This window comes from Palaeococcus pacificus DY20341, assembly GCF_000725425.1.
GTDB lineage: Archaea > Methanobacteriota_B > Thermococci > Thermococcales > Thermococcaceae > Palaeococcus > Palaeococcus pacificus.
This window is the reverse complement of the sequence record NZ_CP006019.1, coordinates 1,067,684-1,124,979: the sequence shown is the minus strand read 5'-3', so window position 1 is coordinate 1,124,979 and position 57,296 is coordinate 1,067,684. Positions and strand designations below refer to the sequence as shown.

The 57,296-nt window shown below is 41.7% G+C and carries 55 protein-coding genes, 1 tRNA gene and 1 pseudogene (2 of these 57 running past the window's edge); 32 read left to right on the top strand and 25 right to left on the bottom strand.

What is annotated here, in order from left to right; translation table 11 throughout:
* Window positions 1-785 carry the 3' portion of a TIM barrel protein gene (locus PAP_RS06165; protein WP_201769551.1) on the top strand. It extends 64 nt beyond the left edge of the window, so the window shows 785 of its 849 coding nt (coding positions 65-849); its start codon lies off the left edge, out of view; it ends in the stop codon at window positions 783-785.
* Between the two features lie 66 nt (window positions 786-851).
* Here PAP_RS06165 and PAP_RS06160 read toward each other — a convergent pair whose 3' ends face one another.
* Together PAP_RS06160 and PAP_RS06155 are read right to left on the bottom strand one after the other, a co-directional pair.
* The gene (locus PAP_RS06160; RefSeq protein ID WP_048165182.1) at window positions 852-1,556 is read right to left on the bottom strand and encodes a ThiF family adenylyltransferase; all 705 of its coding nucleotides are present in this window, start codon (window positions 1,554-1,556) and stop codon (window positions 852-854) included.
* Window positions 1,557-1,862: 306 nt separating this feature from the next.
* Window positions 1,863-2,888: an ABC transporter substrate-binding protein gene (locus PAP_RS06155; protein ID WP_048165181.1), complete on the bottom strand. Its 1,026-nt coding sequence runs from the start codon at window positions 2,886-2,888 to the stop codon at window positions 1,863-1,865.
* 205 nt (window positions 2,889-3,093) lie between these two features.
* Between PAP_RS06155 and cobO the strand changes: the two genes are divergently transcribed.
* From cobO to PAP_RS06130, 5 genes are all read left to right on the top strand, one after another.
* Window positions 3,094-3,648 (top strand): cob(I)yrinic acid a,c-diamide adenosyltransferase, encoded by a 555-nt coding sequence (cobO, locus tag PAP_RS06150; RefSeq protein WP_048165180.1) that lies wholly within the window; start codon window positions 3,094-3,096, stop codon window positions 3,646-3,648.
* Between the two features lie 106 nt (window positions 3,649-3,754).
* Window positions 3,755-4,393, top strand: coding sequence for an MBL fold metallo-hydrolase (locus tag PAP_RS06145; RefSeq protein ID WP_048165179.1), 639 nt, complete (start codon window positions 3,755-3,757; stop codon window positions 4,391-4,393).
* 2 nt (window positions 4,394-4,395) lie between these two features.
* The gene (radB, locus tag PAP_RS06140) at window positions 4,396-5,073 is read left to right on the top strand and encodes a DNA repair and recombination protein RadB (RefSeq protein ID WP_048165178.1); all 678 of its coding nucleotides are present in this window, start codon (window positions 4,396-4,398) and stop codon (window positions 5,071-5,073) included.
* An 87-nt stretch (window positions 5,074-5,160) separates the two neighbouring features.
* Window positions 5,161-6,330: a pyridoxal phosphate-dependent aminotransferase gene (locus tag PAP_RS06135; protein ID WP_048165177.1), complete on the top strand. Its 1,170-nt coding sequence runs from the start codon at window positions 5,161-5,163 to the stop codon at window positions 6,328-6,330.
* Window positions 6,331-6,402: 72 nt separating this feature from the next.
* Window positions 6,403-6,480 (top strand) — tRNA-Val (locus PAP_RS06130).
* Between the two features lie 311 nt (window positions 6,481-6,791).
* On the opposite strand, the gene PAP_RS06125 is transcribed toward PAP_RS06130, so the two are convergent.
* The 7 genes from PAP_RS06125 to PAP_RS06090 form a co-directional block, all read right to left on the bottom strand.
* The gene (locus PAP_RS06125; RefSeq protein ID WP_048165176.1) at window positions 6,792-7,526 is read right to left on the bottom strand and encodes a hypothetical protein; all 735 of its coding nucleotides are present in this window, start codon (window positions 7,524-7,526) and stop codon (window positions 6,792-6,794) included.
* A gap of 4 nt (window positions 7,527-7,530) precedes the next feature.
* On the bottom strand, window positions 7,531-8,055 hold the full coding sequence (locus PAP_RS06120) for a hypothetical protein (protein WP_048165175.1): 525 nt from the start codon (window positions 8,053-8,055) through the stop codon (window positions 7,531-7,533).
* Between the two features lie 30 nt (window positions 8,056-8,085).
* On the bottom strand, window positions 8,086-8,718 hold the full coding sequence (locus PAP_RS06115; RefSeq protein WP_144367998.1) for a hypothetical protein: 633 nt from the start codon (window positions 8,716-8,718) through the stop codon (window positions 8,086-8,088).
* 213 nt (window positions 8,719-8,931) lie between these two features.
* Window positions 8,932-9,342, bottom strand: a complete 411-nt coding sequence (locus PAP_RS06110; RefSeq protein ID WP_048165173.1) for a hypothetical protein — start codon at window positions 9,340-9,342, stop codon at window positions 8,932-8,934.
* Between the two features lie 85 nt (window positions 9,343-9,427).
* On the bottom strand, window positions 9,428-10,471 hold the full coding sequence (locus PAP_RS06105; RefSeq protein WP_048165172.1) for a hypothetical protein: 1,044 nt from the start codon (window positions 10,469-10,471) through the stop codon (window positions 9,428-9,430).
* Window positions 10,472-10,955: 484 nt separating this feature from the next.
* On the bottom strand, window positions 10,956-12,086 hold the full coding sequence (locus PAP_RS06100) for an integrase (protein WP_048165171.1): 1,131 nt from the start codon (window positions 12,084-12,086) through the stop codon (window positions 10,956-10,958).
* Between the two features lie 251 nt (window positions 12,087-12,337).
* Window positions 12,338-12,706: a hypothetical protein gene (locus tag PAP_RS06090; protein WP_048165169.1), complete on the bottom strand. Its 369-nt coding sequence runs from the start codon at window positions 12,704-12,706 to the stop codon at window positions 12,338-12,340.
* Between the two features lie 275 nt (window positions 12,707-12,981).
* On the opposite strand from PAP_RS06090, the gene PAP_RS06085 reads away from it, so the two are divergent.
* From PAP_RS06085 to PAP_RS10415, 3 genes and pseudogenes are all read left to right on the top strand, one after another.
* A complete protein-coding gene (locus PAP_RS06085; RefSeq protein WP_048165168.1) occupies window positions 12,982-14,454 on the top strand; it encodes a competence protein CoiA in 1,473 nt (490 codons plus the stop codon).
* A 67-nt stretch (window positions 14,455-14,521) separates the two neighbouring features.
* Entirely contained in the window at window positions 14,522-15,094 is a 573-nt protein-coding gene (locus tag PAP_RS06080; RefSeq protein ID WP_048165167.1) for a hypothetical protein, read from the top strand.
* Between the two features lie 207 nt (window positions 15,095-15,301).
* Window positions 15,302-15,486: pseudogene (locus PAP_RS10415) on the top strand (adenylosuccinate synthetase); the annotation flags it as partial.
* Between the two features lie 2 nt (window positions 15,487-15,488).
* Here the strand turns inward: PAP_RS10415 and PAP_RS06075 are convergent.
* The 4 genes from PAP_RS06075 to PAP_RS06060 all read right to left on the bottom strand — a co-directional run bounded on the left by PAP_RS06075 (window position 15,489) and on the right by PAP_RS06060 (window position 18,558).
* Entirely contained in the window at window positions 15,489-16,172 is a 684-nt protein-coding gene (locus tag PAP_RS06075; protein WP_048165166.1) for a hypothetical protein, read from the bottom strand.
* A complete protein-coding gene (locus PAP_RS06070; RefSeq protein WP_048165165.1) occupies window positions 16,169-17,374 on the bottom strand; it encodes an AAA family ATPase in 1,206 nt (401 codons plus the stop codon). Before PAP_RS06070 ends, PAP_RS06075 begins: the two co-directional genes overlap by 4 nt.
* 384 nt (window positions 17,375-17,758) lie before the next feature.
* Entirely contained in the window at window positions 17,759-17,977 is a 219-nt protein-coding gene (locus PAP_RS06065; protein WP_048165164.1) for a hypothetical protein, read from the bottom strand.
* A gap of 23 nt (window positions 17,978-18,000) precedes the next feature.
* Window positions 18,001-18,558, bottom strand: a complete 558-nt coding sequence (locus tag PAP_RS06060; protein ID WP_084177573.1) for a nuclease-related domain-containing protein — start codon at window positions 18,556-18,558, stop codon at window positions 18,001-18,003.
* A 411-nt stretch (window positions 18,559-18,969) separates the two neighbouring features.
* Between PAP_RS06060 and PAP_RS06055 the strand changes: the two genes are divergently transcribed.
* The 6 genes from PAP_RS06055 (at window position 18,970) to PAP_RS06030 (ending at window position 29,043) form a co-directional block, all read left to right on the top strand.
* Complete coding sequence (locus PAP_RS06055) at window positions 18,970-19,905, top strand: ABC transporter ATP-binding protein (protein ID WP_048165162.1); 936 nt, start codon at window positions 18,970-18,972, stop codon at window positions 19,903-19,905.
* Window positions 19,902-20,690, top strand: coding sequence for an ABC transporter permease (locus tag PAP_RS06050; protein WP_048165161.1), 789 nt, complete (start codon window positions 19,902-19,904; stop codon window positions 20,688-20,690). Before PAP_RS06055 ends, PAP_RS06050 begins: the two co-directional genes overlap by 4 nt.
* Before the next feature lie 3 nt (window positions 20,691-20,693).
* Entirely contained in the window at window positions 20,694-22,853 is a 2,160-nt protein-coding gene (locus tag PAP_RS06045; protein WP_048165160.1) for a hypothetical protein, read from the top strand.
* A 122-nt stretch (window positions 22,854-22,975) separates the two neighbouring features.
* Complete coding sequence (locus tag PAP_RS06040) at window positions 22,976-24,661, top strand: acyl-CoA mutase large subunit family protein (protein ID WP_048165159.1); 1,686 nt, start codon at window positions 22,976-22,978, stop codon at window positions 24,659-24,661.
* 136 nt (window positions 24,662-24,797) lie between these two features.
* A complete protein-coding gene (smc, locus tag PAP_RS06035; RefSeq protein WP_048165158.1) occupies window positions 24,798-28,334 on the top strand; it encodes a chromosome segregation protein SMC in 3,537 nt (1,178 codons plus the stop codon).
* A gap of 37 nt (window positions 28,335-28,371) precedes the next feature.
* A complete protein-coding gene (locus PAP_RS06030) occupies window positions 28,372-29,043 on the top strand; it encodes a segregation and condensation protein A (protein WP_048165157.1) in 672 nt (223 codons plus the stop codon).
* A 64-nt stretch (window positions 29,044-29,107) separates the two neighbouring features.
* Here the strand turns inward: PAP_RS06030 and PAP_RS06025 are convergent, their stop codons facing one another.
* Window positions 29,108-30,562, bottom strand: a complete 1,455-nt coding sequence (locus tag PAP_RS06025) for a DUF402 domain-containing protein (RefSeq protein WP_048165156.1) — start codon at window positions 30,560-30,562, stop codon at window positions 29,108-29,110.
* Window positions 30,516-31,286, bottom strand: coding sequence for a hypothetical protein (locus PAP_RS06020; protein ID WP_048165155.1), 771 nt, complete (start codon window positions 31,284-31,286; stop codon window positions 30,516-30,518). The genes PAP_RS06025 and PAP_RS06020 overlap by 47 nt, the downstream gene beginning before the upstream one ends.
* A 104-nt stretch (window positions 31,287-31,390) precedes the next feature.
* On the opposite strand from PAP_RS06020, the gene PAP_RS06015 reads away from it, so the two are divergent.
* Entirely contained in the window at window positions 31,391-32,206 is an 816-nt protein-coding gene (locus PAP_RS06015; RefSeq protein WP_048165154.1) for an MBL fold metallo-hydrolase, read from the top strand.
* Here the strand turns inward: PAP_RS06015 and PAP_RS06010 are convergent.
* Complete coding sequence (locus tag PAP_RS06010; RefSeq protein ID WP_052649092.1) at window positions 32,193-33,485, bottom strand: MFS transporter; 1,293 nt, start codon at window positions 33,483-33,485, stop codon at window positions 32,193-32,195. The two genes, PAP_RS06015 and PAP_RS06010, sit on opposite strands and share 14 nt — an antisense overlap.
* 157 nt (window positions 33,486-33,642) lie before the next feature.
* On the opposite strand from PAP_RS06010, the gene PAP_RS06005 reads away from it, so the two are divergent.
* From PAP_RS06005 to PAP_RS05985, 5 genes are all read left to right on the top strand, one after another.
* Complete coding sequence (locus PAP_RS06005) at window positions 33,643-34,593, top strand: radical SAM protein (protein WP_048165153.1); 951 nt, start codon at window positions 33,643-33,645, stop codon at window positions 34,591-34,593.
* 118 nt (window positions 34,594-34,711) lie between these two features.
* The gene (locus PAP_RS06000) at window positions 34,712-34,948 is read left to right on the top strand and encodes a FeoA family protein (protein ID WP_394296778.1); all 237 of its coding nucleotides are present in this window, start codon (window positions 34,712-34,714) and stop codon (window positions 34,946-34,948) included.
* Complete coding sequence (feoB, locus tag PAP_RS05995; RefSeq protein WP_084177539.1) at window positions 34,948-36,993, top strand: ferrous iron transport protein B; 2,046 nt, start codon at window positions 34,948-34,950, stop codon at window positions 36,991-36,993. Before PAP_RS06000 ends, feoB begins: the two co-directional genes overlap by 1 nt.
* 22 nt (window positions 36,994-37,015) lie before the next feature.
* A complete protein-coding gene (locus tag PAP_RS05990) occupies window positions 37,016-37,285 on the top strand; it encodes a helix-turn-helix domain-containing protein (protein ID WP_048165151.1) in 270 nt (89 codons plus the stop codon).
* Window positions 37,286-37,373: 88 nt separating this feature from the next.
* Entirely contained in the window at window positions 37,374-38,615 is a 1,242-nt protein-coding gene (locus PAP_RS05985) for a sugar phosphate nucleotidyltransferase (RefSeq protein ID WP_048165150.1), read from the top strand.
* 387 nt (window positions 38,616-39,002) lie between these two features.
* Here the strand turns inward: PAP_RS05985 and PAP_RS05980 are convergent, their stop codons facing one another.
* A complete protein-coding gene (locus PAP_RS05980; RefSeq protein ID WP_048165149.1) occupies window positions 39,003-39,731 on the bottom strand; it encodes an ABC transporter ATP-binding protein in 729 nt (242 codons plus the stop codon).
* The gene (locus PAP_RS05975) at window positions 39,724-40,722 is read right to left on the bottom strand and encodes a FecCD family ABC transporter permease (RefSeq protein WP_048165148.1); all 999 of its coding nucleotides are present in this window, start codon (window positions 40,720-40,722) and stop codon (window positions 39,724-39,726) included. Before PAP_RS05975 ends, PAP_RS05980 begins: the two co-directional genes overlap by 8 nt.
* 89 nt (window positions 40,723-40,811) lie before the next feature.
* Between PAP_RS05975 and PAP_RS05970 the strand changes: the two genes are divergently transcribed.
* A complete protein-coding gene (locus PAP_RS05970; protein WP_048165147.1) occupies window positions 40,812-42,092 on the top strand; it encodes a C69 family dipeptidase in 1,281 nt (426 codons plus the stop codon).
* A 64-nt stretch (window positions 42,093-42,156) separates the two neighbouring features.
* Window positions 42,157-42,885, top strand: a complete 729-nt coding sequence (locus tag PAP_RS05965) for a DUF4097 family beta strand repeat-containing protein (RefSeq protein ID WP_048165146.1) — start codon at window positions 42,157-42,159, stop codon at window positions 42,883-42,885.
* 68 nt (window positions 42,886-42,953) lie between these two features.
* Here PAP_RS05965 and PAP_RS05960 read toward each other — a convergent pair whose 3' ends face one another.
* Window positions 42,954-44,279 (bottom strand): TldD/PmbA family protein, encoded by a 1,326-nt coding sequence (locus PAP_RS05960; RefSeq protein WP_048165145.1) that lies wholly within the window; start codon window positions 44,277-44,279, stop codon window positions 42,954-42,956.
* A 5-nt stretch (window positions 44,280-44,284) separates the two neighbouring features.
* Window positions 44,285-45,703 (bottom strand): TldD/PmbA family protein, encoded by a 1,419-nt coding sequence (locus tag PAP_RS05955; protein WP_048165144.1) that lies wholly within the window; start codon window positions 45,701-45,703, stop codon window positions 44,285-44,287.
* Window positions 45,704-45,861: 158 nt separating this feature from the next.
* Here PAP_RS05955 and PAP_RS05950 point away from each other — a divergent pair, with 158 nt between their 5' ends.
* A complete protein-coding gene (locus PAP_RS05950; protein WP_048165143.1) occupies window positions 45,862-46,617 on the top strand; it encodes an RAD55 family ATPase in 756 nt (251 codons plus the stop codon).
* On the opposite strand, the gene PAP_RS05945 is transcribed toward PAP_RS05950, so the two are convergent.
* Both PAP_RS05945 and PAP_RS05940 read right to left on the bottom strand, forming a co-directional pair.
* Window positions 46,606-47,679 carry an HD domain-containing protein gene (locus PAP_RS05945; protein WP_048165142.1) on the bottom strand — a complete coding sequence of 358 codons (1,074 nt, stop codon included), beginning with the start codon at window positions 47,677-47,679 and terminating at the stop codon, window positions 46,606-46,608. The two genes, PAP_RS05950 and PAP_RS05945, sit on opposite strands and share 12 nt — an antisense overlap.
* A gap of 20 nt (window positions 47,680-47,699) precedes the next feature.
* Entirely contained in the window at window positions 47,700-48,506 is an 807-nt protein-coding gene (locus PAP_RS05940; RefSeq protein ID WP_048165141.1) for a GTP cyclohydrolase IV, read from the bottom strand.
* A 106-nt stretch (window positions 48,507-48,612) separates the two neighbouring features.
* Between PAP_RS05940 and PAP_RS05935 the strand changes: the two genes are divergently transcribed.
* Window positions 48,613-48,966: a hypothetical protein gene (locus tag PAP_RS05935; RefSeq protein WP_048165140.1), complete on the top strand. Its 354-nt coding sequence runs from the start codon at window positions 48,613-48,615 to the stop codon at window positions 48,964-48,966.
* A 3-nt stretch (window positions 48,967-48,969) separates the two neighbouring features.
* Window positions 48,970-49,725, top strand: a complete 756-nt coding sequence (locus PAP_RS05930) for a 7-carboxy-7-deazaguanine synthase QueE (protein WP_048165139.1) — start codon at window positions 48,970-48,972, stop codon at window positions 49,723-49,725.
* A gap of 149 nt (window positions 49,726-49,874) precedes the next feature.
* Here the strand turns inward: PAP_RS05930 and PAP_RS05925 are convergent, their stop codons facing one another.
* The gene (locus tag PAP_RS05925) at window positions 49,875-50,720 is read right to left on the bottom strand and encodes a PfkB family carbohydrate kinase (protein WP_048165138.1); all 846 of its coding nucleotides are present in this window, start codon (window positions 50,718-50,720) and stop codon (window positions 49,875-49,877) included.
* Between the two features lie 120 nt (window positions 50,721-50,840).
* Between PAP_RS05925 and PAP_RS05920 the strand changes: the two genes are divergently transcribed.
* The 6 genes from PAP_RS05920 to PAP_RS05895 all read left to right on the top strand — a co-directional run bounded on the left by PAP_RS05920 (window position 50,841) and on the right by PAP_RS05895 (window position 56,321).
* Entirely contained in the window at window positions 50,841-51,722 is an 882-nt protein-coding gene (locus PAP_RS05920; RefSeq protein WP_048165137.1) for an ADP-dependent ribose-1-phosphate kinase, read from the top strand.
* A 51-nt stretch (window positions 51,723-51,773) separates the two neighbouring features.
* Window positions 51,774-53,945 (top strand): DNA topoisomerase I, encoded by a 2,172-nt coding sequence (gene topA / locus PAP_RS05915; RefSeq protein WP_048165136.1) that lies wholly within the window; start codon window positions 51,774-51,776, stop codon window positions 53,943-53,945.
* A 171-nt stretch (window positions 53,946-54,116) separates the two neighbouring features.
* Window positions 54,117-54,716: a DUF4443 domain-containing protein gene (locus PAP_RS05910; protein ID WP_048165135.1), complete on the top strand. Its 600-nt coding sequence runs from the start codon at window positions 54,117-54,119 to the stop codon at window positions 54,714-54,716.
* Window positions 54,713-55,348, top strand: coding sequence for an orotidine-5'-phosphate decarboxylase (pyrF, locus tag PAP_RS05905; protein ID WP_048165134.1), 636 nt, complete (start codon window positions 54,713-54,715; stop codon window positions 55,346-55,348). Before PAP_RS05910 ends, pyrF begins: the two co-directional genes overlap by 4 nt.
* Window positions 55,338-55,853, top strand: a complete 516-nt coding sequence (locus tag PAP_RS05900; protein ID WP_048165133.1) for an RNA-binding protein — start codon at window positions 55,338-55,340, stop codon at window positions 55,851-55,853. Before pyrF ends, PAP_RS05900 begins: the two co-directional genes overlap by 11 nt.
* A 21-nt stretch (window positions 55,854-55,874) precedes the next feature.
* The gene (locus PAP_RS05895; protein ID WP_048165132.1) at window positions 55,875-56,321 is read left to right on the top strand and encodes an adenylyltransferase/cytidyltransferase family protein; all 447 of its coding nucleotides are present in this window, start codon (window positions 55,875-55,877) and stop codon (window positions 56,319-56,321) included.
* A 63-nt stretch (window positions 56,322-56,384) separates the two neighbouring features.
* Here the strand turns inward: PAP_RS05895 and PAP_RS05890 are convergent, their stop codons facing one another.
* Window positions 56,385-56,717, bottom strand: coding sequence for a hypothetical protein (locus PAP_RS05890; RefSeq protein ID WP_048165131.1), 333 nt, complete (start codon window positions 56,715-56,717; stop codon window positions 56,385-56,387).
* Window positions 56,701-57,296: the 3' portion of a ParA family protein gene (locus PAP_RS05885; protein ID WP_048165130.1), read on the bottom strand. It continues 178 nt past the right edge of the window; only the last 596 of its 774 coding nucleotides appear in the window; the start codon falls outside the window, past its right edge; the stop codon is at window positions 56,701-56,703. The genes PAP_RS05890 and PAP_RS05885 overlap by 17 nt, the downstream gene beginning before the upstream one ends.

Sequence of the window (57,296 nt, the reverse complement as noted above, 5' to 3'; positions counted from 1 at the left end):
GCTCTACTATTAATGGGATTCAAAAGGTTAGGGAGCTAGGGTTAGACGCTATGGAGCTTGAATTCGTTAGAGGAATTAATTTAAAGCCAGAACTTGCTAAAAAAGCCAAATACGTTGCTGAAAAGAACGATATTATTCTCACAGCTCACGCTCCATACTACATCAACTTAAACGCCAAAGAGAAGGAAAAGGTCGAGGCAAGCAAGCGCAGGATAATTCAGAGTGCGGAGCGCTTACATGAAGCGGGCGGCTACAGCGTTGTCTTCCACGCTGGTTATTACCTAAAGCAAGACCCTGTAAAAGTCTACGAGCGTATAAAGGGAGAACTCAAGGACGTTGTTAAGACCCTTCAAGATAAAGGAATAGAATTGTGGATCAGGCCAGAGCTAACGGGCAAGCCGACCCAATTTGGCAACTTAAAAGAGTTAATCAAGCTCAGCCAAGAGGTGGAAATGGTTCTTCCCGCAATAGACTTTGCCCATGCTCACGCGAGGAACAAAGGGGAGTACAATACAATAAAAGAGTGGCGTGAGATGCTCTCTCTTATGGAGCAGGAGCTTGGGAGGGAAGCACTGGACAACATGCATATTCACATAAGCGGAATAAACTACACTGAAAAGGGTGAAAAGAACCACCTCAACCTTCAGGATAGCGACATGAACTGGGAAGAGCTTTTAAAGGTGCTCAAAGAGTTCAAAGTTAAAGGTGTTGTGATAAGCGAAAGTCCAAACATTGAAGGAGACGCAGTTTTAATGAAGAGAAAGTACGAGGAGATAAAAGTTTAGCTTTTTTATTCTTTACTTCAAACTTGGATTATCCAGAGAAAATAAAGGAAAAACGTTCAAAAAATTTCAGTCCTTAAGATCAATAATCTCAAACGAATCACATGCTAAGTCCACAATCAAAAGTTTGTTGGTTAAGAGTTCTCCACACTTAGTTATGAGCTTAACAACTTCAGCCACTTCAATTGTCCCAATAATCCCTGCTATTGGCCCAAAAATAGGAGATTTTTCTTTTCTCCCCTGAGGAGGATCTGGAAACATATCTTTTAAACACTCGGTCTCTCCGGGGATTATTGTTGTAACTTGACCGTAGAAGCCGCTAATAGCCGCGTGGACTAAGGGAATATTTTTCTCCGTTGTGTATTCGTCCAGAATATAACGGGTCTCGAAATTGTCCACACAGTCAACCACAACATCTACCTCTCTCAAAACTTCATCAATATTCTTTCTCGTGAGCTTTCCGATGAAAGTCTCAATTTTTATATCAGAATTAAACCTCTCAAGCTTCCATTTGGCCGAAATTACCTTTGGGTTCTTGTTCAAGTCTTCTTCCCAATGGAGGATTTGCCTATCCAAATTATTTAGTTCTGGTTTCTGCGCATCTATTAGCAAAAGCTCTCCTATGCCCGCAGCAGCCAAATAATAAGCCACCGGCGAGCCCAAGCCTCCAATCCCTACTACCGCCACTTTGGAATTTTTAAGTTTTTCTTGCCCCTCAACACTTAGTATCTCAATCTCCCTACTATATCTCTCCAACTCTCTTTTACTCAACACTCCAACCACCTCAAGAGCAGAGACAGCACAACTACAACTGTTTGAGCATTCCTGTGTAGCAAAGACCTTAGAACTTCAAATGAAACAAACTCCCCATTAATGCTTCAATATTTGCTGTTAAACGTATAGAGCCCTAATAGCCGTCAAAACACTCATTGAATCTGTCTCTGCCAATGTCTAATTCTAAAAGAATAATTTAATTACTACACAAGTGTTGACCTCACTCCTATATAAGAGTATGGATGGGATCCTTAATTCAATAAAAACTCCGAGAGTTTGCCTTCAAAAAAAGGAAAAAGCGGAGAATCAGCCAGTAGCAGTAGCGTTGCACATTAGAGGTTGAGGATTGAGGTTAAACACCGCTGGGTGTATGTATTTGGCCAGTTCCTCCAAACCTAAAACTATCCTCGGCCCCGGTCTTGAGATTATGTTATCATCGCTCATCGTGTAAACATTTCCCTCTCTAAGAGCTTTAGTCTTAGCGAGCTCTGTATCACAGAGTTCCTCGGCTGTGGTTCCGCTGTAATGTGCGAGTATTATAACATCCGGATCTCTCGCGAGCACTTCTTCGAGGCTTACCTGAGCCCAGCCTTCCACGTCGTTGAATACGTTCTCTCCACTGGCAAGCTTGATTAAATCACCTATAAACGTGCCTTTTCCAGCGGTATAAATTGGATTCCACCATGCTATGTAGAAGACTTTTGGCTTAGGCTCTTTTCCAACTTTTGCTTTAATCTCTTCAACTTTAGTTTTCATCTCATTAACTACGCTCTTGGCATATCCTTCCCTATTTGTGACCTTCCCAAGGAGCTCTATTTGTTTGTAGATTTCATCTATGTTTTTAGGTTCCACGATTATGACAGGAGCTATTTTTTCGAGCTGATCGATATATTGCATGTGATATTCAATCCCTATTATTAAATCTGGTTCCAATAAAGCAATTTGTTCAATGTTCGGCTCCGTGGTTCCTATCTTTGTTATATTTGCAACTTGCGGAGGATAGTCATCAAACTCCGTAACGCCAACTACTTTATCGCCCGCCCCAATAGAGAAGAGTGTCTCTGTTATGCTTGGTGCTAATGAAATAACTCTCTGAGGCTCTTTTTCGATCGTAACGTTCCTCCCTGCAAAATCAACAATAGTTAGAGGGTACTTGGATTCTTCAATTTGAGCTGTCGTAGTCGGGTTTTCTCCAACGTTTTGAGCTTGAGATGTGCTAGTTTTGGGTGGTTCTTGCGTATTTGTAGGAGTTGTTTGGCTTTGATTTATGCACCCTGCAACAATAACCCCAAACATCAAAATGACCAGCAGTAAAGCCATCCCTCTCTTCATCTTCTCACCTTGGATTATTTGTCCAGCTAAAAATAACGCGAAGGATATATAAACTTTTGGAGGTTTTATCCAATAGATAACGTTGAATCTTTTCTATAAGAACCTAAAGCTACACTACTGCAGGAACCAGCATTGGAGGAGTTAAAGACTTACTCTAAAGAAATGGATAAATACTCCAAACCATAACCAAAATTGAGGGATTACAATGGGTGAAAGAGTTGAAGGAAAAGACAAAAAATGGAAGGAAAAGCTTGGGCTTGTGCACATTTACACTGGAAATGGCAAAGGAAAGACAACAGCAGCGTTAGGCTTAGCTTTAAGGATGCTGGGAAGTGGAGGAAAAGTTATGATCATCCAGTTTATGAAGGCGCCCAAGGTCTATGGAGAGTACTTTATGAGCGAAACGTGTGGCTACAGCCTTGAGGCTTATGGCCTGCCGAAGTTCGTCCATGGGGAGCCCGAAGAAGATGATATTGAGGCAGCCAGAAAAGCCTTGGAAAAAGCCAAAGAGGCAGCTTCAAGTGGAGAATGGGACTTAGTCGTTTTAGATGAGCTGTGTGTTGCTTTGGGATTTAAAATGTTAAGAGTTGAGGATGTCAAGGAACTCATAAAGAACAAAGCACCTCATACCGAGCTTGTTTTAACGGGCCGCTACTGTCCGGAAGAGCTCTTTGAATTAGCAGACTACGTTACAGAGATGAAAGAGATTAAGCATCCCTATCAAAAGGGGACAACTGCTAGACGTGGGATTGAGTATTAATTACATTTTGTACCGTATCTCCGGCGATTAATGTGGTATAGGGAAAGATTTAAGTTTAATGACGTAGACATTACTACATCACCAGCAATATTTTGGAGGTATTGCAATGAGAGTTACTTGGTACGGTCACGCGTGCTTTTACGTCGAGACACAGGGAATCAAAATTTTGTTCGACCCTTATCTTGATGTTGATGATGACCTCATCGGGGATGTGGACTACATTCTAGTAACGCATGAACACCATGACCACTATGGAAAAACCCCCCTCCTAGGAAGATTGAGAGATGCAACCGTTATTGGGCCAAGGACTGTCTATCTGATGGCCATAAGTGACGGTCTAACAAAGGTCAGAGAGATTAGTGTAGACGAAGAGATTGAGCTTGGAAACAACGTTAGGGTTAAAGCGGTTTATGCTGAGCATCCCTCAAGCCAGTATCCCGTTGGTTACATCGTTTTTGGAGATAAAATCCTTTATCACCCCGGGGACACTTATTATTCTCCCCGGATTAGAGAGCTCAAAGACTACAAAATAGATATTCTCCTCATTCCCATAAGCGGCAAATCTACAGCGAATGAAAGAGAAGCAGCGGACATAGTGGAAGCTATACGGCCTAAGAGAGTTATTCCAATGCACTACGGCATTTATGGCGATGCAAGTATTGAGATGCTAAAGCAGGAGCTTATGAAAAGACGAATTTGGGCGCTCGTTCAGGAGATGAAACCTGGTGAAACGATAGAGGTCTGAGTATGCTCACCACGGGGAGCAAAGGCCTCGATGAGCTTTTGGGTGGGGGCATAGAGAGGGGAGTTCTAACCCAGATTTACGGCATATTTGCTAGTGGAAAGACTACATTAGCGATGCAGGTTGGGCTTTTGAGTGGGGGAAAAGTTGCGTATATCGACACCGAAGGAGGGTTTTCTCCCGAAAGACTGGAGCAGATGGCTATAGCTAGAGGGATTTCAAGTGAAGAAGTTTTAAGCAGGTTTATACTCTTCGAACCTTCAGATTTCAGAGAACAAAGGCGGATGATAGCTGGACTTAAAAAGATTGTAAACGAAAAGTTCTCGCTTATTGTTGTCGATTCCATAACCGCTCACTATAGAGTTGAGGAAAAGAAGCATGAAATGCTAAGTGAGCTAAGCAAGCAGCTCCAAGTCCTCCTGTGGCTCGCTAGAAAATACAACTTGGGCATAATTGTGGTAAACCAAGTCTATTTTGACCCCACACACAATGCACTAAAGCCTATTGCAGAGCACACCTTAGGGTATAAATGTAAAGACATCCTGAGGCTTGAAAAACTTCCTAAGCCTTTCTACAGGATTGCGGTTTTGGAGAGGCACCGCTTTAAGCCTGAAGGTGGGATAGTCCACTTTAGAATAACGGATAGAGGGATAGAGGACGTGGGTGTAAACCATTCTGTTTAATACTGCCCAACATGTTTCATTAATGTACTATATTTTATAGCGGCAAAATTATAAACATTCAATCGTAGTGTTCTTTTGGTGGTTTTAATGGCACTGAGTGATATGCTTGAATTAGTGAACCCATCTGAGATTAGAAAGCTCTTTGATTTAGCTCAAGGCGTTGAAGGATTAATCTCATTGGGAATTGGAGAGCCGGACTTCGACACGCCAAAGCACATCAAAGAATATGCCAAAGAAGCTCTCGATAAAGGGCTGACGCATTATGGTCCAAACGCCGGAATATTGGAGCTGAGGGAGGCAATTGCGGAGAAGTTCAAAAGAGACAACGGAATTGATGTTGACCCAAAAACGCAGGTAATGGTCACCGTTGGGGCAAACCAAGCACTTCTTATGGGTTTTGCAACGTTTTTGAAGGATGGAGATGAAGTTTTAATCCCCTCACCTATGTTCGTCAGCTATGCACCCGCCGTCCTTTTAGCGGGAGGAAAGCCAATAGAAGTCCCCACATATGAGGAAAACGAATTTAGGCTTAGCATTGAAGACTTGAAGAAGTATGTAACCCCAAAAACAAAAGCACTGATAATAAACTCCCCAAACAACCCAACAGGAGCAGTTCTCACAAAGAAGGACGTTGAGGAAATAGCGGACTTTGCAGTGGAGCATGATTTAATGATTTTAAGCGATGAGGTTTATGAATACTTTGTTTATGATGGTGTTAAAAATTACAGCATTGCTTCCCTAAACGGCATGTTTGATAGGGTAATAACAATAAACGGATTCTCAAAGACGTTTGCAATGACCGGCTGGCGCTTGGGCTTTGTTGCAGCGAGAGAGGACATAATAGAAAAGATGGTGCGCTTCCAAATGTACAACTCTACGTGCGCAGTTACCTTTGCCCAAGTCGCTGCAGCTAAGGCCTTGAGAGACGAGAGGAGCTGGAAAGCATTGGAAGACATGAAGAACGAGTACGAAAGGAGGAGAAACCTCGTGTGGAAGCGCTTGAATGAAATGGGGCTTCACACAGTAAAACCAAAAGGCGCATTCTATATCTTCCCAAGAATTAGGGATACAGGGCTGAAGAGCAAGGAGTTCAGCGAGCTGATGATTAAGGAAGCTAGGGTTGCTTTGGTGCCGGGAAGCGCCTTTGGAAAAGCTGGTGAAGGATTCATAAGGATAAGCTACGCTACAGCCTACGAAAAGCTTGAAGAGGCTATGGATAGAATCGAGAAGGTGCTGAAAGAGAAGAGACTTGTTTGAGTCCCCTCCTTTCTTTTCTCCTTAACTCTATCGAAAAGGTTATAAACCTCCCAAAAGCTAAGAAGTTTGGGCGGGCCCGTGGTCTAGACTGGTTATGACGTCGCCCTCACACGGCGAAGGTCCGGGGTTCGAATCCCCGCGGGCCCACCATAAAGTTGAACCCCCTTCTAAAACAGCTTTTTTAAAACATAACCACTCTAAAAACTGCAATCTTTGCTCAAGCTCTCCTAAACGGGCCTCTACATTAAGTGAAGTATCATTAAGTTGTACAACATTTTGTACAACTTGCGCGTTCCCATTCCCATCAACATAAATTACAAGGGCCTTTCTACCATCAACAACTTTGAAATCAATTTCAACTTCTCTCCCAATCAGCCAGTCAAAATCTCTAGGCAATCTTAAAATCGGATATCTAAACCCATCTTTGCTTTTACTACTGCTAACTTTCCTTTTCATACAAATCACCTTCTATTTTGCTTTTCTACTTCTTCTCTTGTTTTTATATTCCCACTAATTTCACCTGTGAACTTTACATTGCTGATAAACCATTTATTGCCAGCATACCAAATGTAATTTCCTATATATCTGGGAGTATCTCCAGGAAATGCGATTAGCTTCCCTGTAGTGTTCCTATCAATCAGCACCTCAAATATAATAGCATCTTCTTTTGATAACTCATCCGAGAATATCTTTATTGATTGATAACAATTGGGAAAATACTCTGTTCCATTTATAATTACTTTGGCCCATCCGGGATAGATGATATCATAATCTGTTCCTTCAACGGGAAGTTTAACATAAGTTAAAACACATCCTGGGAAATATATATTCATTCTAAAATCCTCGATAAGTGTGTAGCCATTGTTCTCTATCATGACAGCATATATCTCATACGTATCTTTCCAGGTAATGTTTCCATAAGACTCTACGACTTTTCCTATCTTATATGATTCTGTTTCTGGTTGATTGTAAAATATTTCAACTCGTAAGTTTGGCTTTTCATATATTCCAATTTTTGTATACATCCATGATATCTCAGGTTCAAGTAGTGGGGATAACACTAAACCAAGTATAATTCCAACGATTATCCAAGTAAACTTTTTCAATCTATGTGGTCTTTTCTTAGAATCAACAGGATTTTCTGATGTAGTTTTAGGGGCTTTGTTGTGCTTAGATGATTTTTTTCTTTTACTCATGGCATCACCTTAAAACTATTTTTTTAATTACTTCCTCTAGCTCTTCAGGACTTATCACAAACACATTTGAGGCCCCATGCAATATACTAAATGCTCTCGATGCCTTAATGCTTCTTTTAACCAAATTCTCGACGTCTTTAATCACAATAAACCCATAATCGCACATTCTAGACAAGTTAGCAATATCCCCCAAAATATATTTAGTCGGCCTGTCGCTTAATTCTAGCTCAAATCCAATAACAACCTCCTTATCAACATCACGATATTTCGGTAAAATCCCAAGCCATTCCTCTCCATCATTAACGCTCATTCTCTCTTTCATCTTCCCATTAATGGCCTTTAAAAACTTAACAAACCTTGGATCGGCCCGTTTATACCAAACAACATCAATTCTTGGGATATAAACCTCTCTCCTATCTTCTTTTCTTAACGGTTCCGGCGTCCATTCCTCGGCCACTTCAAAACCTAACTTACGGCCCAAATCCTTTATTTTCTCCCTAAGCTCCCTCTCATAATCCTTGTTTAGCATAGGTTATCACACTAGTGCCATTTTTAGCTGTTACCAACTTTTGTGGACGTATCCCACTTTCAAACTGTTTCCGTAGACTATCAACGAAATCGATGAAATCAAAGCTAAAAACCACCCATAGGTCATTTTCAAAGTAGAACCTCCAAGAACTCCTGATAACGGTGCTCCTGTAATCACTGCAACTAGTGGATAATCATATCCTATCATACTTAACACACTTTTGAATACATAGAGATAGTACAAACTCACAAAAAGCCCTAAGAACCCCGTTCCGATTAATATCCACCTCGTCTTCCTTTTTTCATATGGTCGAATGAATCCCATTATTACTCCAATTATTGCCAATATAGATGTGACACCAGCTAAATAGAACATCTTTTCACCATAATTAACTACAAAACCCCTTATCAAAAGTTCTTCTGGATCTCTCATTGAAGTTTTTGTACTTGAAAGCCTTATCAGCAATTCTGTAAAAGAATACGATTCTCCCCAGCTTCCATCTATGGTATTCATCTTATAAACGACTTTATGGGTGTATATGTCTGTTGAAAGTAGCCCCATTGTTGCTCTAGAAGTGATTGTGGCCCATGGTAGCATAATCACAGAAAGTAATAACAAGCCACATAATACAACCTGTCCAGTTCTATATGTCATTACTTTCACCAATATAAGTTCGAGATTCAAATATTTAATGTTTGTGGACTTTATAACCCGTTTAATTAGGATACTAGCCAATTAACCACTTCAATGACATTCCTTGTCAATCTTATGAAACGTAAATCACTTAAAAAATTAAATTCAGCTTCTAAAAGCCCCAATCATGTTTTAAGCCCATAACGACCCTTAGCAACTTAAACAAAGGAAAAACAACAAAAATCACTTAAAAAACACTATTAACATATCTTTATTCAACTGCACATTCGCAAGTCTAGATCCAACCTTGTCCATCCCATTAAGATTTTGCAAAAGGTACTCATTCACAACAACATACCAACCTGCTTTTTCGCGCTTGGAAATCTTGACCGCATGGGGTATTTTCTCTTTTAAGAACTTAAATGCAAACCCGAGACACTCCTCCCCATCATTGTCATTCACCGTATAAAACTCTACATACTGAGGTTCAAATCCTAGTTCCTTAGCAATACGTCTACTTAACTTAGCTGAAATACGAATACCATATCTATTACGACTCGAATGTTTGGTTATGGAAACAAATTCACTAGAACTTTTGTCCGCAGTCACTAGCTTTAGTGTTAAATTAATCTTTTTACCCCCTCTTTCCTCCATATTTGTCACCAATTCATTTTTTGAGGATTTAATTAAATCTTTAATGTACACTAGAGATCAGTACACATGGAAATAAAAAATAAAGTTAGGGAGTGGTCTTAGCAGGTTCAGGAATTATCGCATAATATTTATCCTCTTCATCATAAAGTCCCTTTACAAACAGCTCAAGCATTATTAATGTGGCACTATAAAACCCTTCAATAGTATATTCCAACGGATGCTGGTACCAATACACCCTGACATCACTTTCCTCAAGCTTTTCCTGAGTGCTATTTTCCAGTAATCCATTTCCAATAATCAGCAACGCTTTTACAAAAGTAAAGTTCCTCAAATCGAAACTATTAATCCCCTGCTCTTTTAAATAGCGTATCTGATCCTCTTCAAGTTGTTTCGCATCCAATTCTCCCTTAGTGATCAACGCGCTCTTAATTTCTCCGGGTTTATAAGCAGCAATATAATATCTAAGCAATTTTAGAAGACCTCTCTCAGTGTTTTTGAATTTCTTTATTACATTGTCCTCCTTTTTGCTATTTGAAATAAGATTCTTTTCGTCAAGGATTGTGTGAACAATCCTATGTTTTATCTCAATCAAAAACACTGTTCCGAAGTCTTTTAAAATTACAATTAAGTCCACATAGTGCCTCCTATCCTTCCTTCTGCGAAGCTTAAAAAGGGGAATCACTATAGCTCTCCCTCTCTCAATAGATGGCTCTAACGTATACAAAGTTCCAAAATAAACAAGTCTCTCTGCAATTTCTCCTTTTTCTGTAGCACTTAACTCGTTAGGATTATTAAGGCGATAATACTCCCACGCTTCGAGCAATTCAAGATCTTCTAATAATCTTTTGACGGTTCTATCATCCTTTTTCTCGATTTTAACACCCAATTGTTTGTTATTTAGCCCATATAATTCACTCAGTTCCTTAACACTCTCTGCTATCACAGTTTTCAAATCCCTTAGACAAAGGCCCTTTATTATCCCTTTTGTATATACCATTGATTTGAACTCTTTGCACAGATAATCGTCCCCAAAATACTCTTGAAGCTGTTTTAGTAAGGTTTTACTTCTCCTACTCTTGCAGTCTGTATAATCATATTTACCACAATTATTACCACATATCAACCACATCTACCTCCCCGGTTTTGTTTTTATAAAATAAATTTCATAATAATAGGAAGAGCACGAGAGTACTAACACCTACGATAAATCTTCTCTCAATTTTTCAAGCGATAAAAGCATTAAACTCCAATCAAACAAAACCTACTTCGGCCCCTAATACAAGAACAAAACAATAAAAAAGCATATTTAAACATCAAAAACCAATTACATCTTCTTTTCATTAAGAAAGCCATTTTTGGAGGTTCTTTTGTAAGGTGTCCATCGATTAGCTTTGAACAAAATGGGGGTTATTTTGAACTGGCTTGGCCCTCAAGTGAAAATTTTTGCAAATAATGATATACCGTTGAGCTAACAACGAGCCTCACACTTGAAAGCGAGTCCTCTTAGAATCTTTTAATAAAAACGCGTGATTTCATCATGTCCAATAATTCTGGGGGCCAGAAACATTAAACCTAGCACAATTTTTAAACGGGCAAAAAAGACTTTCCAAACTTTAACCGGCCTTAGTAAGCTCTAAGCTCCCATCAAGCCCAACAGAGCCCTGCAATCTACTTAAACTCATCGAATAATATCTTTTGGCTTGGTTAAATAAATCCAAATAATGAAGGCCCATTATATTCCGGCCTTGACTATGCCCAACCATGAACTTAACTACACTTTCTGGGACTTGGAACTCAACCATCTTGTTAATGAACCATTTTCGTAAATACTTCATTTTAATACCTCTTTTCACAGCGTAGGACTGTACTTTGTGATAACTTGTGTCGAACCTTTTTAACTCACTCCCAAGCCATGCCGGCATAAAACAATAATTCGCCTGCTTTGAACCCCTTCTCCAACCAAGCTCATAATATGCAATTTCAACACCATTAAGTGTTTCAAACTTTAACCGGCTTCTTTCAAACGTTTCCAAGATTCTAACGACTTCTTTAATCCTTAGTCCACTAAAAGCAACCAATAAAACCGCCAATCTAACATCGTCCCTATCCGCCCGTTTAAGCCACTCCTTAACTTCGTCATTTGTCGGAACATACAAATCGACACCGCTCGGTTTGATTTTAATAGCTCTCTTTAATTTCCTCGCAAATTCTTCACTAACTATTTCATTCTCGACGCAATAATTAATTAAATTCCTAAGGCCCTTCCCCAAGTGGTCTTTACCCCGCTCAGCCTTGTTCATTATTCTAAACACATCAGCAGGGGCCGAAATAACCTCCCCACTTACGTATCTGTCCAAATTACTAATATAATCTCTAGCAACACCCTCACTAACGCGGGCTTTAATCCAAGTAATAAAATCAAGCCTTAACTCATCATAGGCAATGACATTTTCAAACTCCAATCTTAATGAATGTGAGGTTAAACTTGAGCTTTGTTTATTAAACGTATTGGTTACAGTTTCAGTGTTTAGATTGTATGTACCCTTTATGTTAAACATGTCACTATTATACTCTCTTATACTCTGGTAAGCAAATGTACTAGAGAATGTGCTATTAAAGTTTGGAGCATTATATGCCCTGTTCAGACTAAATAAACCCGTCTCCTTTCCATTCATGCCCTCACACGGCGAAGGTCCGGGGTTCGAATCCCCGCGGGCCCACCATAACGATTCTATGAAGTTCATGTTCTCACACTCCCAAAAAACAAACATCTAAGGGGCATATTGATAAGTTTGGACTTGTTGAATGACGCTTTCTCAAGAACTTCGCCCACTTCTTCATCAATGGCAATATGAATGCGTGTCTTTCGCCGTTTTGAAGCATTTTGAGACGAATGAGAGCCGCTATTTTCAGTGGCCACTTTGGACACTTTGGCCATTCATTTTCACCAAACTTTGAATATGTTTATAATCTTACTAGCTTAAAGAGATTTTTGCTAGACTTTGAAGTATTCCTCTCGTATCCAGTCCTTTTCTTTTCCCCATAAGATGCGGTATTTGTTGTGCCAGTTAGAGCTTAGGTTTTTGTTGGTGTATTCCCACGTGTCTTCTATTGGATCCCATCTTATAAGAGCTAACTCGTTCCGACCTTTAACGCCTCTTTTGTCGCGTGTTCTCTCGTAAATCTCTAAATATTCATTTCCATCGGCCATATAGTGTTTGACCACAAGATATTTGCCAATATAGATGTCTTCTCCTTCGTCTGTTTTTTCATAGAGGACGCCGAGGATTTGCATCATACCTTTTAGGCGTTTGATATTGTCTTTGGCTCTTATTTTTCGCCATTTTGTTTTAAAAATGGCCATACTAACCACCATGATTTTCACACGAATTTCCTCACTCTGTGTTGTCATCACGTGATTACGTATGTTAATGTATCCACTACGTCATACATAGTATGTTATTGTTTATAGGGCTTATCATATTACTCGAATATCTACGGTGTCGGTAAGCTGAATTTGAGGAGTAAAATCACAACACGAAAAATGAGAGTAATAATTACGATCGTAATTTATTTAAGCACGACATTCTAAAACTTTATTGTTTGTAACTTTATATGTGGGTATGCTTAGATGATCTGATGGCCAAAGATAGAGCGATAAATGTAACTATTTGGAAGGACATTTATGGGGCTCCTCTTTTGATTGGGGGGAAAGATATGTGGAGAGCCCTTGACACCAAGACTGGAGAACGGATAACTGCGAGCGAAGCTGCGAGGAAGGTTGGAGAATCTTATGAGGCAAGGCACCAAGCTTATGTTGAGAAGCGGTTTGTATGTCCGGCCTGTAAGATGGAAGTTTCGCTGAGGAAGAGCAAGAGTGGTCGATGGTATTTTTCTCATGTCCCCACTAAAAATGGTTGTGAGTACTATTATTGGTCTGAGAAGGAGGAATGGGCCGAGGAGCTTCATGATGAGTTTAAGCTCTGGCTTAAAGAGCGTTTGAGTATCCAGAGAATTAAGGTTGAGGCTGAGGAGATTATGGACTTTAATAAGTACAAACTAATTCCGGATCTCTACTTCGAAACTGGTGGAAGAAAGGTGGCTGTTGAGGTTGTTGTAAGCTCACCAAGGACTAAAGAGGAAATATTAGAGAAGTCGAGGAGATATGCTGAGCAAGATATTTATGTCCTCTGGATTTTTTACTGGAAGTTCAAAAGAAGTGATGGTGTAACAGTTACAGATCTTGCGAGGGCATCTCTTAATGAGCAGAAGGTAAACAAAAGGATGTTTCGTAAGGACAGTCTTTTCCGCTTAATCCATGCTCTTAACAGAGGGATAATACTTTTCTTTGAGGATGAGCCTACTATATCGGGTGACCCTTATTCTGTCGTGGCTATGCACTTATTGTGGGATGATAACAGTGGCTCTCTTTTGGGACTTATGCCATGGGTTCTAAATTATAAACAACCCCTTGAGCTATCCTTTAAGTTCAAGGATCTAAAGAAAGTGAAACGTTGGCCAGATGGGAAAGTTATAAATGGGCCTTTTAAGATAGCTTTGGTAAGTAACGCATATCCTCAGAAACACGTGGCAATTCTTGGATATTACTTTGAAAAGAGAGGATACAGAATTCGTCTGGGTATATCAATTGGCAGTGGGATTGCTCACAGATTCTATCTAAGAAAAGGGAAAAAGTATTGGTGGGGTGTGATACCTCTTTATTGGAAGAGATACGGAAAATCATGGAAGTGGATTATATCTGTATCAGATTCTTGGCCAGAAGAAAAGCTGTTAACTCGCAAAGATCTTTACAGAATGTTTTACTTAGTCCTTGATAACCTGAAGAGAAAGCTGAGAGATAATGTGCCTTCTGAGATTTTGAATCAACCCCTACTGGCTTGGAATCACAAACTTGGAGTTGGGTATTTTTTAGGTATCACGTTCTCTGAATTTTGGGAACATAAATACCCAAAGATGGTATTTATCGAAGAGGATTTACTATTCCTTAAGAGTATCGGTGCCCTAAAATTCGAAAATATTGAAAAAATAGAAAATAGCCAGTCTAAGAAGAGTAAACAAAGAAAAAGCCTTAAGATCAGCAAAAAAACTTAATAAATTTTGAGGCAGGATTAATTTTATAGAAAGTTAAAAACGTCAATACCCCCTCGAGGTGACTTATATGTGGCTAGAGGTTTGGGAATTCGTTGGAGAGGGGAAACTCATCAGCAGATTCGTACGACTTGATAAAGTTGTTAGCTACAAGGTGGTTACGAATTTCAAGCGAAATATTGGGGATATTCAAGTTAGAATTGATGGATTGGATGGCATTTATCATATTTTTATTCCTGACATAAATGTAATGATAGAAGAGGGCGAGGAAATGTTGAATTTTTTGGTATACCATGCTCTCAAGTTAGAACTGCCGTATAAGTCACATATAACATGGGTGGACTTAGCTTGGGGATTTTATTGGAGATTATTAAAAGAGTTATCAAAGTATTACAAAAGAGGACAATATTTTGTCACTTTTGAACAAATTGATAGAATCTTTGAAAAGTATGGAGTGAATTCAAACTTTGAGGAAATCAAAAATTCACTAGATGTTGTTTTTGACTATAATGGTGCCATATCTAAGCTTGGTGGAATTGAACTTAAAAATTCCGACGATTGGAATTGGGAATTGACATATATAGAGGCAAAAGATATGGAAGTTGAGGCAGAGAAAATCATGAGAACTTTAGGGATTTGGTGATCTATGCAAAAAATAAAGACCCTTTGTATATGAGTGTCTCTTTGTCTCTATTTCTATTGGAGGGCATTGCGCCCGTTCACATATAACTTTGCTTGAAATTTTGCCAAGGGTTCCACTATCCGTTATTGTTTTTCCTGATTCTAGACCATATGTCCTAAGAATATCTTTTTAAGAGCTTCTTTAATTCATAATGAGATTTCTTTCAAGGGTGCTATAATGCTCGTAATCACGATGCTTGACAAATATGACAAGGAGGCTTTTGAAGTTACAGACTATGATAAGCTGCCAAAGAGAGTTTATAGAAGAGATTGAAGACAAAATTGGTGTTCCTGTTGGCTCAATAAGGATAGATCCAGAGTCTTGAGCATATAATTGGTTTGAGAGAGAACATCTATTATAACTCTAAGAATATTTTTACCTTTTCTAGTTCCTCAATTTTATCAATATCTTCCTCACAAAATTTGCTAAATAATTCGTCAAATAGGTGACCCCAACATCGAGGACCAAGAATAGTATGTATGATTCCGGTTTTTCGTTTTTTAAAAATACTCATTTCTCGGTTACTTTCGCTGTTTTCTTCATTAGAATAATTTTCAGATAGAATTCGAAATATTTTGTTTAACACATCTTTATCTCTTTGGGGAATGAGAGGATTGATAAGGTCTACAACACTGAATATTAAATCTTCCAAACATCCTCTGTATACAATAACCTCCACAGGAATATTAAGCTCTTTTTTGATTATTTCATTCTTGGCTGTAATAATATCTTCTTCCCCGTCTTTATCTCCAATTAGGAGTATTTTTGAGATTCCCACAATTTTAACTAGTGCTTTTGAGGCCTCAGCGACATCTTTGAAATATTGTTTTCCTCCAATGCTAAGAAGAATTACCTTTTCTGGATTTGTATGCTCTAAGATATCTATCCTAGTTCCGCCAGGATTCTTTTCAAAAAGTTTGTTAAACTGATCTTTTAAGTTGGAATTCCTATTTGTGCCCTCGTTATATTCCTTTACTTTAATCAGAAAGCTTTTGAAAAACTGTAAATCATTGAATCCCTCAAATACAATGAGGATCATCTTAGGTCTACCCCTATTTTGTTCACTGCTGCATTAGCTTCATTAAGATCATAGGATTCAATTTTTGGAATTCCTTTATCCCATTTTTCGAATCTAAAGATCCTTAAGTCTGTTTTCTTTTGGACTGCCATATCTAGTAGTTTCTCGAGAAACTCAAGACTATGTGTTGTAATGAATATTTGGTTATATCTTGAAGCCTCAAGAATCATATTAATTACTTTATTCATTAATCCAGCGTGAAGATGATTCTCTGGCTCTTCGAGGAGGATATAATTGCCTTTACCAGATAATACATAGAAATATATTAAAGAGGTCTTTGTTCCATCTCCTAAAAGACTTACAGGTATGGCCTTTCCATCTTTTGTTATGATATAAAATTCTGATAGTGTTTCTATAATGTTCTGAATTTCGAGTGTAATCTGCTGAGCTAAAAGTTCTTTAACAGACTCTAGTTTAGGTTTGAAAATTCTATCCAATCTCTTTAATAATTTTGAGAACTTGGCTGTAGTACCAAGATATCCTCTAGTTAGATACTCATCTATTAAAATTGCATTAGCACGTCCTGTCTCTGGATTGCGTTCTAAGAAAATCTGGTAATCTACGAATCCTTTATGTTTAAATTTTATGACTGCCATTACAATCCTACCTTTAGGGGTCATCAAGACAAATTCGGGATGTAAACCTTCTACTGCCAGTTGATTTAACATTTCCAAAATTTTTTCATCTTTTGACTCTTGATCTTGGGTAAGTGCTTCAAGGATTTTTTTAGTAACTGATATTGCAGTTTGATATCCAGAAATATACTCCTCTATAAAGTCGGGGGATACCTCGCTTCCTTGTTTTAATACTAACTCATATTGTGAAACATTAGATTGTATTCTAATATAGTTTTTATTACTAAGGCTATTGAAGAGATAGCTTAGTATATATTCCATGTATTCCTCAACATCAGCTTTCTCCGTATCTGTAATATCTCTAGGATTTAATCCCCTTCTATAAAACACAAGCTCGAATGGTATTCTGCCAAGTAAATCTAGGTGCCCATTAGTTACATTTAAATAGATTGCCTCTAAAACAGTGCTTTTACCTGTATTGTTTTTCCCAATAAACACATTTATATCTCCAAATTCTTGTAGTTTAACTTTTTTTATTCCTCTAAAATTTTCAATTTGTATCCATTCAAGTTTTTTTCTCTTGTTCATTTTTCTCACTCTATTTCATTATTTTTGATAAAAGTTTAAAAATCTTAAGATTTCCTCTTCAATTTTTTCCTTTTCCAATCTTGCATACTCCTCAAATGAGAACCCCTCTTTGAGTCACTAGGATGAATTTATAATAGCCGAGATGATAAATGGGGGAAGTATTAAGGAACATTAGAATCCCCACTCATCTTCCTCTTCCAGTTCATCCCTTCATCCTCTTCAACCGCTCCACTACTCTCAACACCCTCAAGCAGAAAACCGACAATGGCTTTAATCGTGGTTAAATAATCTTCAGCACTCCTAAAAATAGGCCTTCATTTGCTCCATAATTGTTTTAGCAAGGAGATAAAAAGAAACTCCAAAGGCAAATTATGTCATCTCCCCTCAGTCAAGAATAACCCCTAGTACTTGTTCTTTGTCTGTTGGCACTTCTTTAACATCTAATATCTCTACATCTCCTTTTAGCAATTCTTCTTTTTTGATATATTCTCTGACCAATAGCTCGACCCTTCCTTCGTCTCTTGCTAGCACTAGAAATGTTGCAAATGCTTTACTGTCTTCCTCTTCACCGTAATTCACCACGTGAATCTTAAACAACTTCATAATTCCGCACCACGTTAATTATTTCAGGTTTCCTTTACATGCTGAGCATACTTCTCTAGTACAGATACAATCTTTAAGACCTCTTCTTTAGTAAGTCTGTTAGGGAATTGGTTAAGATATGCATCAAGCTTTTCTAATTCAAAAATAGGGACTGTAGATTTCGTTTTTTCCCAAATTATGGCATCTCCTGTAAGCACTATTAAAGGCTGGACATAATACTCTTTTTTGAGAACTCTTTTTAGAAGGGAGGATATGGCAGATGCTTCTCTTTTGGCTTCTATTGTTGGGCTTCGTATTCGTCTTTTGCGTTTCTTTGAACTTCCAATTGTCCAAACATCACCATTAACATAATATTCTCCAGAATAGTTCTTAGTTTCAAGAACAAATATCCCTTTTGAATTCACGATTACATGGTCTATGTTGCCCCTCCTATTTGGTAAGTGAATGTCTGAGAGGATAACGCTTTCAGGATAGTTGAACTCTTCAATAACTCTAAATTCCCCTTCAAAGCCTTTTTTCCAAGTTATGTGTCTGTTGTATTCTCTAAGAGTGAAAATTAGCGTGAAAAATCCCAAATACATGAATATAGGGTGAACCAAGAATAATATGAAAAGTATGAGAGTGATGACTGCCAGTTTTTTAAATCGCTTCTTATGGTATATTGCCCTTTGAGCGGTGTATAACATCCTCTATCACTAAGCATAGCTATTCTTTTTCCATAAATAAAATTTTTGTTAAAAATACAAAACTAAGGCAGCTCATTAATGATGCATAATTTCTTTATCTCTATTGCAACGTCCTCGATGAGCTTGCGGCCGTACTCGGTCCCCATGAACTCTTTCCCAAAAGCTTTTCACAGAGATTTTTTCGACTTCAATTATGTTTTGTCAAATTTGCTTTCAGATATCTTGCACACTTCCGAAAGCTATTTATAATTTTCTTTCAGATTAACATCATGGAGTTAAGATGTATATCATAGAGAGTGGTTAGGAATGTATGTAATAAAAACCCGAAAGCTCACCAAATTTTTTGGAAAGCGGAATATCGTGTATCACCTAAACCTTAAAGTGCCTGAAGGAGCGGTCTACGGGTTTTTGGGGCCAAACGGTGCAGGAAAAACCACCACAATAAAGATGCTCACAGCAGCTTTAAGGCCCACCTACGGAGATATAGAGATTTTTGGCTTAAAGATGCCTGAGAAAAGAGTTAAAATAATGAAAAACGTTGGATATATGCCCGAATATCCTATAGCTTATGAGAACATGACCATTTTTGAATTCCTGATTTATATAGGAAGACTCTCGGGCTTGAAAAAGGAGGAAGCGAGAGAAAAAGCTAAAGACCTAATGCAGTACGTTGGTGTTGGGAGATTAGCTTTAAACAAGATTAAAGAGCTCTCCTCCGGGCAGAAGCAGAGGGTATCCTTTGCCGCGGCATTGATTGGAAATCCTTCCCTCCTAATACTTGATGAGCCGACTGCTAATTTGGATCCCTTGGGAAGAATTGAGCTCATCGGCAGGATTTTAGAGCTCTCCAGAAAAGAAGGCAAAACGATATTCGTAAGCTCGCATATAGTGAGCGAAATTGAAAAGATGTGCAACTATGTAGGACTAATCAACCAAGGCCGCCTCATAGCCCAAGGAAAAATTTCAGAACTCACAAAAATTGAAGAGGACGAATACGACATCCTAACATCGCACAATCCTGATATCATCGAGTTCTTGAAGGAGAGGCCTTACATCAGGGAAGTTTGGGAGGAAGATGGCATTATTCGCGTAAAGGTGGAGCTGAAGTTTTTGGATGAGTTTTTCCTGCAGTTTCCAAAATATTTGGCTAAAGAAGGAATTAGGCTTAAGCTCTTTAGGCCTCACACAAGTCCGCTGGAGAGAATTTTGATGGAGAAGTTTAACATTGAGGTGAGCTCATGATTTCCATACTCTATCAAAACGAAATCATTAGGCTCCTAAAATCTAGGCGGTTTAAGGTTATGCTATCGGTAATGCTCCTCCCTGTGGTTGTTTACTTCTTTACGCATGAAGAAATCACCGAATATGGTGTTAAAGCGTTGGAAAGGTCTTTTCAAATAAATATGTCCGAGTTTATGATCAACTTTTGGATGGGCGTAATTGGACAGCTAATAGTTATAATCCTCATGAGCGACCTCTTAGCGAGTGAGATAGATAAGGGGACAATGAGATTGCTTTTGACAAAGCCCATAAGAAAAAGCGAGATTGTAATAGGAAAGTTCTCCGCCGGGATGACAGCCCTAGCGGTTTTATACGGTATACCTTACTTAACCATGCAGATTTATGGAGTTTTGCTCTATAAATCCGGCTTTGAAGGATTTACATCAACTCTCAACGACTTTCTCTTTGCTTTGGGAGTCACTCTACTCCTGCTTGGGAGCTTAGGAGCTTTTGCAATGTTTCTATCCATTATAGTGGCGAGGCCGCTCTACGCTTCACTCGCGAGCTTTGCAGTAGTTTTCATAGCCCAATTTATAATCCCCTCCCTTCCATTCTTTGACAACCCAGAGCGCTTTAACCTGAGCTATCAAGTAGGAGTGCTTTTAAAGAAGGGCTTTAGCCTTCACACCGGACTCGATGCGTATAAAGGCGACCCCAACATGAGCGCCCTCTTCTTCTTAAGCATAATCCTAATCAGCCTCATATTGACTCTAGTGGGCATATACCGGAAGGAGTATGAGGGATGAGCTATGAAAAGGATCATTATCCTCTTAATCCTGTCCTTTTTCCTTGGAAGTGTCTATGCATCATCCATAGAACTCGGGATAAACGAGGTCCTGCTTGTAGATAATAGCACCGTAACTTTTGATGTAGCACAGAACAACCCAAGCTTAATCCTTTTGATGGTGGAAACTCCAAACGGCACAATTTCAAAGCCCCTAACCTTCGGCGAAAGCTTGTATGTGGATGGAGTAAACTACACGATTGGACATTTTGATGCCCAAACTCTGATTTTAACGCTTCATTTGTTTGGGAACTACTCTCAAGCGAAGGTTTTAAAGAAAAAAGACCTCAACATTAAAGTTTTAGAGAGCTTTGATGCATATGTTAAGTTTGAGGTCAAAAACACCGGCTACTCAGATTTAAACGATACGCTGACAATTACCTCAGGGAGTTTAATTTTGAAAGAATTGCCCTTAAGCTTGAAGCGCGGTGAAGGAATAGCTATAAAAATCAAAAACCCGCCTTCAAACGTCTTTACATTTACACTTGAGGAATCGAAGATAAGCAAAAGCGTTTTTGTGGAAGAGCTGAAGCCCCTTGTGAGCGTTGAGAAAATCTGGAAAGACGAAAAAGTTCACGTCCTCTTAAAGAACAATGGAAACGAAAGTGTAAATGCTACGCTCAAGCTCTCCTTCAACGGCCTAATTGTTGAGACCAAAAAAGTTGAGTTAAAGGAGAAAGAAGAAAGAGATGTAGTGTTTGAGAGCGATATAGACCAAGGGACAATTTTGCTCGACTACGGCATTTTAAAGCAGGAGAGCTTTTATTTTGAGCCTCCTGAGGTTTCAGTTTTAAAAGCTGAGAGGATAGGAGATAAAGTTAAGATCTGGCTCAAAAATGAAGGAAGAACTTTTGTTGGGAAAGTCAGCGTGATGCAGAACTCCGTTATTGTAGGAGAGCCTCTCTATCAAAGCGTTAAGATTAAGCCCAACGAGGAAGTCAGCGTTGAGTTTAAAGTTTCGGGGGAGGTTTCTTATTTAACTGTTGTTATTTCCTCAAAGGAGTTCTCCACAACAGTTCCCATAGCCCTTGAAAGAGGGCTTGAAGTTAAGGCTTTGAACACCTATGCAAAAGCATTCTTAGGGGGAAGTGCAAATTATCTCATCTCAATTACAGGGGATGGAAGGATAAAGCTTGGCGTTGAGGGGCTTCCAAAGAGCATTAAGGCAAACTTTTACTATAACGAGATTCAGGTAGATGAGCTTGAAATTCCAGGCAGTGCTCAAGTAGCTCTGGTTTTGAGCCTTCCGAGCTTTCCTCAAGAGTTTAAAATAAATGATATCGTAGAGTTCAACCTAACTGTAAACAATATTAAAGTCCCATTGAAGCTCGAAATTAAAGGAGGAGGCATTTTACCAATTTACGGGGATAACTGGCTCGCAAAAATAAATTACACAAGTGAAGTCCACCATATAGCCGTTCCCTACAGAGTTATCGGAAGGGATATAACTCCCCCATACGTGTTTGAAAAGGGAGATGGAGAGCTTATAGCGTTCCTGTACGGCAGATACGTTAAACAGGGCAGCGATTTAAGACTCCACCTCCTAAACGCCTATGGAGAGATATTAGCTTCCTCACAACAGCCAAAGGGACAAGCGGATTACATAGTCTTCAACGAAAGCAACTTTATGGTGATGGTGGAGGGCAAAGGTTACTTTGAGGGCATTCTCTTGGTCGCAGATTATATGAACTACCCGAGAAACGTATCCTTTGAGCTCAAAAGAAGGGATTTCGGAGAAGGATTAAAGGTTTTCATTATCAATGCCACAAGGCTTAGGGGGAAAACACTGGAAGTAAAAGCGGAATCAAAGGAAAAAGTTGAGCTTAGGGCTTACTACTTCACACTCAACAGCGAAAGGGAGGACTTTGATTCACTCTCTACAGACATTAAAAAGGCTATCTTTACTGTAAGGGGAAACAGCATCAAAGGCGAGATAAATGTTAGGAGTGACGAGGACTTTTTGGCTGTGGTTGTAAGGGGAGAGGGAAACGTGGCTTTAAGCTTTAATGTTAAAAGCAGAGGGTTGAGAGTAGAAGAACTCAGCACCAAAGAAGTTTATTTGGCAGTTTTAGGGCTCTTAGCCCTTTTAATAGCCGCAATCATGTTGGAAAAGAAGATTGGATAATACTCTTTTTAAGTTTTCAAGGGTTTTCCCTTTCTTGGACAATTTATCCAACACAAAGCGCCACCTTTTAAAATGTAAAAGGTTTTTATAGGCTTAAAACATAATGAGTTAGGGTGGTGCTCATGACTTTTGATAAGAAAAAGGTGGAAGAGATTAAGAAAGCTGAACAGGAATGGGAAGAAAAAGCTGTAAAACCGCTCATCGCTAAGAGACCCGAGAGAAGGGAAAAATTCATGACAGACGACGGCTTTGAGATTAAAAGGACTTACACCCCCGCGGATTTGGAAGAATGGGACTACTTAGAAAAGCTCAACTTCCCTGGTCAATATCCCTTCACGAGGGGCGTTTACCCAACGATGTATAGGGGAAGATTTTGGACGATGAGGCAGTACGCAGGGTTTGGAACCGCTGAAGAGAGCAATAAAAGGTATAAATACCTCCTCTCCCAAGGACAAACAGGATTGAGTGTTGCTTTTGACTTGCCCACACAAATTGGTTATGATAGCGACCACCCAATGTCTGAGGGAGAAGTGGGTAAAGTTGGTGTTGCGATAGACTCTTTATGGGATATGGAAATTCTTTTCGATGGAATTCCTTTAGATAAGGTCTCAACTTCGATGACAATTAACGCCACAGCGGCAAACCTCTTAGCTATGTACATATTGGTTGCCCAAAAGCAAGGTGTTCCCCAAAATATCCTCAGAGGTACAGTCCAAAACGATCTCCTCAAAGAGTACATCGCGAGGGGAACTTACATCTTCCCGCCAAAGCCGTCAATGCGTTTGGCCACTGATGTTATTATGTACTGTGCCGAGAACGTTCCAAAATGGAACCCAATCTCAATAAGTGGTTACCACATTAGGGAAGCTGGTGCAAATGCGGTCCAAGAGGTAGCGTTCACATTAGCGGATGGTATTGAATACGTCAAAGCTGTCATCGCGAGGGGTATGGACGTTGACAAGTTCGCTCCAAGGTTGAGCTTCTTCTTCAACGCTCACAACAACTTCCTTGAGGAGATTGCCAAGTTCAGGGCCGCAAGGAGATTATGGGCAAAGATAATGAAGGAGAAGTTCAATGCCAAGAATCCAAAATCAATGCTCTTAAGATTCCACACTCAAACGGGAGGCTCCACCTTGACGGCCCAACAGCCAGAGAACAACATAGTTAGGGTTGCCATCCAAGCTTTGGCTGCTGTTTTGGGTGGAACTCAATCATTACACACAAACAGCTATGATGAAGCTCTTTCACTCCCAACGGAGAAGAGCGTTAGGATAGCCCTTAGAACACAGCAAATCATAGCCTACGAGAGCGGCGTTGTTGACACAATCGACCCACTTGGAGGCAGCTATTACATAGAGTGGCTCACCGACCACATCGAAGAGGAAGCCATGAAGTACATCGAGAAGATTGAAGCCATGGGCGGAATGATGAGGGCCATTGAGCGCGGATATATTCAAAAGGAGATTGCTGACAGCGCTTACAAGTACCAGAGAGAAGTTGAGGAGAAGAAGCGCATCATAGTTGGCGTTAATGAGTTCGTCGTTGAAGAAGAGCTCGATGTTGAAATACTTAAGGTTGACCCAAGCATAAGGGAGAAGCAGATTGAGAGGCTCAAGAAGCTTAAGGCTTCAAGAGACAACAAGAAGGTCCAAGAAGCATTAGACGCTCTTAGAAAGGCTGCAGAGAAAGAGGATGTCAACCTAATGCCATACATCATAGAGGCCCACAAGCACTTGGCAACATTAGGAGAAGTCACAGATGTCCTCAGAGAAGTTTGGGGAGAATACAGAGCTCCATTAATATTCTGAGCCTTTTCTTTTCTCCTTACTTTTGAATATACTCTGTAAGAACTATTTATTTTGAAGTGAGCATTTTTAGGACATTAGACGATGAGGGCAAGATATATAATATCCTTTGACTTTTGTTATAATTTAGGTGTGAAGGATGCCGTACATAGAGAAGCTTGAAATGAAAGGTTTCAAATCATATGGCAACAGAAAAGTCGTAATACCTTTCTCCAAGGGGTTCACAGCAATAGTGGGGGCAAACGGGAGCGGTAAGAGCAATGTGGGCGATGCTATGCTTTTCGTTCTCGGCGGACTCTCCGCAAAAGCAATGAGAGCTACCAGGATAAGTGATTTAATCTTCGCAGGGACTAAGAAAGAGCCTCCTGCAAAATATGCTGAGGTAACCCTCTACTTCAACAACGAAGATAGGGGCTTTCCCATTGATGAGGACGAAGTTGTGATAACGAGAAGAGTTTATCTCGATGGAAGGAGTATCTACAAGCTCAATGGAAAGAGAACAAGCAGAAGTGATATTTTAGACTTGCTGAGCGCAGCGATGATTTCCCCAGAGGGCTACAACTTAGTGCTCCAAGGAGATATCACAAAGTTCATCAAGATGAGTCCAACTGAGAGACGTTTAATAATCGATGAAATTTCAGGAATTGCTGAATACGATGAGAAGAAGAAGAGGGCCATGGAAGAGCTCAAGCAGGCGGAAGAGAATTTAGCGAGGGTTGATTTGCTTATAAGTGAGGTTAAAAAACAACTCGATAAGCTTGAAAAAGAGAGAAACGACGCTTTGCGGTATCTCGATTTAAAGGAAAGGCTGGAAAAGGCTAAAGTTACGCTTTTGGTTGGTGAGATTAAGAAGCTCGAGCGCTTGATAAATGAAAGCGAAAAGAAAGAAGCTGAACTTCAAAGTAAAGAAAGCGAAATAGAGAAACGCTTGAGTGGAATAGCTAAAGAGATTGTAGAGACAGAAAAGGAACTCCAGAGGGTTGAAGCCACACTTGAAAGCGAGAGCGGTGAAGAGCTTTTAGAGCTAACGAGAAAGATGAGTGAGGTCCAGTCGAAGATAGAGGTTGCTAAGAGGAACATTGAGCTTGCAAAGAAAGAGATAGAGGACAGCAGATTTAGGATGGCCAAAGCCAAAGATGAGCTAAAGAAAGTTTCTGAAGAGATAGAAAGGAGCAAAGGTGCAATAGAAAGGTGGAAAAAGCGCAGGGAGAAGTTGATAGCACAAATTCAAGAGAAGGAGAAAGAGAGGAATGAACTTGTAGTCAAGCTCGGTGAGATAGACAAAAACTTCACGATAGCAAAGCAGGAGTTCGATAAAACCACAGATGAGCTTGAAAACCTCAAACGCCAATACTACCAAAAAGAAAACGATATCACAAAGTTCAATGAAAATATCGAGCGTTTACAGGTCAGGATAAGCCAGTTGAAGGCCAAAAAGCTCTCACTAAAGAACAAGATTCAGGAGCTCAAAGTAAAAATAGAGGAGAAAAAAGAAGAGCAGAGCAAAATAGAAAACAGTATGCAGAGGGGAGAGAGCAAATTAAGAAAGCTCGAAAAGGAAATAGAGGAGAAGCAGAGGGAGTTGCAAAAAATTACTGCTGAATTGGAAAGTGCCAAGAAAGAACTCATTAAGTTAGAGGCAAGGCAGGAAGCCCAAGGAAGTAAGAACAGAGCTATTGAAGCCCTAAAGCGTTCTGGAATACGGGGCATTCATGGTGCCCTTGGTGAATTGATTAAAGTAGTTGATGAGAAGTATCTAACGGCTGTAGATGTTGCTTTAGGATCTCACTTCGATAACCTCGTTGTGGAAGATGATAAGGTTGCAGAGGAGGCAATAAAGTTCCTCAAACGTAACAAACTTGGACGTTTAACTTTTCTCCCTCTCAATAAGATAAAGCCGAGAAAAGCGCCGAGTGTTGGCGGCGGAATCCCAGCGATTGAATTGGTGGAGTACAATCCGAGATATGAGAACGCAGTTTCTTTTGCCCTCGGGGATACCCTCGTAGTTGAAGACATGAACGAAGCGCGGAGAATAGGGATAGGCAAGGCAAGAATGGTAACCCTTGGCGGTGAACTCCTTGAGAGGAGCGGTGCAATAGTTGGAGGGCACTATAGACCGAGGCAGAGGATAAGCATTGGAAACATTGAGGAAGTTAGAGCAAAGGTTCAAGCTCTCGAAACCCAAAAAGAGAGTATGGAATCTATTTTAAACGCGCTGAAGGTGGAGCATAGAGGACTTGAGAGAGAACTGTTTGAGCTTAGAGTAAAGAAAAGCGACGTCTCAAAGGACTTGGAAGTCCTCCAAAAGGACATGATGAGGCTTCTAGGGGAAGATAAGCTTGCGAGCGAAGAGATTGAAGAGAGTGAAAAGCTTATAGAAGAGCTCAAAAAGAGGATAAAGGACACGAAGGGAGAGATGGCAAAGCTTGAAGGAAGGATTGAGCGCTTAGAAAAGAAGAAGGAAAAGCTCAGAAAAGCTTTGGACAACCCAGAGGCAAGAGAATTGAACCAGAAGATAAGGGAAGTTGAGCATGAGCTCACAAAGCTTAAGGAAGAGCTGAGCAAGGTTGAATCAAAGCTCGAAAGTTTGGACATTAGAATTAACGAGGAGCTCATCCCCAGGAGAGCGGATTTAGAAGAGGAGATTGAGGGCTTAGCCAACAAGATAAACGCATTTAAACAGAGCATAACCAAAAATGAAGAAGATATCGAGGTCTTAGGTAAAGAGCTCCAGAAGCTTCAAGAAGAGGAGTCAAAGTTGAAAGAGGACGTGAAAGGCCTAAGGGATAAGAGAGAAAAGCTAAAGACAAAGCTCATATCATTAAGGGAAGAGAAGGACAAGCTTAGAGAGGAACTTCAAAAGCTGGGAATAGAAGCAAACACGTTGAAGATACAGGTAGCACAATACAACGCCAAGCTCCAAGAGCTTAACCGTGAGCTCAAGCACCACGACGTAAAGCTCGTTAAAGAAATCCCCCTCGATTTGGAAAAGCTTAGAGATGAGATAGACGAGATGGAAGAAGAGATTAAGAGACTCGAACCTGTCAACATGAAGGCTATTGAGGACTACGAGGTCGTAGAGACGCGCTATCTCGAGCTTAAGTCAAAGAGAGAAAAGTTAGAGGCTGAGAAGGACAGCATTGTGGAGTTCATAGATGAGATAGAGTCTCAAAAGAAGAGCGTTTTCATGGCAACACTCAATGCCATAGCCGAAAACTTCTCCAAGCTCTTCGCTAAGCTGAGCCCCGGAGGAGAGGCCAAGCTTAAGCTGGAGAATGAGGAGGATCCATTCAGCGGAGGACTTGAGATTGAAGCAAAACCCGCAGGGAAAGAGGTAAAGAGGATAGAGGCTATGAGCGGCGGTGAAAAAGCTTTGACGGCATTGGCGTTCGTCTTCGCCATCCAGCACTACAAGCCAGCTCCATTCTACCTCTTCGACGAAATTGATGCACACCTCGATGACGCCAACGTTAAGCGTGTGGCTGACCTAATTAAAGAAGGCTCACAGACGAGCCAGTTCATCGTGATAACGCTTAGAGACGTGATGATGGCCAATGCCGATAAGATAATCGGTGTCTCAATGCGTGAGGGCATTTCAAGGGTCGTCAGCTTGAGCTTGGAGAAGGCCATGGAGTACATTGAAAAGGCAAGGCAGAAAAATGCTTTAGGCCTTTAGTTTTTAATTTTAAAAACCTTTAATTGGAGGCTTTGAAATGGAGCATAGAATGGAGGAGGAAATAACTCCCGTTGATATACTACTCCAGCTTGTCATGATGGGAAAAGTTGACCCATGGAACATTGACATAGCTGACCTGACGGAGAAGTATATCGAGAGGCTTAGGGAGATGAAAGACCTAGACCTAAGGGTCTCGGCGAGAGCTATTTTAGCAGCATCGATTTTGCTTAGGATGAAAACTGAAGCGCTCCTCTACGGTGATGAAAAGGATGAGGATAAGGAAGAAGCAAAAGAGCGCATTCACGTTGAGGTCGATCCAATAGTACCGCCCATTAGAAGAGTTGAACGCCACTATACCTTGGAGGATCTCATAGATGCCCTCATGGACGCTCTCGAAGAGGCGGAACGCAAAAAACCAAGAAAGAGAAAGAAGGTCAAAATAGAGGAAGAGATATTCGTCGTTGATGATTTTAGGGTTGATATCGAAAAGCACGTTAACCGTTTATACGAGATAGTGAAGGAGGCCTATGAGGAGACCAAGGATAAGATAAGCTTTTGGGATCTTGTATTTGACCCACGCCCAAAGATAGTGGCAAGGACATTCCTCTACATCCTCTTCCTAGCGAATATGGGGAAAGTGGAGATAATCCAAGAAGAGCCCTTCGGTGAAATCTACATACTCCCTATAGAAGCATTGAAAGGAAATTAAATTCCCTCAACACTTTTTTATCCTTAGAAGCACTCGATTATAATTTAAAAAAGAGGGAAAAAGACTACTCCTCGTTAACTTCCTCGACTTCTTTCACTTCTTCAGCATCAATACGCTCAAACACTTCCTGCGTTATCTTAAGGACAGCCTTGTAGAGCTTTTCACTTATTATTCCATCTTCATAATGCCTTGTTAGTTCATCTTTGTCGATTATCTCCTTCTTTCCATCGGGCCATCTAACGATGTCCACCTCTAAGTCTATGTATCTAGCCTTATCCGGGTATATCTCAATGGGAGTGTTTATGTTGTAGTACTCTCCCTTAAGCTCGCCGTCTTTGTTGTAATACCTGTGTACAAACCACCACTTACCTTCTCCGAGCTCTGTTATTGCATAGTCTCCGTACTCAATGGGCATCTCAAGGCCGTCGTAGAACTTACCCGGTTTTAAGCGCCTTTTAACAACGACCTTAAATGGGTCGAATGAAATATCAACAACTTCTCCAGGACCAATTTTTACTTTCTGGCCATCTGGCTTAACATGCTCCAAGCTAAAGAGCCATCCAACTTTTGGCCCCTTGTTTTTAACAACCGCCTCCAAAAAGCCCTCTTTGACTTTTGCTCTTTGGCCAACTTTACCCAATATAGCCTCCGCAACTTCAACTGCAAACCTAAACTCCGGATCGTAGGCTTTGAACTGATGGTGTCCTTCTATTGTAGGAATAACTTCATTTCTAATTGCATCCAGCTTCTTCTTCGCCCCTCCTCCAAACTCTACTTCATAGATGTTCCTTCCATCAATTATCTTAGTTGGAGCAGAGTAGTTCTCAGCATCTTTGAGCCTATCGGCCAGTTCCGAGAGCTTTACAAGTTCTTCCTTCAAAAGATTCCAATCCTTATATGCAGCGGCTGTTCTCCACAGAACCCCCCATTCTCCAAGATCAATGCTTAAACCAAGTATTTTGAGCCTATCCCTCTCTTCTCTGTCCCTAATCTTTCTCGATATCTTAACATGCTTCTGAGCTCCAATAGGCTTAGGGATCAACACAGCATAGTCTCCGGGTATCGTGAGCAAAATGCTCAAGTGCGGCAAAACGTTGTACTTCTTAACCTGAACTAAAACCTCATCTCCTTCGACAGCATCGGGAAGTTCTTCGATGAGTACTGTCCCTATGGCATCTCCGATATCGACGTATATGTACTGCTCGTCTCTGTTCACCACTATTCCTTTATATATGCCGTAGAGCTGGTAGGGCATCTTTCTGAAAAACACATCAATTAATTCTTCTTCCAAGGCTTCCTTAACGGCCTCAACTTTAGTGCCTACTAAAACAACACCCTGCTCATCCTTCTTGTTGTATATATCCACATCAAATTCTTCATATGTCTTTTCCAAATTGAGTCTCTCAGCTGTCTTCTTGCTCGGCTGGCTTATTTTGAAGCCCTTGTCTAATAGCAGCTTCGTCAGTGCTGTGCTATATATTCCCCTTATCCTCACCGAAACCTCTGAGTTTGTAGACACTTTCACCACCTCTCATCTTCTTTTCCACAAGACCAATGAGCATCAAACCTTCGAGTATCTCGCTGGCGCTGTCTCTCTCAACCCCACTCTTTTTCTCAACATTTCTCGCTTCCACCCAAAGCAGACCCATTGAGTGCCACTCTCTCAAAGCTTCTTCAACTTTATGGACCCAAGAGGGGTGAGTATAAAGGTGATAAGTGAACCTTAAGAGAGTGTTAAAGTCTTCTTCTAGCTTACTTATTTTATTTATACGTTCGAGTATTCCACCGGGAAGCTTTTTCTCTTTTTCGCTTCTTCCAATCAAGGTTAAACCCTCAACTTCAGCACTCAAAGCTTGGAGTGCCCGATGTGCGGAGTAATCGTAAACGCGATAAAACTGCAAAAGCCTCTGAAGTGTTGAGTTAAGCTTAGTCCTCTCACTATAGCTCTCAAGAGCAGATGTTAAGGCCGCTAAAACTTCCTCAAGCCTAAACTTCATTTGGTGCTCATTCTTTTGGAGCTCTTTAGCCTCGTTCTCCAAACCATAGATGAATGCCGCTTTGTAAATTTGAGAAGAAATGTTGAACTTCTCCTCTGCGAGTGAATAAAGCTCATGCAGAATCCCCCTTAAATCCTCAACATGACTCACTATTCCCGGTTCAAACAGCTTTGCAAACTTTTTCCCAAAATTCTGGTGGAGCTCATCCGCTTTAGAGATGAGTTCTCTAAATTCGCCTATTTCCATCGCTACCCCCGAACATTTCTTTGGAACAAGCCCTACTTTTACTTTTCGCTTTGATTGAGGATAACTTTAAACACCTTAAAGAATACAATTTTTTGGTGAATGACATGAAAATCACGGTAATATTTGAGAACCACAGCGGCTTTAGGAAAGGTCTCTTTGGAGGGCACGGATTTTCGGTTTTGGTGGAGCATAAAGGTCACAAGATTTTAGTCGATACTGGAGTAGATGGTAAAGTTTTGCTCAAAAACATGAAATCCCTTGGAGTTAACCCAAATGATGTAGACTACCTATTCCTAACCCACGGACACTACGACCACACCTATGGCATAAAATCGCTTTTGGAGGTAAGGGAGGAAAAACTGCCAATAATAGCGCATCCAGATGTTTTCTCCAAGCGTGTTGCTCTAAAGCCTCGCTTAAGGGACATAAGCCTTCCTTTCAGGCGCGAAGAACTCAAGGATTTGGGGGCGGAGTTTATTTTAGTAAGTAATCCCTTTGAGATAGTTGAGGGAATTTGGGGTAGCGGCGAAATAGAGAGAAGGACTTGGGACAGGACAGTTGGATATAAAATTAGAGAAGGAAAGCTAATTAAAGATGACGTTAGAGACGACATGGCCCTAATTTTGGACTTGGATGATGGAATAGCTGCAATAACTGGGTGCGGCCACAGCGGGATTTTAAACATAGCTATGCACGCTCGAGATGTTATGGGGAAGCCATTGAAAGCCTTGATAGGAGGATTTCACCTAATTAACGCTAAAAATAGGATAATAAACGAGGCCATAAAAGGATTAAAAGATATGGAAGTTCAAAAGCTCTATGCTGGCCACTGCACCGGCTTCGATGCAATGGCGCAATTTAAAATGACCTTTGGCGAAAGCTTTGAGCCTCTCTATGTTGGAAAGGTCATAGAGCTTTAGTCCTAATCGGAAGCAGGCTTAAAAGGACAAAGAGCAAAGCCAAGGCATACTCAACACCGAAGCCAAAGCCTTCCACGATAAATCCGCTTGAGAGACTGCCCACTATCAAACCTAAAGAGTTCACGAGGTTGTAAATTCCCATAGCTGTTCCCTTCTCTTTTTCGCCTGCCAACCTTCCGACCAAGGAAGTGCCCGAGATGCTTATAAATGACCATGAGAGGCCCGCTAACAAGTACGAAGCTAGAGCTAATATGAATACACCTCTCGCTCCAACAACTGCTATGAAAATTGCCGCTATTCCCAGGAATCTAAGGAGCAAGCCCCTCCTTAAGACCTTGAAGAGGTTGTCATTCTTTAGCATTAAACCCACCCGAGTGTACATGAAAGCGGAGATCGCAGAGTTTGCAATGGCAATTAAATAAATTTTTTCTCTGCTGAAACCGCTAAACGTCAAGAAGACAGGTACTTGGGAGAAGTAAAGGCCAGTGGCTATCCAAAATAGGAAAGAATGTGCATAAAAAGCCCTGCACTTTGAGAACCTTCTAAACCCTTTGAGTGTACTGGGTATGTGGAGAACGAAGCTTGGAGCATAGCGTGCCTTTTGGACAACTGCGTTTCTAAATAGGGCTATGCTCTCTCTGTTTACGTATATCGGGATTTCCCTAATGAGAGACGCACCTAATAAAATGGAGGGAAAGTTAATGATAGCGAAGAGTAGCAATAGAGCGCTTATGCTTAGATATTTGGAGAGCGCAAGGCCTAAAACCAAGCCGAACGTCCAGCCCCAGCCGCCTATTTCGCTGAACTTTCCAAGTCCAAAGTCCCAATATGTCTTTCTAACACTCCTCAGCGCTAAAACAACAGGTACGGAGATAGTTGTAGCGAGGAAAAATGCATAGAGAGTATTGAGGATGATAAGCTCACCGGCACTTCCCACAATTGCGAGGAGAGCCAGGAATATGCTGACACTTGAGAATCCGAGCGTTATAAATAGCCTTCTCTTTAGCGTTTTATCTGAGAGTCTGCCCCAAAACAGCGTCCCAATCATTGACGCTAAGCTCGCCAAAGAGTTCATAACACCAACCAGCTGGGCACTTCCACCCAATTGGAGGAGATATAAGGGCATTAGGACAGAACTGCCGCCCGTGGCAATTTTAAATGGCACGAAGGAGTAAAACCAATTCGGTATCTTAAATACCCCATAGTGAAAGCTATACCTCCGTTTTGTCACCATGTTCGCATGATTCTTTCTTGATGAGGAGACCACTCTTTGACTCATTTTTTTCACCTTGAGGGGCGGGGTGGTGTACATTGAGTTTATAAAGTTTTGGGTAAGAATAAAAGGATTGAAATAAACTTTGAAAAATCCCAAGACAAGCAGAAAATTCCAAAAGGTTTATACTATTTTAGGTCAACCTAACACTTGGTGATAAATAATGTCAATAGCTTTTGGTCCGGTTCCTTCAAGAAGGCTTGGCAGGAGTTTGGGCATAAACAATATCCCTGATAAAGTCTGCTCCTATGCTTGCGTTTATTGCCAAATTGGAAGAACATTGAGGATGGAAGTCGAGAGGAGAGCATTCTATCCTCCGGAGCTAATCTTTGAGGAAGCTAAGAAGAAGGTGGATAATGCTAAAGCAAGAGACGAAAAAATAGACTACATCACCTTCGTTCCAGATGGAGAACCAACCCTCGATGCGAACCTTGGAGAAGAAATTGACCTCTTGAGGAAACTCGGAGTTCCTTTGGCTATCTTAACAAACGCCTCGCTAATTTGGCATGAAGACGTTAGGGAAAACTTGCTAAAATTTGACTTTGTTTCTCTAAAGCTCGATGCTGTGAGTGAAGAGCTATGGAAGAAAATCGACAGACCGCATAAAAGCTTAAAGCTCGAAAAAATACTTGAGGGAATGCTCGAATTTAGGGGAGAGTTTAGGGGAAAGCTCGTAACGGAAACAATGCTCATTGACGGCATTAATTATAGCGATGAGTTAGAAAAGATTGCCGAATTTTTGAGGGAGCTTAAGCCTGATGTGGCTTACATAGGCATTCCCACACGGCCTCCAGCAGAGGAGTGGGTGAAACCGGCTAAGGAGGAAGCAATAAATCACGCTTTCCAAACCTTTGCCAAAGCCCTCGGCGAAGATAGAGTTGAATATTTAATGGGCTACGAAGGAAACGCATTCGCATTTACGGGAAACATTGAGGAAGATTTGCTCTCAATAACTTCCGTGCATCCAATGCGCGAAGACGCTGTTAGAGAACTCTTAAAGAAAGCCAATGCCGATTGGAGCATTGTGGAAGCACTTCTAGGGGAGGGAAAGCTCATCGAGCTTGAGTATGAAGGTAAGAAGTTCTACATGAGAAAGCTCAAAAGCAGAGCATGATTTTCTATTTTCCAATCTTTTAGGTTTTCTTTTCAAACTTATCTTAATCATTAGGCTAACCAAACGTTTTTAAGGCATCCTACGCATCTTATAATCGAATTAGGGTAACCTAACGGTGATGCTCATGTATGTACGTTTGACTCAGATGAGGGAAGGAGAGAAAGGAGTTGTTGTAGACATTCAAGGAGGAATAGGCGTTAGACAAAAGCTTATTGGAATGGGAATAACTCCAGGGGCGCGAATTGTAGTCATAAAATCAGGAAAACCCGGCCCATTTATTATTGCGATTGGAAACATGCGCCTTGCCCTAGGTAGAGGCGTTGCCGATAGAATTCTCCTGAGGAGGGAAGCTTAATGGCGTCCTGCTGTGAGAGGAACGACATCCCTAACAAAAAGAAGCAAGGTTTAATGGTGGTAGCGTTAGCTGGAAATCCAAATGTAGGTAAAACGACTATCTTTAATGCTCTAACCGGCTTGAGACAGCATGTTGGAAATTGGCCCGGTGTAACCGTTGAGAAAAAAGAGGGCATAATGAAGTATAAAAATGAGGAGTTTCTCGTTGTCGATTTACCGGGAACTTACTCACTAACAGCCCACTCTATAGATGAGCTCATTGCAAGGAACTTCATCCTCAAAGGAAATGCAGAAGTTATAGTTGATGTTGTTGATGCCTCATGCCTTATGAGGAATCTTTTCCTAACGATGGAAATACTTGAAATGGGGGTTAAAAATGTTGTACTGGCCCTCAACAAGATAGATATTGCAAAGAAGAAAGGGGCAAAGTTCGACATAAAAAAGATGGAAAAAGTGCTTGGGATTCCCATAATTCCCACAAACGCTAAAGAAGGTACAGGCCTTGAGGAGCTAAAGAGGACAATAGCTGCAATGGCGGAAAGAAAAATAAGCACAAATCCAGTGATTCCGGTCTATGAGGAGCCAATTGAAAGGGAAATAGAGCATGTAAGCCGGGTTTTAGAAGGGACACCTTTAGCAGAGCAGTATAATATTAGGTGGCTTGCCGTAAAGCTCTTAACAAGAGACCAAGAAGTCATAAAGCTCGTCTTGAAGTATCTAGGACAGACAAAAATGGACGAGATTCTGCAGCATATAAGCGAACTTGAGGTTCATTACAAGCGCTCTCTCGATATAGTAATAGCAAACCAAAAGTACGAGTTCATAGATAGGCTAATGCACCAATTTGTGACACACTTTGGGGAAGTTAGAGAAACACTGAGCGATCAGCTCGATAGAATTCTAACCCATCCTCTTTACGGCTTTTTGAGTCTGCTGGCAGTTTTCTATGCTTTATTTAAGTTCGTATTCACATTAGGTACTCCAATGCAAGAGTTCCTAGACAGCTTTTTCGCCTCACTTGGAGAATCAATAGCACCATATATCGCTAACGAAGCTCTAAGAGGATTAATTGTGGAGGGTATCATAGGCGGCGTTGGTGCAGTGCTGAGCTTTTTCCCATTGGTCTTCTTGCTGTTTATAGCAATGGCAATATTAGAGGACACAGGCTATATGGCCAGAGTGGCAGTTGTTATGGAGAAGGTAATGAAAAAGTTCGGCCTGCCCGGAAAGAGCTTTATCCCAATGGTGCTCGCCTTTGGGTGTAATGTCCCTGCAATAATGGCCACAAGAACTTTGGAGGATGAGAGGGATAGGATTTTAACGATGCTGATTAATCCTCTCGTGCCGTGCAGTGCAAGAATGGTGGTAATAACTTTCCTAGCAGGGGCATTTTTCACAGAGCATCAAGCCTTAATAGCCGTATCCATATACACCGTTTCAATATTCCTAGCTCTGCTCTCAGGCCTGCTCCTTGGCAAATTTGTAATCAAAGGAGAAGAGAGCCCATTTATAATTGAGCTGCCTGACTATCTCCTTCCATCATGGAAAACTGTAGTGCTCCATTCATGGGAGAGAAGCAAGGAATTCCTGAGAAAAGCAGGAACAGTAATCCTAATCGGTGCAATAGCTATTTGGTATTTGAGCAACTATCCAGAACCAATTGGAGGAGGTTTAAGCTATTCAGAACAGCTTGGAAGGGCTTTTGAGCCATTTACCATGCTTATGGGGTTGGATTGGAAGGCTGCAGTAAGCTTAATATTCGGAATAATCGCTAAAGAAAATGTTATCGCAACTTACGGAATAATCTATGGCGTGGGCGAAAGTGAAGAGGCTTTAGCAATGCTAATGAGAGGCGCAATGACACCCCTCCAGGCATTTGTCTTGGGCATAGTGACTACCCTATACCTACCATGCATAGCTACAATTGGTGCTATAAGAGCCGAAGGAGGCAATAAATGGGCTTTCGTCGCAGTAGTTTACAACTTGGCCCTGGCAAGCATCATAGGGATATTAACTTACCACATAGGCCTTTTACTTGGCTTTTAATTTATTTTTAGGGGGTTTTGAGATGGGAAAGCTCGACGAAGTTTTGGAGCTGATAAAAAGAGGGGCAACAAATCCAAGAGAGATTGGGGAAAAGCTCGGTATAGACGAAAAAGAGGTAGAGGGGATAATAAAAATTCTTGAGAGCTTGGGATACATAGAAAAAGTGGAACTCGGAAGCTCCTCATGCGGGAGTTGTCCTCTAAAGGAAATCTGTCCGGGGAGCTGTATTCAGTTTAAAGGGACGCTCTATCAAGTGAGTAAAAAGGATTCCAAAGATAATGTTCAAAAATGAACATTATAATAAAAGCGTTCATCGTTATCCATATTTAATGGCCGTAAAATATATAAGCTTTCTACTGTTAATTATAATTGGTGATATCATGAAAGCAGTTATTCTTGCTGGAGGATTCGGAACGAGGTTAAGGCCAATTTCATCCACAAGACCAAAGCCGATGGTACCTGTTCTCGGAAAGCCAAACCTCCAATATCTCTTGGAGAGCTTAGAAAAAGTTAAAGAAATTGACGAAATAATTCTCTCAGTTCATTACATGAAGGGAGAAATCAGAGAGTTCATAGAGGATAATATGGCGGATTACCCAAAAGACATCCGCTTTGTAAACGACCCAATGCCTCTCGAAACAGGAGGAGCACTCAAAAATGTTGAAGAATTCGTTAGCGAGGACTTTTTGGTCATCTACGGAGATGTGTTTACAAACTTTGACTTTGGGGAGCTCATAGAAGCCCACAAAAAGAACGGTGGCTTAGTCACTGTTGCCGTTACAAAAGTATATGACCCAGAGAAGTACGGTGTGGTTGAGCTAAACGAGGAAGGAAAAGTTGTGGAGTTCGAAGAGAAGCCTAGAAGACCCAAGACAAACACAATCGACGCTGGAATATACGTTGTGAACAAGGAAGTCTTAAAGGATGTTCCAAAGAACAAAGAAATCTACTTTGAGAGGGAGATACTTCCAAAATATGTGAGCCAGGGACTAGTTTACGGCTATAAGATGGCGAGGGATACATATTGGGTTGACCTCGGAACTCCCGAAGACCTGTTCTACGCCCACCAGATAATCCTTGATGAGATAACCAAGGAGAACGGTTACTACACCATAAAAGAGGGTGCAGAAGTCGCAGAGGATGTCGAAATACAGGGGCCTGCGTACATAGATAGGGGGGCAAAGGTCGGGAAAGGCGTTAAGATAAAAGCCTATACATACATTGGACCGAACACCATAATTAAAGAAAAGGCCTACTTAAAGAGGGCAATACTTATCGGAAGCGACATAATCAAAGAGAAGAGCGAAATTAAAGACTCAATACTCGGTGAAGGCGTTGTTATTGGGCAGAACGTCATAGTTAAAGAGAACGCTGTAATAGGAGACTACGCAAAGATTTACGACAACTTGGTAATCTACAGTGCTAAGGTGCTTCCATGGAAGAAGGTAGAGGAGTATGAGGCTTGGCTCAAGCTCAAGCTCGACCCAACCAAGGTTAGGCCCGAGCTCACGCCAGACAGATGCCCACTTGGACTTCCAGAGTGCATTTACAAGAAGTTCAAGGCCATGGCCGGGGAAAAGCCCCCATGCGATGAGTGTATTGAGAACCAATGGCTCTTCTGATTCCATTTCTCTTTTTCTGGGGGGATAGGAATAAGGATTAAAGCGCTTTCAAGGGAGATAAAGGACAAATGTTCCTCTCGAGGCTTTAAAGCCATTGAGGAGTTCCGCACTGCCGATGGAACCCGCATAGATCTGGCCATTTTTGGAAAAAACGATGAAAAGATAGCGGCTGTTGAATTTGAGAACTCCTACAAGTGGATAAAGCAGAGGACACTTTACAATGCCTTAAAAGCTCATAGGGCGGGCTTTAAACACCTGATCCTTGTATATCCCTTTAACAACAATCCCTTAAAGAACAGCTGGATTATGGATTTCATTGAAAACGAACTGAGAATGAGAGTTAGCCTTGTGAAGCCTGAAGCTCTTTTGGGGTGGATAGATGCACATTTAGAGGCTTGTGATGAGTAAGGAAGCTCCATCAATTTCCACAATCTTCGCTTTAATACCATAAACATTTTCCAAAATATCTCCTCTAAGGCTGCTTGGTGTTCCTTCCCACTCTATCGTGCCTTTATTGAGAAGGAGTAACCTATCAGCATACTTTAGGGCCAAGTTGAGGTCGTGCATCACCACTATTACAATCTTTTCATCTTTGAGTGCATTTAAAATCTCCATTATCTGGAGTGCATGGTTTATATCCAAATGAGATGTTGGCTCATCCAAAAGGATTATCTCGCTTTCCTGTGCCAAAGCCCTTGCTATCAGAACGAGCTGGTATTCACCACCGCTTAAGTTCGTCACGAACTCTCTCCTCCTCTCCCAAAGACCAACCCTCTTTAGGGCACTCTCGGTGTCACCCCTAGTCGCATACGCACCCATCTCGACAAATTCTTCTATGGTAAACGCAAACTCTGGAACGGAGCTTTGGGGCACATAAGTCACAAATCGGGCTCTTTCTTTTGGCTTTAGCTGAAGAAGGTCGAAACCATTGAACTTAACCTCTCCTTGAGGCTTTAAAATTCCCACAAGGCACTTTAAGAGAGTGGATTTTCCAGCGCCGTTGGGCCCTATGATAGCTAAAAGCTCCCCTTTTTTTGCCGAAAACTCAACGTTTTTTAAAATCTCCCTCTCGCCGTATGAGAAGGAGAGGCGAACCTTTAAAGTTCGCTCATGCATAGAGCTCACCCCTCTTCCGTTTAACTAGAAGATACAAGAAGAAAGGAGCCCCAAAGAGAGCAGTAACGATCCCAACGGGGATTTCGGCAGGCTTTAACAAAATGCGAGCGAGTAAGTCTGCAAAGACCATTAAAATTCCTCCAAAGAGAGCTGATGCCGGGAGAAGCTTTTTATGACTCGGCCCAAAAATTATGCGCATTGCGTGGGGGCTTACCAATCCTACGAAGCCGATTATGCCGCTCGTTGCAACAGCAAATGCAGTTAATAGTGAAATTACAAAAATGACAGCTTTTCTATAAAAGCCTATGTCCAATCCGAGGGCTACGCTTTCCTCTCCAAATAAAAGGAGATTGAGCTCTCTCCAGTGGGTCATTAAGAAGGCAAACCCTACCGCAGATGAAATCAAAACCAGTTTCACATCTCCCCACTCCGCACCGTTGAAAGTCCCCATAAGCCAAAATATGACGTTATGTATCCTTTCACGCCCAACATAAAGTAGATATGACGTTATTGCACTTGAAAAAAAGCCAAAAGCTATTCCAGCCAATAGAAGGGTGTCTATTGGTATGTGGCCGTCAATTTTTGAGATTCTATAAACGATATACACCGACACAAGGGCAGAAGCTAAGGCAAATGGTCCTATATAGCGTGGGAAGTAAACTGCCGCTATTGCCGCGCCTACAGATGCACCGCCACTTATGCCCAATATATACGGATCCGCTAGGGGGTTTTTAAAGAGTGCTTGAGAAGCTGTACCTGCGGAGGCAAGGCTTAATCCAACTAAGTATGCAAGAAGAACGCGTGGGAGCCTTATTTGAAGGATTATGGTCTCTGTGGTTCCCAACGCTTTAGGGTTTTCCAGAACGAGTTTGATGTTTTTAAAGGCAAAAGAAGCAATAACCTGAGAAAAGGGAAGATTAACAGAGCCTATTGAAATTCCAATAACCATCACAGCCACAGATACAATGATCAAAGTGAAGATGCGCCTCATAGTTATCGATGGATTATTTGTCCAATATATTTAAAAAGCTAACCCAAAGCATAAAAGCTCTCACGACAATTTAAATATTAGGTGTTATCATGTGCGATGTTTTGATTGCCACCCCTAGCGCAACAAAAAATAGAGAAATGATTTTTGCTAAAAACAGCGATAGAGAGCCAAACGAGGCCCAAATCTTAGAGTTCATCCCGAGAAAAAAGCATGAAGCAGAAAAAGTCAAGCTTACCTACGTCGAGTTTCCGCAAGTAAGGGAGACTTATGCCGTCCTTCTCTCGAGACCTTGGTGGATGTGGGGGGCGGAGATGGGCGCAAACGAGTTCGGTTTAACCATTGGAAATACCGCCGTCTTCACCAAAATAAAAGTTCCCAAGACGGGAATTTTAGGAATGGATATGATACGCTTGGCTTTAGAGAGGACAAAAACTTCGAGGGAAGCCCTTGAGTTCGTAATCTCACTCATTGAAAATTATGGTCAAGGAGGAAACGGGAGCTACGGGCATAAACTCCTTTATCACAACTCTTTTATAATAGCCGACCCCAAAGAGGCGTGGGTTCTTGAGACCGCTGGAAAGCACTGGGTGGCCAAAAAAGTTGAGGGCGTTTACTCTATTTCAAATGCCCTAACGATTGAAGACGACTGGGATTTAGCATCTGAAAGTGTTGAACGGCTCGCTAAGGAGAGAAAGGGCTTTAGCTTTGCCAAATATTTTTCCGATAAATTCTATACCCACTTTGCTCACGGCAGGGAGAGAAGGGCTTTTACGTATAAAAAGCTCAAAGAAAAAGAGGGAGAGATCACGCTTGAATACATGATGCAAATTCTCCGCTCACATCAAAGAGAGCCTTTTGAACCGGCAAACGGCTCAATGAGAGACATTTGCATGCATTACGGTGGCTTAACAAGACCGTCTCAAACAGCTTCGTCTCAAATATCCGAGCTTGGAAGGATAAACGTTCACTGGTTTACGGGGACATCACTTCCGTGCCTGAGCTTATTTAAGCCGGTCTATATTGAGGCCGGCCTTCCCAAATTGGGTGATGAGCCAACGAACGAATTCAATCCAAAGAGCTACTGGTGGAGATTTGAGGCATTCCACAGGAAGTTCCAGACAAGCTATAAAGAGCACATTGAAGAGTTTTCAAGAGACATAGCTGAGATACAGAAAGAGCTCATTGAGAATGAGAAGGAGATTAGAGGAAAGGCTTCAAAGGAGGAGCTCTTAGCATTAACGCTATCGGCATTTGAGGAAGAAGCCAAGCTCCTGGAAATGTGGGAAAGCAAGGTGGGAATTAAAAAGCTCCCTCTGCTTTATGGACGAGTTTGGAAAAAAGTGAACGCAAAGGCCAAGCTCAAATTTTAGGTGCTCAAGAGTGACCACATAAGAGATGTCTCTTGACCACACAAGTATATATCAGGTGGTAATTATGATTGAGGTGTATGAAAGAGAGTATGAAGTGGGAAAAGTTAAGCTCGAGCTTGAAAATGTGAATGGGACAATAAAAATCAAAGGGTATGATGGAAAGACGCTCAAGCTTAGAATAGAGAAGAGCTGGGGCCTTCTGGGCAGCGAACCAAAAGTTAAGATTAGAAAGAAAGGAGAGTTTTTTAAAATATTTACAGAGCACAGAAAAGGACTTAACATAGATCTGGGGGGTTCAAAGGTCAATTTTGAAATTCTGGTGCCCAAAGAGGTCGAGGTAAACCGCGTGGCGAGTGTAAACGGCAGCATAATTATAACGGGCGTTTCAGGGTGCATGGAGGCAAAAACCGTCAACGGCCCTATATCCCTAGACGTCGAGTGTGCAAAGGACATCAAAACTGTTAACGGGAAGATTAACGTGAAGGCTGAAAGGCTAATAGGAAACATCAAAACCATCAACGGCATGATTGAGGTCTATCTCAGAGCAATAGGGGATGACGTTAAAATCAGCACAGTGAACGGGCCCATAAACCTCCACCTGCACCCTACGTTTAACGGCAGGATAGAGATAAGCACCACAAACGGGGGGATAAAAAGCGATTTTGAGGAGATCAAAGTTGTAAAGACAAACAAGCGCTTCGGACCTAAAACAGCATCAGGTGCCCTTGGGGAGGGGAGGAATACCCTAACGGTCAGCACAACGAACGGCCCAATCAAAATTCTGAAGTGGTAGTTTTTCATCTTTTTATAGATTTTCAAATAGCTCTCATTAAAAGGTAAAGAAATGTTGAAAAACGAAAGCTACTTAGTCGCTTTCGTTATTCCAACGTCTTTCACAAGCACGTAAGGCGTAAAGACCGGAGTAGTAACCTCCCACCAATGGATGTGGTAGAGGTCTCTGCCCAAAGCGGCTATGTTCTCCAAGATTTTTTGGAAGTTGTCGCTTACCCTAATATTCTTTACAGGCTTTACAATTTCACCATTTTCTACGAGAAAGGCCCCATCTCTTGGAATTGTTGAGAAATCACCAGTAACATAGTTTTGGAAGCGCGTATACCACACGTTCGTAATGTAAATACCCTTCTTGACCTCACCGAAGAGCTCTTCTTTCGTATAGTCCCCCGGCTCAAGATAGACGTTCCAAGCGCGGGGCACTATTAAACCTGCATTTGCCGTTGTCTCTGTTTTGTACTTTCTTGCAAAGCTCGTATTGAGGAGATACGTCTTTAGGGTTCCGTTCTCAATTATCGTCGTCTCCCTTGTGGGCACACCCTCATCATCGAACTTCCTTGAACGGTAGGCATTTGGCATGTTTCCAACATCCTTAATCGTTACGTTCTCATTTGCAACTTTTTGATCGAGCTTGCCCACGAGGAAGCTGAAGCCAGCCTCAACAGCAAAAGCCGATGTCATGAAGCTCATGTAGCTCATTAAGTTTGCGAAGGCTAAGGGGTCGAAGATCACATCGAAAGTTCCAGCCTCGCCTTGAGTTGGGTTTTGTGCTAACTTCGCTATCTCTCCAGCTTTTCTTCCTGCACTCTCTGGGTCAAACTTGTCTAACACCCTCGAAGAGCTCGTTCCATGTCCGCTCTCCTCGTCACCTATAAACGCTCTAACGCTAATCTCAATACCCGTTCCCTCGTCGAAAGCCTCAACGCCGTTGCTCGTAGTGAGGTGGATTTTGTTGTGGTCTGTATAGAGGACTCCAGCAACTCTTTTAGCCCCTTCTTCAATGGCAGCATTTATGGCCCTTTCCACATACTCATTCGGTTCATCAAGCTCAACTATTCTCTTGTCAAGGGTTTCTGGGATGTCGTTATACTTAAATGGACCATCTGCTATTCCAAAATAGTCCTCTTTAGGGGCCATCGTCTTAACACTCGCCAAGAGAGTTTTGAGGGTCTTTTCTATCGTCTCTTTGTCGAAAGTCGTTATTGTGGTTACGGCAAGCCTTTTTTCATACTCTACAAAGAGCTCAGCCTTTTGATAGTGCCAATTTTTAGCCACAGTTATTTCATTGTTTGCAAAGCGCACTTGCCTTCTATTGTTTTCATAGCCTAAAACAACCACATCCCCAAAGCCAAGTTCTTTAGCTTTCTTCAAGATGAATTCGTTAATATCAAACATTTTTCTCACCTCCTTAAAACGACCTCTCTTAACCTCGCGTGCGCTCCCCCCATCCACACGGGCACTCCTTGGCCAGGTTCGCCTTTTCCACATGTACCCGGGTGGAACTCAATTTCTTTGCCTACAGCATCAACGCTACTCCAAAGCCCCTTTGTGGTTATCTCAAGGATGGGCTTTCTTACGGGATACTTTATCTCACCGTTTTCAATGAGATAAGCTTCCCTTCCGATATAACGCTGCTGGTATCTCCTATCGTCAATGTTCCACTCGTTGAAGCTCACCATATAAACACCGAGCTTTATATCTTCAATCAGCTCTTCGAAGGAATAATCACCTGGAGCCAAGTAAGTGTTCGCCATTCTAACTATAGGCTCCCTGTCATAGTTTATTGCTCTCGCAGAGGCGTTTGAGTGGGTTCCTAGATAATAGGCGTACTCTCTGTTCATTAAAAACTCGTTAATTATGCCCTCCCTTATCAAATAGCGCGGTCTTGCTTTAACGCCCTCATCGTCGTATAAGTAGAATCCCCAGCTGTTTGGAATTGTTGGGTCTTCTATAACCGTTACCACCTCACTACCAATCCTCTCTCCGAGCATCTCGGGCTTTACAAAGCTTTCTCCTGCTTGGGCCGCTTCTCTTCCCATTATCCTGTCGAGCTCATATGGATGCCCAACGCTTTCATGGACAGCTATTCCAGCAACCTCTGGAGAGATTACAACATCAACTTTACCTTCAGGAGGCTTTTGGCCCTCTTTAATAAGCCGTTGAAGCACTTTCACATCGTTCAAAGCCCTCTCCCAAGGTTTATCTCTTTCAATAAGTTCCAATCCCCCTGAAAAAGCCCTCTGCACAAAAGGCGCCTGCTCCATTTGTCCTTCCTCAAGGACAACTAGATTGTAGGTTATGGACACCCTCGGTATGAAGCTCTCAACCTTTGCTCCCTCATTATTCACGAAATACTTGTGCCACATAAAGTCTCTATATGCTAAAAAGCGCATTGGAACGGTTATTCCGCTCCCTGCGATTACTTCCTCGATTTGTTTTAGATAATCCATTTTCTCCTCAGCGCTTATGTCTCTAAAGTCCTTTTTCATCCTAACTTCATAAGAAACTTCGTGAAACATCTCCTCACTGAATTCAATTGGTTTGTTCCTCACTTTTGAGGCCGCTTTTGCAAGCTTTACTGCTTTTTTAACCGCTTCAAGAACGCTCTCTTTAGTTAGGACATTTGTAGAAGCAAAACCCATTCCACCATTAACTAAAACCCTAATAGCTATACCTCTATCAGCCAAAACCGCGAGTCCTTCCGGGTTGCCGTTCTTCATGACGATCTCAGTGCCATCTTTCTCTTCAAATCTTGCCTCCGCATATTTGGCCCCAAGTTCTTGGGCCTTTTCCACGGCAAATTCTACAAGTTCATGCATGCACATCACCCCATACCAATGCATAAACATGTCCTCTCTTGAAGTATAAAATCGTTTCGTTTCGATGGTAATTGAAAAGCTATCCTCACCATTTGAGGGCATTGCAGAATAACCCACATTTTAAAAGCACCCTAAAAATATAAAAAGAATCAAATTAAATGAGAATCGGAGGGGTAAAATTGAACCACTTAGTAAGGGAGGTACCTAGAATCAATACAGGTATAATCGATGAGTTAATTGAAGGCGGTATCCCTATTGGAAGCATAATTCTCATAAAAGGAAATCCAAAATCTGGAAAAAGTCTGTTTATAAATCAAATTTTATACAATCAACTCCGCCAAGGGGTTCCTATAATTGGAATTCTTGCTGACGAGCCTAAGGAAGAGTTTCTCCAAAATACTCGTGAATTTGGATGGGACTTCTTGCGTTATGGGGATAAAGTACGTTTAGTAGATATTTTTTCTAAAAGGATAAGGAAAAAAAGTGTGTGGGAAGAAGACCCTATAATCACAAATCCTTACGATATCCTCGAGTTTATGAGCATAATTAAAGATATAACCCTCGAGTTTATACTCAAACAGGACCAGCCATATATAGCCGGTTGGGTTTCTTCAATAAACTCTCTATTCTTTGGAATGGAGAAAAGCCTCGTTTATGAATTCTTTAACAATTTGAAAGACTTAGCAAAGAGGGCTAAACAAGTATGGTTCGTTGAGATGAACTCAAATACTGAAGTTCCTGATGTTGAGGCTGCGATAAATGCGATTGCTGATGGCATTATAGAACTAAAGCTAACAGAAGAGGACAAAACGTTGGAAAGATACCTCAGAGTTTACGGTATGAGGAGAACCATTCACTCCTCAACGTGGGTGCCTTTTGAGATAACAAAAAGAGGAATAGTGCTAAAAAATTAGCCTTTCTAAAAATGCCCCAACCTCTTCTACCTTGTCCCGTCTTGCATACACTCCCCACTTCCAGTACTTGTCCTTGAGCTCTACCAAACTTCTCACAAGGGGGGATACTTCGTTTAAGCGTTTTATCTCCCCACTAAATTCAACGTAGGTTTGGCTTTCCTCAAACTTTGGGTATCTTGGGTAGTCAAACAATGTCAAATGCCCGAACTCCTCCTCAAGTGCCTTCTTTAATTCACTGGGATTTTCAAGAGGAGTGTTTGTGTACAATACGCGTTTGTAGAGCTTTCTGTCATCTATTGCCTTCATAAGTTCTCTAACCTCACTATGCTCGCTCCCTCTTAAGCGCGCCACTAAATCAATTTCGTCCATTCTTGCTATTTCTCCTTTTGGAATCCCTTCTATTTCAACGGCCTTAACGAGCATGCTTGCTGCTATTCTGCTTACATGATGCTGGTAAACGATTGGGTACATGGTGCTCCTTGCGACCAATAGTGATTCTGCAGCTATAATACCCTTTTGCTTGACGATGAGCTTCTCACCATCGTAGTGAAGGTTTCTAATGAGTCTATCCAAATCAATCAGGCCGTGTGCAACGCCGGTATAATATGCGTCTCTCATTAGGTAGTCCATCCTATCCGCATCGATATCCCCTGAGACAACAGGGTGCTTTAAAAGACGTAAGAACTCGTTGAGTGAGTAATTTTCCCCTATTACATCCCCTATTTCGCCCTTTTTTATTATTTGGCGCGTGTTCTCTTCGTGGTTGCCGTAAATAATCTCCAAAACATGGGAGAAAGGATAGTGCCCCAAATCGTGAAGCAGAGCAGCATAAACCACTATGCCCTCCACGGTATCTCTATTGTTCTCGTAAATCTTTTGGGCTATACTATATGTTCCAATGCTGTGTTCAAAGCGTGTATGCCTCGCAGAGGGATATGCCAAATAGGAAAAGCTCAATTGAGTAATTCGCCTAAGACGCTGGAATTCAGGAGTGTCCACCAGCCTCACGGCGAAGTCATCCAAGATTATGTCCCCGTGTATCGCATCCCTAATAACCTTCATACTCTCCACCAAAAAGAAAATCAAACATACCAAGTTTCAGCTATTACATCGTGCTTGTGTATGCTCTCATGGCTTACGACTTTAACATGGATTTTGCCCTTAAAGCGCTGCTTTGCCTTGAAGATTATCTCCCTGGCAACATCCTCTACGAACTTCGGATTTTCATACATTCTCTGTACAACAGCGTTTTCGTCAATAGTTTTTAGGAGTGTGTAAGTAGGAGAGCTAAATGAGCCTTCAACGACCTCAATCATATCCTCTAAGGCGATTCCTTCGTCGTAGTCCGTTCTAATCTCAAGCATTGCAACTGCCCTCTGGATGTGGGTTTTCCCCTGGTTATTTGCCATCGCGTGTGGACAGGCGGTGTTCCCTATGACCTTCACTCTGAGAACCTTTTCCACCTTTTCGGGTTCCTTTATAACGCCGACCTCGACGTCATATGACTCCAAAGATTTGCGCTTGCTCGCTGGAGTTTCTCTTTCAAGAATTAGCTGGGTCTTTATCCAAACCTCCGCCCTCTTGTGTGGATGTTTTTTCTCCAAGCGCTTTATTATTGCCAGTTCAAGCTCCTCAAGAGAAGTGTGCGGTTGTATTACCTCTTCCTCCACTGCCTCACTCATCGTTTCGGTTATGCTCTCAACTAATCTGCTCATGTGTATGCCTTTCTTCTCCTCAGGAACGTCTATAGCTATCTCGAAATTTGGAATAAACGTGTAAGTCTTCCCCTTCCAGTTTATCTTCGCTACCGTCCTTAAATTGGTAATTCCCACTCTGTGAAGCTTCTCTCTAATCGTGGGCCTCTCTTCTTGGGTTTCAAAAATTTGCATTTACCTCACCTCTTAGGGAAACCTAAAGAATCAAACTTTTAAGGTTTTGCTTTTTGTTGCAAAACCCCTTTAAACAGTGCGCACGATCCTCTAATTGGGGAGGTATATGGCAACTATAAAAGTAAAACTTGAACGGGAAGATAAATTTGGGGAAATATACAGAATCTACGCAATTATGAGTAATTTAGCGGACATTGTTAAGGATCTCTGGGAGGAGGACGCCATAACAGAGCTTCGTGAAGAGAATGAGGCCTCACTGATGGATGACATGATTGAGGAGAAGGAAGAACTTTTTAAACGCCTAATTAGGGAGCTAGAAGCCAATAAAGGATTAGAGCATGCAAAGCTCATAATATCCTCTAAAAGTAGCGATAAGCATTTACTCATCGTAAAGATAGGAGAGTATATAAACTGGAGGCTATTACTAAAGCCAAACAAAGTCAAACTCATGGAGGTTTGAGAATTGTTTTTGGCGGAGATATTTAATAGTTGGCAGGGTGAGGGAGGAAGCGTTGAAGGCTCAGCCTTTGGAAGGAGGCAAATTTTTGTAAGGTTTGCGGGTTGTGACATTAGGTGTGAGTGGTGTGACAGCAGCGCTTTTCTAATCGCTTCTCAAGTTCCAAAATACCGCTATGAGGTAGAACCCTTCTCTGGAAAGTTTGCTTACAAAGAAAACCCTGCAAAGCTTGATGACGTAGTGGATATAATTTTGAAGCTCGACACTGGTGATATACACTCCATAAGCTACACAGGAGGCGAGCCAACTTTACAAACCAATGACTTACAAGCATTGATGGAGCGAATGAGGGAAATCGGCTTCAAGAACTTTTTAGAGACCAACGGCTCTCAGCCAGAGAAGATAGCACAAATTGCCCATCTCACTGACTACGCGAGCGTTGATATAAAGGATGAGACGGCTAAAGCGACAAAAGATTGGCGCGACCTCGTTTTGAGAGAAGTTGAGAGCATCAAAATCTTCCGGGAAGCAGGAGCAAAGACTTATGCAAAGCTTGTCGTTACAAAGGAGACAAAAGTGGAAAACGTTAGATGGTATGCCGAGCTTTTGAATGGGTTAGCTCCTTTGGCAATACAACCGAGAGAGCCGATTGACATCTCTCAAGAGAGGCTCATGGAGCTCTACAACACGGCAGCAAAGGTTATGGGAAGGGAAAACGTTGGACTGAGCTTTCAGGTGCATAAGTACTTGAATGTCCTATAGGCTTTTAAGCTCTCTTTCTTAACTCTATTTAGGCGATGATGTAGATTGGCCTTTGGGGTATTTGATGCCCGGGATCGACGTTGCTGAGCCTTTCTTAAAAAAGTTTTTAAATTTTTCAACTTCAGTCAATCCAGCAGCGATGCTGACCTCTAAACCCTCTCAACCCTAACTTCCATGGCCTTCTTTGACACTTCTTCCATTGAAAAGTCATAGCTCCGCCTCTCAAGAAATAGTGCTGTAAAGGCATTTGCCATCTTAAGTGCTTGGATGAAAGGACATTCTCTGTAAAAATATGTAAACGCCGCTAAAAATGTATCCCCTGCTCCTGTGGCATCTTTAATCTTAGTTCTCGGCGGGTAGTAAGCATAAATTTGTCCCTTTTTAATTGCAATCCCTCTCTCCCCACCATTGGAAATCAAGGCAACTTCTACGTTCTCCTTCAAAATTTGAATAGCCTTTTCAAAGCTCCCTAAAGACAGGATTTCATTTATATCCGCATGGAGAATTTTAACGCCTCTTAAAACCTCGCTATCGATTTTTCCTATCCTTACCCCATCTTTGAACTCCCTGACAATGCCCTGCAAGTCCAAAGCTAGCTCTCCATTCTTTAAAATTTCCAGCGTCTCTTTTGGAATTTCCCCCGCAACAGGGTTTGCTAAAACTACATCAAAGCCCCCCAACTCGGGCAGCTCCTCTGGCTTCATCTCCTCGCCTCTCGCTAAAAGCTTCAGCACTCTTTCGCCCTCGTTTAGATATCTAAGCTCATAAGTGGTTGTTTGTTTTGAAGGAAGTGCAATCACTTTTATTCCACAGTTTTCCAGTTCATAGAGTTTTTCTTTTGGGAAGTCTTCACCAATTTTCGTTAAAATGCTAACTTCTCCAAATGTGACCAGTGCTAAAGCAGAGTAATACACGCCGCCTCCGACTCTTTCAAAGCGCTCGCTCCCTTTTATGATGACGTCCTTTGTTAAGTGCCCGATTACTAAGACTTTCATAGTTCTACCTAGTTCTCTAATTTTTTAATTGTTGTCTTTTTAAAGGGCAGGTATTTGGGGAAAGCTTAAATTCCCAAAAACTTATAGTTTAAGAACAGCGCTGATAAATGGGGTGAGAGTATGTTTGATGTTGTGGGAATTGGAAACTTGAACTACGATATCATTATGCTTGTTGATAGATTTCCTGAATTCCATGAAAAACTCCCTGCAAAAAACGCTTTCTTTGGATTGGGTGGTGCTGCAGCCAATACGATCTCATGGCTCGCACGGATGGGTTTAAAGACGGGTTTTATTGGAGCTGTTGGGAGTGATGAAATAGGAGAGGCACATATAAGCTACTTCAAGAGAATAGGGGTTGACACGTCGAGAATAAAAGTCGTTGAAGGCTATTCTGGAGTAGCGGTGGCAATGATAAAAGGAGAAGATAAGAGGATAGTGAAGTTCAGCGGTGCGAACACTTCTAGAGAGCTCGACTTTGAGTATTTAGCAAAAGCAAGGCACATCCATCTCTCATCGAATCCACAAAAGCTGATCATTAATGCTGTTAACTTTGCTTATGAGAACGGAATAAGCGTCTCTCTTGACATAGGTGAGGCGAAGCTTCCAGAGAGCATAGAAGAAAAGATAACATACCTTTTGATGAACGAGGACGAGTTCAAGCGCAAATTTGGGAGCTTAGAGCACATAAGTGATGTAAAGGCAAAGAACATTATAGTCACACTCAATGGTGGGGGAGCATTAATTAGGAACGAGAAAGGAGATGTGTGCAGAACCCCGAGGCTTCATGCTGAAGTAGTGGACACTACAGGAGCAGGAGATTCATTCGATGCTGGCATAATCTATGGCATTCTAAAGGGGTGGAGCCTTGAGAAAGCTGCTTTGTTGGGAACACTGCTGGCTTATCTCACGGTTCAAAAAGTAGGTGCTCGGAGTGCGATAGTGCCACTGGAAGAGATAAAGATGGCTGCAAAAAAACTAGGGCTTGAGCTTCCCTTTGAATAAAAGGCGAGAAAGGCTTATTAATCTTTCATAAAAAGTTAAGTTGGTGCTAAGATGACAACGCTTATAATTGCCGAGAAGCCCAACGTAGCGAGAAAAATTGCCTATGCATTGGCAGAAGGAAAACCTATCAAGAAAAGCTTGAATAAAGTCCCATATTATGAGCTAACGCGGGATGGGGAGAGGATAATAGTTGCTCCTGCTGTTGGCCACTTATTCACCCTCGCTCCAAAAGCTAAGACGTGGGGCTATCCAATCTTTGATATCCACTGGGTGCCAGTCTATGAGGCCGAAAAAGGCAAGAGCTATGCTAGAGACTACGTTAAAACTTTAGCTCAGCTGGCCAAGCAAGCGAGCGAGTTCGTTATAGCATGTGACTATGATACAGAGGGAGAAGTTATAGGTTATACAGCCTTAAAATACGCCTGCGGGATTGATCCTTCAAAAGCAAAGAGAATGAAGTTCTCTGCTTTGACTAAAAAAGACCTTTTAAAGGCTTGGTACAACCTTGAACCAACGATAAACTTTGGAATGGCTGATGCGGGAATAGCGAGACATGTTTTGGACTGGTACTGGGGAGTTAATTTGTCGAGGGCCTTAAGCTCCGCATTGAGAAGGGCGAGCGGAAAGTGGATGGTTCTTTCAACTGGAAGGGTTCAAGGCCCAACGCTTAAGTTTCTAGTTGAGAGGGAGAAAGAGATTGCAAACTTTAAGCCCACACCATATTGGGTTATTAAAATGCTCCTCGAAAAGAACGGGGAAAAACTGACTGCGAATTATGAAAAAGAGAAAATCTTTGATGAGAATGAGGCAAAACGAATAGTGGAAGAGGCCAAAAAAGGCCCAGCCTTTGTTGAGGCGATTGAAGTAAAGCAGCAGAAGAGGAATCCCCCTCATCCCTTCGATTTGGGAACGCTTCAAAGAGAAGCATACTCGGCATTTGGCTATTCACCTAAGAAAACGCTTGAAATCGCGCAGAAGCTGTATGAGCGCGGATTGACGAGCTATCCAAGAACCTCCTCCCAAAAGCTTCCAAAGAACTTAAACTTTAGAAACATACTCCAAAGCCTTGCGAAGCTTCCGGAGTACAAGCCCTTTGCTCATGAGCTTTTGGGAAAGGAGAGACTTAAACCCGTCGAGGGCAAAAAGGACGACCCTGCTCATCCAGCAATCTATCCGACGGGAGAACTTCCAAAACACGGGGAGCTCACCAAGGACGAGCAGAACATCTACGACCTCGTGGTGAGACGTTTTCTGGCCCTCTTCATGGAGCCCGCCCTCAGGGAGAGCATGAAGGTGGTGATAAACTCAAACAACCACCGCTTTATCCTGAGCGGAGCGAGGACGCTAAAGGAGGGCTGGCTCAAGGTTTATGGCAGGTATGTGAAGTTCGATGAAGTAATTTTACCCCCGTTTAAAGATGGCGAGCCGGTTAAAGTCCTCCAGATTAAGCGTGAGAAAAAGAAGACCAAGCCTCCAGCGCGCTATTCTCCAGCCAGCGTAATCAAGAAGATGGAAGATTTAGGTATTGGGACAAAAGCCACACGTGCCCAAATCTTGGAGACGCTCTACAACCGCGGGTATATCGAAGGGAAAAAAAAGATCAAGGTCACACCGCTGGGAATGAAAGTCGTTGAGGCCTTAGAAAATAGCGTGCCCAGCATAGTGAGTGTTGAGCTGACGAGGAGCTTTGAGGAAAAGATGGAAGAGATTATGGCACGCAGAATGGACAAGGATAGAGTAATTGAGGACGCAAAAGAGCAGCTGACCAAGATTTTAGCGGAGTTTAAAGCTAAGGAACTTGATATAGGGAGGGCACTTTTGGAAAAGCTCATTGGAGGAGAGACCAAAAAGAGTACTGCAAAGCGGAGCACGGGCAAAGAAAAGGAGATAAGCCCAGAAGAGCAGGATGAGATAAAGAAAGCCGTTGAGAGGGAAGAGAAGAGTAAAAAGCACCTTGTAGTTGGAAAGTGCCCTAAGTGCGGCGGCGACCTAGTAGTCCGCTACAACAGAAGGACAGGGAAGAGGTTTGTGGGCTGCTCCAGCTGGCCGGAGTGTAATGTAACTTATCCACTCCTTCAACGGGGCGAGATAATCCCGACGGGTAAAGTGTGTCCCGAATGTGGAAATGCACCTATAGTCAAGATTAAGGAAGGAAACCGCGAGTATGAGGTCTGCCTTAATATGAACTGCAACAGGAAGAGATGGCAAAGAGGAGCTAAATGAATATCCAGTCTTTTCTCTTTTTCCAAATTATCCAAACTACTAGGAAAAGCATGAAGAAGGTTTATGATGATATTCTAGCTCATCTTTTCATCAAGCATTTGAAGAACAAGCGACATGTTCATCACAAGTTTTATTTATCACTAAAGGATATTTAGTTCGAGAGGTGAAAATATGAGCTGGAAAAGGGGAGCTTATCCAGAGTTTGGCCTTGAAGATGTTGTGGCGGCGGTTTTTCTACTAAAAGATGCAAAAGGAAGAAAACAAATTTCTGAAGAGCTTAATCTAGGCGAGGGGAGTGTTAGGACACTTTTGAAGAAATTATCCCATCTCGAATTAATCGAATCAAAACAAAAAGGACATTACCTAAGTGAAAAAGGTCTAAAAAAGCTTAAAGAGATTAACTCCCTGTTCTCTGAGCCAAAAGAAATTGAAAAAATTGAAGGGATGCCTGCGTATGCTTTACTCATCCACAACCCGCCGGAATTCAAAAGCATTGATCTTAGAGACGAGGCAATAAGGTTCTTCGCAAAAGGAGCCATGATTTTGGTTTATGAGAAAGGGCAGATAATATTTCCAGAAGATGGTAGGCCTCTAAAGGACACCCTCCCGGAAATAGCGCAAGATTTAGAGAATTTAGAGCTAAAAGAAGGAGACTTAATAGTTATCACATGGGCACCTCAAAAAGCCCACGCACTGAAGAGTGCCATCCACGTCGCACTTTTCCTAAAGAAAGGAGAATTGCCGAGGGATATCCTAGAGGTGGTTGAATGAGCCGCTTAATTTTAGCGCTGGACGTGTATGAGAGGGAAGACGCTCTAAGAATAGCCGAAGAAGTTAGGGACTACCTTTGGGCGATAAAGGTTAATTGGCCTTTGATTTTAGGAAGCGGCATATCAATCATAAGTGAGCTTAAAGAGAGAACTGGACTCCCAATCATAGCCGATTTTAAGGTGGCAGACATACCAAATACAAACAGACTCATAGCCAAGAAAACCTTTGAAGCCGGTGCCGACTACCTAATTGCCCATGGCTTTGTGGGCAGAGACAGTATTAAGGCAATTCAAGAGGAAGGAGAAGTAATCATTGTGGTTGAGATGAGCCACCCGGGAGCAAAGGAGTTCATACAGCCCACAGTGGATAAGCTCATAGAGCTAGCTAACGAGATTAAGCCTTTTGGCATTATCGCTCCGGCAACAAGGCCCGAGAGAGTTAGATACATACGAGAAAAGGTAGATAAAGATATAAAAATCCTCACCCCAGGAGTTGGGGCACAAGGTGGAAGTGCGGTGGAAACTTTAAAAGCGGGTGCAGACTATATAATCGTCGGGAGAGCCATATATAAGAGCAAAAACCCTAGAGAGAGTGCAAAAAAGATCTGGGAGGAGATAGAGAATGGAGCTTAAAAGCAGGCGGTTCCTGAGCAAAAAAGATGTCAAAAATATAATAAGAGAGATGGGAGAAATTTTTGGAGAAGATGTCGCTCAAAGGCTTATAAAAAAGAAGGACAATGTTGAAATTGCGGAGATTGATAAGAAAACTCAAATAGTGCTGGTAAACGGAAAGGCTCGGTTCATAAAGAGGGAGGGGTTAATATTCCCTCTAGTGGCAGCGCTCTATGAGCTCTCCAATGAGGAGGATTTAAGGACTTGGAAGAGACGGGTAGTAGTTGATGCCGGAGCAGTTCCATTCGTTTTGGGCGGTGCTGATGTTATGGCGCCCGGAATAACCGATGCCGATGAGGAGATAAAAGAAGGAGACTTTGTTTTCGTTGTGGAAGAGGATTTTGGAAGGCCCCTAGCAATTGGGATTGCTCTAATGGACGGAAAAGAGATGGTAGAGAAGAAAAAAGGGAAGGCCGTTAAAAATATCCACCATGCTAAAGACAAGATTTGGGAGCTTACCGTTTGACCTTAAATTTTGGTGGTTCCAATGGGGGAGAACAAAAAAATCCGCGTTGTAGTGGGAGGTGTCTTCGACATCCTCCACGTTGGCCACATCCACTTTTTAACCCAAGCTAAAAAGCTTGGTGATGAGCTGATTGTTATAGTGGCACATGACGAGACTGTGAAGCGCAGGAAAGGAAGGATGCCAATAAACTCAATGCATGATAGGGCTGAGCTTTTGAGGGCTTTAAGGGTAGTGGATGATGTTGTTATAGGAGAGCCGGGCTACTTTAGCTTTGAGCTCGTAAAAAAGCTAGCCCCAGATGTAATAGCCCTTGGGCCGGATCAAGAGTTTGACGTTCTTAGGCTTAAAGAAGAGCTCAAAAAGCGCGGCATTAATGCTGAAATCGTTAGGATACCCTTCTCATATAAAAGCGATGTTGCGAAGACCAGCAAAATAATAAAAAGGATTGTAGAGTACTTCTGCGAGTAGATCTATTTTAGCACATATGATTTTATCGGCTTATTTTAGTGCTCTTATTCCAGCAGATGATATTTAAAGCGTGAGCTTTTCCAAATACTGCCTCAGCATCTCCTCGTCCTCTCTTTGGACGACGCTCATCAGTTCGCCAAACTTCCTCTCCCCAAGTGCCTTCTTCAAGTAATAGTAGAGGTTTACTGCGTCTTCAACGATAATGCTCTGCCTCCTTCCTTCATGGGCATAGAGCTCTATCAGTTTGAGGTTCATATCCTGACTCACAAATAGAGTCTTCTGCTTCTTGACTTTCTTTAGGTCTTTTCTCTTTTGATCCTTCTCGATTTTAGCTGGTTGAGTTAACTCATCAATTGAACCAGAAAAAAGCTTTGGGATTTTACCTTCTCTCGACAAGATTAATCACCTCATTGGCTAATTTTAAAAATGCTTTTGCAGCCCTCCCATCTCCATCAAACTCAAATATGCTTAATCCTTGAGACTGCGCCTTCTCTAATGCCACTGATTGAGGAATTGTCGTCAAAAGCGGAGCATTTGGATAAGTCTCTTTAAGCTCCTTTAAGCGCGTCTTTGGAACTTTAGTCTGCCTCGTAAACTTGTTTGGAACTATTCCTAAAAGGGAGAGCTGTTCATTCGTTTCCTCTTTTATCATCCTCATTAAGTTGAACATGAGCTGCATTCCAATAACTCCAAAATAGCTCAGCTCTAGAGGGATTAAAACGTAATCAGAAGTCGTTAGGGAATTTACCAAAAATATTCCCATACTTGGAGGATTGTCAATCAGCACATAGTCATAATCGGGCAATATTGGTTTTAGCGCTTTTTCCAGCCTCCGTTCTCGGTTGTAGGAGTTTATGATTTCAATCTCCTTTTGGGATAGGTTTAGATGAGAGGGTATCAAGTGGAGATTCTCCTTGACCTCAATTATGGTCTCTGTAACTTCACTCTCCTTGGTTAAAAGAGTCCCCACGTTGC

Coding starts and splice junctions, on each gene's coding strand:
- PAP_RS06155 (WP_048165181.1), bottom strand. CDS start 2,888: ATGAAGAGAGGGATGGCTTTACTGCTGGTCATTTTGATGTTTGGGGTT.
- cobO (WP_048165180.1), top strand. CDS start 3,094: ATGGGTGAAAGAGTTGAAGGAAAAGACAAAAAATGGAAGGAAAAGCTT.
- PAP_RS06145 (WP_048165179.1), top strand. CDS start 3,755: ATGAGAGTTACTTGGTACGGTCACGCGTGCTTTTACGTCGAGACACAG.
- radB (WP_048165178.1), top strand. CDS start 4,396: ATGCTCACCACGGGGAGCAAAGGCCTCGATGAGCTTTTGGGTGGGGGC.
- PAP_RS06135 (WP_048165177.1), top strand. CDS start 5,161: ATGGCACTGAGTGATATGCTTGAATTAGTGAACCCATCTGAGATTAGA.
- PAP_RS06125 (WP_048165176.1), bottom strand. CDS start 7,526: ATGAGTAAAAGAAAAAAATCATCTAAGCACAACAAAGCCCCTAAAACT.
- PAP_RS06120 (WP_048165175.1), bottom strand. CDS start 8,055: ATGCTAAACAAGGATTATGAGAGGGAGCTTAGGGAGAAAATAAAGGAT.
- PAP_RS06110 (WP_048165173.1), bottom strand. CDS start 9,342: ATGGAGGAAAGAGGGGGTAAAAAGATTAATTTAACACTAAAGCTAGTG.
- PAP_RS06105 (WP_048165172.1), bottom strand. CDS start 10,471: ATGTGGTTGATATGTGGTAATAATTGTGGTAAATATGATTATACAGAC.
- PAP_RS06100 (WP_048165171.1), bottom strand. CDS start 12,086: ATGAACTTCATAGAATCGTTATGGTGGGCCCGCGGGGATTCGAACCCC.
- PAP_RS06090 (WP_048165169.1), bottom strand. CDS start 12,706: ATGGCCATTTTTAAAACAAAATGGCGAAAAATAAGAGCCAAAGACAAT.
- PAP_RS06085 (WP_048165168.1), top strand. CDS start 12,982: ATGGCCAAAGATAGAGCGATAAATGTAACTATTTGGAAGGACATTTAT.
- PAP_RS06080 (WP_048165167.1), top strand. CDS start 14,522: ATGTGGCTAGAGGTTTGGGAATTCGTTGGAGAGGGGAAACTCATCAGC.
- PAP_RS06075 (WP_048165166.1), bottom strand. CDS start 16,172: ATGATCCTCATTGTATTTGAGGGATTCAATGATTTACAGTTTTTCAAA.
- PAP_RS06070 (WP_048165165.1), bottom strand. CDS start 17,374: ATGAACAAGAGAAAAAAACTTGAATGGATACAAATTGAAAATTTTAGA.
- PAP_RS06065 (WP_048165164.1), bottom strand. CDS start 17,977: ATGAAGTTGTTTAAGATTCACGTGGTGAATTACGGTGAAGAGGAAGAC.
- PAP_RS06060 (WP_084177573.1), bottom strand. CDS start 18,558: ATGTATTTGGGATTTTTCACGCTAATTTTCACTCTTAGAGAATACAAC.
- PAP_RS06055 (WP_048165162.1), top strand. CDS start 18,970: ATGTATGTAATAAAAACCCGAAAGCTCACCAAATTTTTTGGAAAGCGG.
- PAP_RS06050 (WP_048165161.1), top strand. CDS start 19,902: ATGATTTCCATACTCTATCAAAACGAAATCATTAGGCTCCTAAAATCT.
- PAP_RS06045 (WP_048165160.1), top strand. CDS start 20,694: ATGAAAAGGATCATTATCCTCTTAATCCTGTCCTTTTTCCTTGGAAGT.
- PAP_RS06040 (WP_048165159.1), top strand. CDS start 22,976: ATGACTTTTGATAAGAAAAAGGTGGAAGAGATTAAGAAAGCTGAACAG.
- smc (WP_048165158.1), top strand. CDS start 24,798: ATGCCGTACATAGAGAAGCTTGAAATGAAAGGTTTCAAATCATATGGC.
- PAP_RS06030 (WP_048165157.1), top strand. CDS start 28,372: ATGGAGCATAGAATGGAGGAGGAAATAACTCCCGTTGATATACTACTC.
- PAP_RS06020 (WP_048165155.1), bottom strand. CDS start 31,286: ATGGAAATAGGCGAATTTAGAGAACTCATCTCTAAAGCGGATGAGCTC.
- PAP_RS06015 (WP_048165154.1), top strand. CDS start 31,391: ATGAAAATCACGGTAATATTTGAGAACCACAGCGGCTTTAGGAAAGGT.
- PAP_RS06010 (WP_052649092.1), bottom strand. CDS start 33,485: ATGAGTCAAAGAGTGGTCTCCTCATCAAGAAAGAATCATGCGAACATG.
- PAP_RS06005 (WP_048165153.1), top strand. CDS start 33,643: ATGTCAATAGCTTTTGGTCCGGTTCCTTCAAGAAGGCTTGGCAGGAGT.
- PAP_RS06000 (WP_394296778.1), top strand. CDS start 34,712: ATGCTCATGTATGTACGTTTGACTCAGATGAGGGAAGGAGAGAAAGGA.
- feoB (WP_084177539.1), top strand. CDS start 34,948: ATGGCGTCCTGCTGTGAGAGGAACGACATCCCTAACAAAAAGAAGCAA.
- PAP_RS05990 (WP_048165151.1), top strand. CDS start 37,016: ATGGGAAAGCTCGACGAAGTTTTGGAGCTGATAAAAAGAGGGGCAACA.
- PAP_RS05985 (WP_048165150.1), top strand. CDS start 37,374: ATGAAAGCAGTTATTCTTGCTGGAGGATTCGGAACGAGGTTAAGGCCA.
- PAP_RS05980 (WP_048165149.1), bottom strand. CDS start 39,731: ATGCATGAGCGAACTTTAAAGGTTCGCCTCTCCTTCTCATACGGCGAG.
- PAP_RS05975 (WP_048165148.1), bottom strand. CDS start 40,722: ATGAGGCGCATCTTCACTTTGATCATTGTATCTGTGGCTGTGATGGTT.
- PAP_RS05970 (WP_048165147.1), top strand. CDS start 40,812: ATGTGCGATGTTTTGATTGCCACCCCTAGCGCAACAAAAAATAGAGAA.
- PAP_RS05965 (WP_048165146.1), top strand. CDS start 42,157: ATGATTGAGGTGTATGAAAGAGAGTATGAAGTGGGAAAAGTTAAGCTC.
- PAP_RS05960 (WP_048165145.1), bottom strand. CDS start 44,279: ATGTTTGATATTAACGAATTCATCTTGAAGAAAGCTAAAGAACTTGGC.
- PAP_RS05955 (WP_048165144.1), bottom strand. CDS start 45,703: ATGCATGAACTTGTAGAATTTGCCGTGGAAAAGGCCCAAGAACTTGGG.
- PAP_RS05950 (WP_048165143.1), top strand. CDS start 45,862: ATGAGAATCGGAGGGGTAAAATTGAACCACTTAGTAAGGGAGGTACCT.
- PAP_RS05945 (WP_048165142.1), bottom strand. CDS start 47,679: ATGAAGGTTATTAGGGATGCGATACACGGGGACATAATCTTGGATGAC.
- PAP_RS05940 (WP_048165141.1), bottom strand. CDS start 48,506: ATGCAAATTTTTGAAACCCAAGAAGAGAGGCCCACGATTAGAGAGAAG.
- PAP_RS05935 (WP_048165140.1), top strand. CDS start 48,613: ATGGCAACTATAAAAGTAAAACTTGAACGGGAAGATAAATTTGGGGAA.
- PAP_RS05925 (WP_048165138.1), bottom strand. CDS start 50,720: ATGAAAGTCTTAGTAATCGGGCACTTAACAAAGGACGTCATCATAAAA.
- PAP_RS05920 (WP_048165137.1), top strand. CDS start 50,841: ATGTTTGATGTTGTGGGAATTGGAAACTTGAACTACGATATCATTATG.
- topA (WP_048165136.1), top strand. CDS start 51,774: ATGACAACGCTTATAATTGCCGAGAAGCCCAACGTAGCGAGAAAAATT.
- PAP_RS05910 (WP_048165135.1), top strand. CDS start 54,117: ATGAGCTGGAAAAGGGGAGCTTATCCAGAGTTTGGCCTTGAAGATGTT.
- pyrF (WP_048165134.1), top strand. CDS start 54,713: ATGAGCCGCTTAATTTTAGCGCTGGACGTGTATGAGAGGGAAGACGCT.
- PAP_RS05900 (WP_048165133.1), top strand. CDS start 55,338: ATGGAGCTTAAAAGCAGGCGGTTCCTGAGCAAAAAAGATGTCAAAAAT.
- PAP_RS05895 (WP_048165132.1), top strand. CDS start 55,875: ATGGGGGAGAACAAAAAAATCCGCGTTGTAGTGGGAGGTGTCTTCGAC.